Genomic DNA, 57671 nt, shown 5'->3' on the forward strand with positions numbered 1-57671 from the left:
AAAAGCCCTGCAACAGGAAGGCATGACCACCCAGAGCTTCGACAGCGCAGACGGTGTCATGGGACGCCTGGCACGCCAGCAACCCGACGTGATCATTTCCGACATTCGCATGCCTGGCACCAGCGGCCTCGACCTGCTGGCGCAGATCCGCGAGCAGCACCCGCGCCTGCCGGTCATCATCATGACCGCCCACTCCGACCTGGACAGCGCCGTGGCCTCGTACCAAGGCGGTGCCTTCGAGTACCTGCCCAAGCCATTCGACGTCGACGAAGCGGTATCACTGGTCAAGCGCGCCAACCAGCACGCCCAGGAGCAGCAAGGCCTGGATGTGCCACAGAACCTGGCGCGCACCCCGGAAATCATTGGTGAAGCCCCGGCGATGCAGGAGGTGTTCCGCGCCATCGGCCGCCTCAGCCACTCCAACATCACCGTGCTGATCAATGGCGAGTCCGGCACCGGCAAAGAACTGGTGGCCCACGCCCTGCACCGGCACAGCCCACGCGCAGCATCGCCGTTCATTGCCCTGAACATGGCCGCCATCCCCAAGGACTTGATGGAGTCGGAGCTGTTCGGCCATGAGAAAGGCGCCTTCACAGGTGCTGCCAACTTGCGTCGCGGCCGTTTCGAGCAGGCCGATGGTGGCACGCTGTTCCTCGACGAAATCGGGGACATGCCTGCCGACACCCAGACCCGCCTGCTGCGTGTGCTGGCCGATGGCGAGTTCTACCGCGTGGGCGGCCATGTGCCGGTCAAGGTCGACGTGCGCATCATCGCCGCCACCCACCAGAACCTGGAGTCACTGGTGCAGGCCGGCAAGTTTCGTGAGGACTTGTTCCACCGCCTGAACGTGATCCGTATCCATATTCCGCGCCTGGCCGACCGCCGCGAGGATATCCCCGCCCTCGCCCGCCACTTCCTTGCCCGGGCGGCCCAGGAGCTGGCAGTCGAGCCGAAGATCCTCAAGCCGGAGACTGAAGAGTTCATCCGCAACCTGCCATGGCCGGGCAATGTGCGGCAGATGGAGAACACCTGCCGCTGGATCACCGTGATGGCCTCCAGCCGCGAAGTGCTGATCGGCGACCTGCCACCCGAACTGCTGAACCTGCCACAAGACGCCGCGCCGGTAACCAACTGGGAGCAGGCCCTGCGCCAGTGGGCCGACCAGGCATTGGCGCGCGGGCAGACCAGCCTGCTGGACAGTGCAGTGCCGAGCTTTGAACGGATCATGATCGAAACGGCACTCAAGCACACCGCCGGCCGCCGTCGCGATGCCGCGCTGTTGCTGGGTTGGGGGCGCAATACCCTGACGCGCAAGATCAAGGAGCTGGGGATGAATGTGGCCGGGGGGGATGATGAGGAAGGTGATGACCACTGAGCTCTGAATTAGCTTTTTAGATTGCTGGGGCTGCTTTGCAGCCCATCGCGACACAAGGCCGCTCCCACAGGATCACCTCTGCCCCCTGGCTGATGCGATCCTGTGGGAGCGGCCTTGTGTCGCGATGGGGCGCAAAGCGGCCCCAGTCATTTCAGCCTTCTGAATGCACCGTTCCTGTGCCGGCTGCACCTCTCGAAGGCACAAATCCCCTCAAAATACGGCCAAATCACCCGCAAAGCCCAGTATTCACGGCTTTTGCAAAACTGGCACGCCCCCTGCAATAAGCAATACATCTCCAGTTTCGGGGGCCCTGGTACAGGCAGGCCGGGTGAACCCCTCTTTTATTTGCAGCACCGCCGCTTTTGGGGACCTCGGTACAGGCAGGCCGGGACATCCCCCCTTTATACGCAGCACCCCTTTTGGGGACCCTGGTACAGGCAGGCCGGGATATCCCCTCTTTTATTCGTGCAGTTTCACTTGCACCCGCCAGCGCCCAGCGTCCTCTGCACCGGCCCATTCGCCGTGCAGGGGGCGCGCGGCCACCACCGTCAACAACAAACCTTCCTTGCTGTGCTGTACCCGCCAGCTCACCGGCTTGCCCTGCAGGCTGAGCTGCCCTTGCTGAGCCTTGCCCTGGGCCTGAAACAGCAACGCCACCGTCCCTTCCACGTTCTCGCCATGCAGCTTGGGCTCTTCGTTGAACCACAGCTCCAGGCCATCCTGCGTCGCTTGCACCTGCTGCAGCTCACGCTCGTCCGGCGTAGTCAGGCGACCGATCATCAGCCCTACCATCAAGCCAACGATCGCCAATGACAGCATCACCCGTGGGAAGGCCTTCGAACGCACGTCCGGTTCAGGGGTAGAATGCCCGTCATCTTCACGTTTGGAGCCGTGCATGTTTCACGTCATCCTTTTTCAACCAGAAATTCCGCCGAATACCGGCAACATCATTCGTCTATGCGCCAACAGCGGCTGTGCCCTGCACCTGATCGAACCCATCAGCTTCGAACTGGATGACAAGCGCCTGCGCCGCGCAGGGCTGGACTACCACGAGTATGCCACGCTCAAGCGCCACGAGAGCCTGGCCGGATGCCTGGAAAGCCTTGGCAACCCACGGTTGTTCGCCTTTACCACCAAGGGCTCGCACCCGTTCCACGAAGTGGCCTTCCAGCCGGGCGACGCCTTCTTGTTCGGGCCAGAGAGCCGCGGGTTGCCGGCCGAGGTGCTGGACAGCCTGCCGGCCGAGCATCGCCTGCGCCTGCCGATGCGGCCAGGGTGCCGTAGCCTGAACCTGTCCAATACCGTGGCGGTGACGGTGTATGAGGCGTGGCGGCAGAACGGGTTTGCCGGCAGCTGATGTGTTGCCTGTGCGGGCCTCTTCGCGGGTAAACCCGCTCCTACGCAGGCCGAGAGAACGGCACAATCCCCTGTAGGAGCGGGTTTACCCGCGAAGAGGCCCGCGCCGGCAACAAAAAAGCGCCCCGAGAGGCGCTTTCTTGATACCGGCAGTAATTACTGCACAGTAGGCGCTTCACCCGCTTCCTGCATACGCTGCATTTCTTGCGCGTACAGGGCGTCGAAGTTGACCGGCGACAGCATCAGCGCCGGGAACGAACCGCGGGTCACCAGGCTGTCCAGGGCCTCACGGGCATAAGGGAACAGGATGTTCGGGCAGAACGCACCCAGGGTATGGCTCATCGAAGGCGCATCGAGGTTGGCGATCAGGAAGATACCGGCCTGCTGCACTTCAGCAATGAAGGCCACTTCATCACCGTTCTTGACGGTAACCGACAGGGTCAGCACGACCTCGTGGAAGTCACCTTCCAGGGATTTCTGCTTGGTGTTCAGGTCCAGGGCAACGCTCGGTTCCCAGGTCTGACGGAAGATCTGCGGGCTTTTCGGGGCCTCGAACGACAGGTCGCGCACATAGATGCGCTGCAGGGAGAACTGAGGGCTGTTGTCTTCTGCAGCAGCGCCGTTGGTCTGTTGGTCAGTCATGTCAGATCCTTATCCTAATGTTTTTGAATGCAGTGCAAATCAGGCCGCCAGCAACGCGTCGAGCTTGCCCGCGCGCTCCAGGGCATAGAGGTCATCGCATCCACCGACATGGGTACTGCCGATCCAGATCTGCGGCACCGACGTACGGCCGGCTTTCTGACTCATCTCGGCGCGAACCTGCGGTTTGCCGTCGACCTTGATTTCCTCGAAGGCCACGCCCTTGCTCTCGAGCAGGTACTTGGCACGCATGCAGTAGGGGCAGTAGTCGCTGGAATAGACGATGACAGGCTTCATATCACTTCACCAGGGGCAGGTTATCGGCTTTCCAGCTGGAAACGCCACCGCTCAGTTTGGCGGCGTTGTAACCAGCTTTGAGCAGCTCGCGGCAAATGGTGCCGGACTGCTGGCCCATCGCGTCGACGACGATCAAGGTCTTTTCTTTATGCTTGTCCAGCTCGGTCATGCGGTTGGCCAGCTTGTCCTGCGGGATGTTCACCGCGCCGACGATGTGACCGGCGGAGTATTCCTTGGCCGGGCGAATATCGATCACCAGGGCCTTCTCGGCATTGACCAGGGCTGTCAGTTGGCCATTAGTCAGGCTCTGGCCACCACGACGGATTTCATTGACGAGCAGCAGGACCAGCAGAATGAGGAAGATCGCAACCAGGATGTAGTGATCTGTCGCGAATTGAATCAGGTGAGCAACCATCAGCGGTGTTCCAGGCGATTGAAAATGCCGGCCAGTATACACAGCCCCTTGGTGCCACCAAAGCCCGACGGGCCGGCCACAAAACCACCTTCATGTTGCTACCACAGGTGCGCCGGTCGGTGGAATGGGACGAATATTCGCCGCAGGTGGCGTATTTGCCCTAAAATGCGTGTCTTTATCATCTTTGAACAACCGTGAGTTTGATTGATGACGAGCACGCCCAAACCCCTGGTCCTGATTATCCTGGATGGCTTCGGCCATAGTGATATCCCCGAACACAACGCCATCTTTGCCGCCAATAAACCGGTCTATGACCGCCTGTGCGCCACCCAGCCGCATGGCCTCATTTCCGGCTCGGGCATGGATGTCGGCCTGCCGGACGGGCAGATGGGCAACTCCGAAGTCGGTCATATGAACCTCGGCGCAGGTCGTGTCGTCTATCAGGACTTCACCCGGGTGACCAAGGCCATCCGCGACGGCGAGTTCTTCGAAAACCCGGTACTGACAGGTGCTGTGGACAAGGCAGTCGGTGCTGGCAAGGCCGTGCACATCCTCGGCCTGCTGTCCGATGGTGGCGTACACAGCCACCAGGAGCACTTGGTGGCCATGGCCGAACTGGCCGCCCAGCGTGGCGCTGAAAAGATCTACCTGCACGCCTTCCTCGATGGCCGGGACACCCCGCCACGCAGCGCGCAGTCGCCCATCGAACTGCTCGACGCCACCTTCGCCAAACTGGGCAAGGGCCGCATTGCCAGCCTGATCGGCCGCTACTACGCCATGGACCGCGACAATCGCTGGGACCGCGTCAGCGCCGCCTACAACCTCATCGTCGACAGCACTGCCGAGTACACCGCTGACACGGCCCTGGCAGGCCTTGAAGCGGCTTACGCCCGCGACGAAAGCGACGAGTTCGTCAAGGCCACGCGCATTGGCGAAGCCGTCAAGGTCGAAGATGGCGATGCCGTGATTTTCATGAACTTCCGCGCCGACCGCGCTCGCGAACTGTCGCGTGCATTCGTAGAGCCAGACTTTACGGAGTTCGCCCGTGCGCGCCTGCCGAAGATGGCGGCGTACATCGGCCTGACCCAGTATTCGGCGAAGATCCCGGCCCCGGCAGCCTTTGCCCCGTCCAGCCTGAACAACGTGCTGGGCGAATACCTGGCGAAAAACGGCAAGACCCAGCTGCGCATCGCCGAAACCGAGAAATACGCCCACGTCACCTTCTTCTTCTCGGGTGGCCGTGAAGAGCCGTTCGAAGGCGAAGAACGCATCCTGATCCCGTCGCCGAAGGTCGCCACCTATGACCTGCAACCGGAAATGAGCGCACCAGAGGTGACCGATCGCATCGTCGAAGCCATCGAACAGCAGCGCTTCGACGTCATCGTGGTCAACTACGCCAACGGCGACATGGTCGGCCACACCGGCGTGTTCGAGGCGGCGGTCAAGGCCGTCGAAGCACTGGATACCTGTGTAGGGCGCATTGTCGATGCACTGGACAAGGTCGGCGGCGAGGCCCTGATCACCGCTGACCACGGCAACGTCGAGCAGATGAAAGACGAGTGCACCGGCCAGGCGCACACCGCGCACACGACCGAGCCGGTACCGTTCATCTATGTGGGCAAGCGCAACGTGAAAGTGCGTGAAGGCGGCGTGCTGGCAGACGTGGCGCCGACCATGCTGAAGCTGCTTGGGCTGGAAAAGCCGGTGGAAATGACCGGTACCTCGATTCTGGTCGACGCCTGAATGTCGAAAGGGGCTGCGTTGCAGCCCCAATTGCACATGAATTCCAGACAAACGCCCCCCTGCATCCGCAGCGAGGCGTTTTTTTTGCCTGCCCAGGCGGGCATACTAGGCCAGTCTCCATCCTTGGTACGCCAAACCCCATGCTTCGCGCCCTGATCCTCCTAGCCCTGTCTTGCCTGCTCAGCCCGGCCTTCGCCGATGAGCGTGCGCAGACCCAGCAGCAACTGGATGCCACCCGCCAGGACATTGCCGAGCTCAAGAAAACGCTGAGCAAGCTCCAGGAAGAAAAGGCAGGTGTGCAAAAAGACCTCAAAGCCACCGAAACCGACATCGGCAACCTCGAAAAGCAGGTGGAGGCCCTGCAGCAAGAACTAAAAAAGACTGAAGGCGAGCTGGAGCGCCTTGATACCGAGAAAAAAAAACTCCAGAGCGCCCGCGTTGAACAACAACGACTGATCGCCATTCAGGCCCGTTCGGCTTACCAGAACAACGGTCGCGAGGAATACCTCAAGCTGCTGCTCAACCAGCAGAACCCCGAGAAATTCGCCCGCACCCTCACCTATTACGACTACCTGAGCAAGGCGCGCCTGGAGCAATTGCGCACCTTCAACGAGACCTTGCGCCAACTGGCCAACGTCGAACAGGAAATTTCCAGCCAGCAACAACAACTGCTGGCCCAGCGCACCGACCTCGATAGCCGCCGCCAGGCCCTGGAAACCGAGCGCGCCAAGCGCCAGCAGGTACTGGCAAAGCTCAACAGCGATGTAAAAGACCGCGATCAGAAGCTGCAAGCGCGCGAACAGGACCAGGCCGACCTGGCCAAAGTCCTGAAAACCATCGAGGAAACCCTCGCCCGCCAGGCGCGTGAAGCTGAAGAGGCACGCAAGAAGGCCCTGCTGGCACAGCAGGAAGCAGAAAAACGCCGCCAGCAGGAAGCGCTGGCCGCCGCCGCTGCCCGCGACCGGGCCCGTGAGCCCGCAGAGCCCGCAGAGCCCGCAGAGCCCGCAGAGCCAGTGGAACCGCCGAAAAAGGCCCGCACCACCCTCGGGCCGATGGTTTCCAGCGATGGCGCGAACTACGGCGGCGCATTTTCTGCTGCGCGGGGCAAACTTCCATGGCCAGTCAATGGTCGATTGCTGGCACGCTTCGGTGATGCCCGCGGTAGCGACGCTCGTGCCAAGTGGGATGGGGTTATGATCAGCGCCAACCCAGGCACCCAGGTACGTGCCGTACACGGCGGGCGTGTGGTATTCGCGGACTGGTTGCGCGGCGCCGGGCTTCTGGTCATTCTCGACCATGGCAACGGTTACCTGAGCCTGTACGGCCACAACCAGAGCCTGCTCAAGAATGCCGGTGATATCGTCAAGGCCGGTGAAGCCATTTCCACCGTTGGCGACAGCGGTGGCCAGGACGCAGCAGGCTTGTATTTCGCTATCCGCCAGCAAGGCCGGCCTGCCGACCCTTCGCAGTGGTGCCGGGGCTAGGCTCTGTACGAAAAGTCTTGAGACGCAGGTCAGGCAAGGCGAAAACAGCCGAGGAACGGCCGGGGTCGCGCCCGACTGTACTGGAGTACATGAGCATTCCGAGGCTGTTTTCAACGCAGCATGAACAAGTATCAAGGCTTTTCGTACAAAGCCTAGTCACATTTCTACGGCGCAGCCTGAGTGCTGCGCCGATGCTCCCCAGGGAGCGCTTACAGGATCAGGAGTTCGTTCGACATGCTGCACTCGCCTCGTCTCACCCAGCTGGCCCTGTCCATCGCCCTGGCGGTCGGCGCGCCCCTGGCCACCGCCGCAGAGCCGGCCAAGGCCGCCGCAGTGCCAGCCACCGAGGTGACCGCCAAGGCGCCACTGCCGCTGGAAGAACTGCGCACCTTCGCCGAGGTCCTGGACCGCATCAAGGCCGCCTACGTCGAACCGGTAGACGACAAGACCCTGCTGGAAAACGCCATCAAGGGCATGCTCAGCAACCTTGACCCGCATTCGGCCTACCTTGGCCCCGAGGACTTCCAGGAGCTGCAGGAAAGCACCAGCGGCGAGTTCGGCGGGCTGGGTATTGAAGTAGGCCAGGAAGACGGCTTCATCAAGGTGGTTTCGCCAATCGACGACACCCCAGCCTCGCGGGCCGGCGTGCAGGCCGGTGACTTGATCGTCAAGATCAACGGCGCCCCGACCCGCGGCCAGACCATGACCGAAGCGGTCGACAAGATGCGCGGCAAGGTCGGCGAGAAAATCACCCTGACCTTGGTACGCGACGGCGGCAACCCGTTCGACGTGACCCTGACCCGTGCAGTCATTCAGGTCAAGAGCGTGAAGAGCCAGCTGCTGGAGAACGATTACGGCTACATCCGTATCACTCAGTTCCAGGTCAAGACCGGTGACGAAGTGGGCAAGGCCCTGGCCAAGCTGCGCAAGGACAACGGCAAGAAACTGCGCGGGGTGGTGCTGGACCTGCGCAACAACCCAGGCGGCGTGTTGCAGTCGGCAGTGGAAGTGGCCGACCACTTCCTGACCAAAGGTCTGATCGTCTACACCAAGGGCCGCATCGCCAACTCCGAGCTGCGTTTCTCGGCCGACCCGGCCGATGCCAGCGCAGGCGTGCCGCTGGTGGTACTGATCAACGGTGGCAGTGCATCGGCATCGGAAATTGTCGCCGGCGCCCTGCAGGACCAGAAGCGCGCCGTGCTGATGGGCACCGACAGTTTCGGCAAAGGCTCGGTGCAGACCGTGCTGCCACTGGCCAACGACCGCGCCCTGAAGCTCACCACTGCGCTGTACTACACCCCCAACGGCCGCTCGATCCAGGCTCAGGGCATTGTCCCGGACATCGAGGTGCGCCCGGCCAAGCTCACCGCCGAAGCCGACACCGAAAACTTCAAGGAAGCCGACCTGCAGGGCCACCTGGGCAACGGCAACGGCGGCGCCGACCGCCCGACCGGCAGCAGCAAGCGCAAGGAGCGCCCGCAGGATGACGACTTCCAGCTGAGCCAGGCACTGAGCCTGCTCAAGGGCCTGAACATCACCAAGGGCGACTGAGCCACCCTATGCGTTTTCTGCTGTGTCTGTTGTTTTGCCTGATGGCCGGAATCGCGCAAGCGGCGCCGGCCAACAAGGCCTACATGAGCATCATCATCGACGACCTGGGCCAGAGCCCCGAGCGCGACAGCCGTACCCTGGCCCTGCCCGGGCCGGTGACCATGGCGATCATGCCCGACACCCCGCATGCCACCGACTTTGCCCGCCAGGCGCACAAGGCCGGCAAGACGGTGATCCTGCACATGCCCATGGACCCGGCCACCGGGCCCTATGCCTGGCACCCGGGCATCGCCATCGAAGAGCTGGCGCGGCGCCTGGACGCAGCATTGGTCAAGGTGCCCTACGCCGCCGGCATCAACAACCACATGGGCAGCCGCATGACCGCACAGCGTGAACCCATGGCGTGGTTGATGGGTGAGCTGCAGCGGCGCCATCTGTTCTTTGTCGACAGCCGCACCAGTGCCGCCACGGTCGCCGCAGCCGAGGCTCAAGCACACGATGTAGCGCATGTGTCACGGGATGTATTTCTGGATGACGTGCGCACGCCGGAAGCCATCGACGCTCAGCTGCAACAGGGTATTGCACTGGCCCGCAAGCAAGGCTCGGCCGTATTGATCGGCCACCCCTACCCGCAGACGCTAGCGGTACTGGAAAGTCAAATTCCACGGCTCAAGCAATTGGGGATCGAACTGGTCACGCTGCCACAGATGATCGCCACACGTGGCAACCAGGCCATGCCTGCACACGGCAAGCATGGCCGTTACAGCAACCGCTAACATTCGCTGATCGCGGCGCTGGGCCACCCGGGCGAAGGTTCAGAGGTTGAACGGAATGACATCCTTGGCCTGTGCGTAGGTCAGGTTACCCCGATAAATGCTCAGTACCTGCCCCTCGCTCGCCGCCTTCATTTGCTCGCGATACCCCATCTTGCGCTGGCTCCACAGCTTGAGATGGCCTTTGCCAAACGCCGTCGGCGCCGCCTGCGAGTCGGCAAAATGGAAATGTGCGGCCCACAAGGGTTTACCTCGACCCTCACCGGGTGCACGCAACAGGCTGATCCGGTACTCGTCCAGATAGCCATCGGAAACCACCTGCCGAGGCCCGACATATTCCACGGCGAGCAGCCCCTGTTGATGGAGAAAATTGAGCCCTCTGGAACCTGGATAGCGCGTCTTGCTGTAAAGCGCTACCAAACAGTCGCGGCGGGCCTGACGCAACTGAATCAACGCATCGTCCATGCCCGCCAGCAGCGCGTGCTCGGCGTCGGCATCGCTGAGCTGTTCACGCAGCTCGGCCACTTCGTTGATCTGGCCATCCAGCATCGACATCAGGCCCATGTCGTCAGCATCCTTGGCAACCAGGGCTCTGGCTTGAGCGATGACATTTTCGTTCTGTGCCAGCATGGCCTCGGCCAGCTCCCGGTTGTTCCTTTCGGACTCCGGCGTAGAAGTCCGCGATGGCTGTTCCGGTTCGCCCGAGGCTACCTCTTCAACCCAGGTGTTTCCCTGTTTCTGGAAGCGATGCAGCGCGCTCTTGTTGAAAGCCGCTACAACTTGCAGCACAGCCTGCCCCTCGACCACCGATTCGCTGCCAATGACTATCTGACCAGCCCGCGTATGGGCCACCTGCAGGCTCTTTCGTGAATAAACCGCACGACGTGTGCCACGGACCTGCCCGTCCGCCTGCTCGCGCATGGCCTCGACCAACGCCTCACCGGCTATGGTTTTCAGTTCCACCATCTGTTGCTTGTAGGCCTCAAGGCGCTGGACATCGATGAGCTTGCTGCCGAGTGTCTTGATCCGTTCGGCGTTGAGAATCGCCGCGAGGTATTCGTCCCACGCACTTTGCAGCACCTCGATTCGTTCGGCGACAGGCAAGTCACAGAACATCAGCAGATGATGCGTTTGTGCGGCCACCCGCAGACGCTGACTGGCGAGCGCATGGCGGAAGATCATGTAGTGCTGGGTAGGCGTGCCTTTGTGCCACTGCAGGGCCAGCTCGACCAGGCCCATGGCCTGGAAAAACCGGATGTTGATCGTGGTCGTCTTACGGCTCGCGATAATGCTCGAGACGGTCAGAGTGGAATTGATGTAAGGCACTTGCATGTCGATATCGGTGATGGCCAACAGGCGATCCAGCTGGCTGGAGACATTGATGATCCTGGGCTGCTCTTCAAGCAACTTCTCCAACATCGTCCGGAACCTGACATACAACTCGGCCTGTTTCTCTGGCGGTGCGTCATTGAGCGCATTGGTGAGCTGGTCGTATTCCCTGAACCCACCCAAGGCCAGGAGTTCATCAATGAAGAACATGCCAAAGCTGATCAGGTTCTTGCGGACCTGGCCCAAGAGTATCCGTTGATCTCTCACGCTGCCGACGTGCGTCGAGGCGCTCGACTTGTCAAGCACGTAGGTAATGTTGCGTTCGGCCTCGAGATAACCAAGGAACAATCTCTCGTTCAAGGGCAGGCGCTGGTTGCGCAGCGTATTCGTCTGCTCTTGCAACTGCTGGAACTTGAGCTTGAACAACGCGGTAGCCTGCTCGAATTGCGCACGTTCGTCTGGGTCGGTGGGTGGCGCCTTTTGCAACCGATCCTCGACTTTTCTTACCGGATCACGCAAACCGACAATCTGCTCGCTCAACGCGTTGAAATCCTTCGTGGCAGCCTCCGCGGTCAAGATAAGCCGCTCTATCTCGGCCTGAGCCTTGGCGATCGGCCCGCTAAGCTTCTTGCGCAGTCGCTCGCGGGCCAACTCGCCGGAGCGATCATTGCCACCGTGCAAGCGCGAATTATTGAGGTGCCAGACATCGCCGTCGCGCATCAGGTAGGGCCCAACCGTGCCGTCCGGACCGATGATGCGAAACGCTGCGTTATCAAGGCTGACTCGGTAGACATTACCGCCCAGAGACACATAGAAATCATCCCCAATCCGCACCAGCCCCGCAGCCACGCCCTGCGTCTGCGGTTCACGCCCCTCCAGCGAAACGCTGGCCGCCAACGCCCGCATTTGGTCGCGCTGGGCACTCGACAGGCCGTTGAGCCCCCCAGCCCCACGCCAGGAAAAGTCGAGGTGGGTGTTGGCCATCGCCTGCAGGCTGTCGACCGAGACGCTGGGCTCCCGCGTCGCGGTGGAAAGGTTCGCCAACTCGATCCCATCGCCTGCAGCTGGCCCCTGGAGCAGCGATGGCGGCAGGTCGCCAGAGACGGGCGGCGCTGCCAGTTTCGGCGTCTGCAGGTGTATCAGTGCCAGCAAGGTGTTGTTCAGCACATCGACCATCGCCTGGATGCGCTCGTCGAAATGCGAACTGGCCAGGCCATGCAAATCGTTGATCAAGCTGCGCATGCCGATGTAGAGCCAGGCAACCGAGGTGAGCGGCCCCGGTAACACTGGAAACACAACATTCAGCAGTTCCCAGGAAAATGCCGTGACCAGCCGCCAGCGCACCTCGCTGTTGCTCATGGCGCTGCGATCCGCCAGCTCCAGCAACATCCGGCCCTTGGCTTCGAACATTTGCCGATCCACGTCCCGCGCCCAGAATTGCAGCGCCAACTGAACAGGCTGCGGTTTCTCCGGGAGGGTGTAAGGGTCGAGCAGCCATTGGGGCAGGTGCGGCTCCCGGAAGCCGCCATTATCGTAGACCGCGCGCTGAGCTTGCTCGATCCACAGCAGCACACTGTCCTGCAACGCCCCCGGGCGGCTGATCGCATCCAACAGTGCCTGAGCGCTGCCGAACTGAATCAGCGCCTTTTCGGTGTACAGCGGGCAGTACAACAGATGAACACCCAACTCGATGATTTCGATCACGTAGAAACCATGCGCCACGTCGACCCTCTCTGATGTCGGCGAGCGTTTGAACGCCAGCGGTGCAATCCGCACAGCGGCTGCACCTTCTTGGCCGCTACGGCAGAATTCTGCCAGGGCGCCGTAGGCGAACTTGTCGAGCCGTTTGACGGCACGCGCCCGCGCAGCATCGAACATCAGTGTGATACGCCAGCGTATGGCAAATGCCGAGATGTGTTCGGCCCGGCTCGCCGAGCGATCGATCATCGACTGTACATGACGTGGATAACTGCCGCCGATGTCGACTCGCTGTACCAGCTCACGGACGTAATCAATGGTCATCCACTTCATGATCAGCTGGTTTTCACGGTGCGCGATGTGTGTCACCACCCCTCCTGCGGTGGCATCCAGGCGGCCGATCGCCAACTGCGTCAAAGTCAGCGTCTTGTCGCCGGTCTTCTGGCCGAAGCCCAACCCGTGACCGTCACTGACAAAGGTCTCGACCGTGAGGAGAAGGTCATCAGGAAAGTAATTGGCGTCTACCGGGTGGTCATGCAGCATCTCCTCGCGCAGGCGCGTCGCCGTATAGGTGTGCAAGTCCGGCAGACCATCCTGAATGCCCTGGGCTGGGGTGTGCTGTTGCAGTAGCGACAAGTCGAGCATGGCTTGTAGGTAGGCGGTCTGGCTATCCGTATCGGCTCGCGACAGGCCCTTGGGGAGCGCCAAGCCCAGCCCACCGGAGCCATAGTCACTGAACTCGGCAAAAAAGGACGCGGGGTCGCAGGCCAAATGGCAGTAATGCTCCAGTTGGTCGACGCTGTCGATCGCACTCCAGCGCAGGCGGGCCACGCGCTCGAGCAAGATTTCCAGCAACAAGGCGCTGTACAGGGCGAAAGCGTCGCCCTCCACCGTCAGGCCTTGCCAGCTCAACTCATCAAACCGGTAACGTCCCGCCATCTGCATTTGCAACGCCGAGCCGAACGCAGCCTGGGCGTCGAAACTGCGGACCAGGCCTTCGGAAGAACACCAGAGTGTCAGTTCGCGAACTTCACTGGAGGCGGTAATCAGCAAACCGGGCAACAGTTCATGGAAAGTGTCTTCGCCCTCACGTAACGCTACCCGCACCAGCTGCACATCGAGCCCGGTACGGTTGCCCATCATCAGGTCACGCAGCAGCTTGCGTTGTTCGTCATCCAGCGCTTCGTCCTTTAGGCCATCGAGCAGGTTGGCGCGCAACAACTGCTGCAACCACAGGTCCCGGTCGATCGTGGCGTCGCCGTTCCAATAGCCGATCTGCGCTTGCTGGAAGTGCCAAAGCAGTATCGGCAGCAACGCGTTGAGGCCATCGGTCAGGCGCGCGGGCTCGATCAAATCGCCCTCAGCAGTTTCGAAGCTCGACTCGATGGCGAAAAAGCGCCGGGGCGGGTTCAGGCTAAGGCGGTAGTCACTTGCTGGGGTGAGGTCCAGTGGTTTAGCCGCAAGCAGGGCCTGCAGCACAACATCCACCAGCGGCTGAGGGTGCCAGACACCATCCGGCTGCAGGGACATCAGGTATAGCGGTGCAGCCGAGGTCATTTCAGGGCGATGCACGCCAACCAGAGGATAGTGCTCCAGAATCACCTTCATGATCTGTTCACCTGCGACCTGCCGGAATGTAGGACGGTTGGCGAACTGGGCGGCGACTGCGTGATTGAGGTTGTGCGCGTGAGTGGCGGGCATGACCAGGACTCGTTGTGGAATGAACCACAAAGCGTCCTGGAGATGTTATCGAATGAGGTGCTACATATTGCTGCTGGCAAGCCGCGACACCTGGCAGTGCGGCGGCCTGCCGGGAAGTCAGCTATAGACGCGGCCAAGCACCTGGCGATGGCTCTCGAACTGATCGAGCACATCACGCACGATCTGGTCTGGGGCAAAGCCCATCAGGTCGTACTCCTGACTGCCGTCATGCAGGTAGACCTCGGCGCGGTAGAAGCGCTGGCGCAGTTCAGGCTCACCCTCGACCGGCGGCTCGCTCGACGCGGCCATATAGCCGTCAAGGCTCACTTCGTAGACGAAAGGGTTGCCTTCTTCCATCATCACCCGCAAGCCCATCAGGTTGCGCGACTGGCCAACGCGGGTTTCCACCTCGAAGCCCTGCGTCTGCAGCTGTGCAGCGGCTTCTTTCAACGCAGGGCTGACCTGCTTGTCCATGAAGCGCTGCACCACGGCCTGGGTCGGCTGCAGTTCCAGCTGAGTCAGGCGCTCGCTAAAGCCGCGACGGCCACGGGCGGCCAGTTCGGCGCGCTCCTGCTCGATCACCACGTCCTGCTTCATGGCCTTGTACAGGCCGAACATGAACAGCACCAGCACCACCGAGAATGGCAGGCCCGCCAGCACGACCATGGTCTGCATGGCTTCGAAGTTACCGGCAAACAGCAGGCCGATCGTGACCAGGGTGATCACCACGGACCAGAACACCACCATCCAGTGCGGGGCATCTTCGTCGACCTTGCCGCCTGTGCACGACAGGTTGGCCATCATCACCGCGCCGGAGTCGGCCGGTGTGAGGAACAGCACGAACCCGACGAACACTGCCACACCAATGACGATCTTGGCTGCCGGGAAGTATTCCAGCAGCTGGTAGATCGACATCGATGGCTGTTCCAGCGCAGTCTTGCCCAGCTCCACGGCGCCCTGGTTGATCACCAGGTCCAGTGCGGTGTTGCCGAAGATCGACAGCCAAGCCAGGGTGAAGCCCAGCGGGATCAGCAGCACACCCATCACCAGTTGGCGCACGGTGCGGCCCTTGGAAATACGCGCAATGAACATGCCGACGAACGGGCCCCAGGAGATCCACCAGGCCCAGTAGAACACGGTCCACAGGCCCAGCCAGCGCTCCGACTTGCCGGCTTCGCCTTCATACACATAGAGGTCGAAGGTTTTCAGCACGATGCCATTGAGGTAGTCGCCAACGTTCTGCACGAAGCCGTTGAGCAGGTGCAGGGTCTCGCCGCCCAGCAGCACGAAGATCAACAGGCCACTGAACAGCATGATGTTCAGGTTGGACAGGCGGCGAATGCCGTTTTCCACACCCGATACCGCTGCCACGGTAGCCACGCCAGCCATGACCAGGATCACCACCAGCAGGTTGGTCTTGCTGTGGTCCATGCCGAACAGGTATTCCAGGCCGGACGACACCTGCATCGAGCCGATGCCCAAGTTGGTCACCAGGCCCAGCAGGGTGACGAACATGCCGAAGATGTCGACGGCGTTGCCGGCAGCGCCCTTGACCCAACGCTCGCCCACCAGCGGGTACAGCGCCGAACGCAGTGCCAGCGGCTGGTTGTGACGGTAGGCAAAGTAACCCACGGCCAGGCCCACCAGGGCATAGATCGCCCAGCCGTGCAGGCCCCAGTGCAGGAAGGTCAGCTGCAGGCCCTGGCGCGCGGCCTCGAGGCTGGCAGGAGTGCCCTCCGGTGGGTTGAAGTAGTGGTCCAGGGGCTCGGAGGCGCCGAAGTACAGCAGCGAAATACCGATACCGGACGAGAACAGCATGCCGGCCCAGGCGCCGTAGCTGAAGTCAGGCTGGTCGTCCTTGCCACCCAGCTTGAGGCTGCCGTAGTCGGAGAAAGCCAGGTAGACGACGAACAGCAGGTATCCGCAGATGACCAGCATGTAGTACCAGCCAAAGGTGCGCGTCAGCCACTTCTGGGCCACGCCCAGCACCTGGCCGGCAGTTTCGGGTACAGCGATCAGCAAGGCAGTCAGAACAAGGATCATCAGCGCGGAGGTGAAGAACACCACGCGGTTGACCCGTACCCTCTCGGCGGGGGGCTTGGTAAGTGAGGCAGAACTCATTGCACGAATGCTCCGGGCAGTGCGGCTGTGGAGGCTAATCAGTCTTTCCCGAGCAATTGGTGGAATATCCCCACTGCATCAGGTGTTATAAAAGAACCCTGGAAACCGTGATCCCGAATCGATACGTTGCCAAAAACAGACAGGTGGCCTGCTGAAAATGCCACGCCTCAACGGAGGTGCGCGCATTCGTCACAGATCACCCCGCCCGCTCCAAGGGCCTGTCGCAGGGCCAATGGCCGTACGGCAGAATCTGCATTTCGCATCGCTCATGCCCGTCAACACCTTGTATTCCGGGGGTTACGCGATTTCCTGGGGTGTCAATCCGTGCCGTCTCGACCGCCTGAAAAACTGTCAATGGCACAAATTGTCGCAGAGCTTATTCTTTATTGATTGAACGTTCAATCAAAACAAAATAGACTGGCCTTCGCCGAGTCAGCCGCCTGTCGTCTGCTCGCAGGCCTGAGGAGATAGCAAGATGCCCAAGGTCGGTATGCAACCCATCCGGCGCCAGCAGTTGATCGAAGCCACATTGCAGGCGGTCGATCAGGTCGGACTGGGGGACGCCAGCATTGCGCTGATTGCCCGTTTGGCCGGTGTGTCGAACGGCATCATCAGTCACTACTTTCGGGACAAGAACGGCCTGATCGCAGCGACGATGGGTTACATCATGAGCATGCTCAACGAAGGCGTCAGAGCACGTCGCCAGGCCCTGAAAGACGACAGCCCGCGCGCCCACCTGAAAGTGATCATCGAGGGCAACTTCGATGCCAGCCAGGTAAACGGCCCGGCAATGAAAACCTGGTTGGCCTTCTGGGCTTCCAGCATGCACCAGCCCGATTTACACAGGTTGCAGCGGATCAACGACCACCGCTTGTATTCCAACCTGTGCTGCCAGTTCCGCCGCGCCCTGCCGCTCTACCATGCGCGCAAGGCAGCCCGCGGCCTGGCAGCCCTGATCGACGGTCTGTGGCTGCGTGGCGCCCTGTCGGGTGATGCATTCGACACCGATCAGGCAATACGGATTGCTTACGAATACATGGATCTACAACTGGCTAAGCAGCACACCCTGGGCACCAATGACCAGGCCGCTGAACAAGCGCGCACGGCACTTGCCAACCCGGCAGGAGCGTGACGCGCAAGCCAAACCACACACTGCACTTGCGAGGACACTATGGCCCGTTTCGGAACGCAAAAACTCTACATTGATGGCGCTTACGTCGACGCTGGCAGCGATGCCACGTTCGAAGCCATCAACCCGGCTACCGGCGAAGTCCTCGCCCACGTGCAACGTGCTACCGAGGCTGACGTCGAGAAAGCCGTCGAAAGCGCCGAGCGTGGCCAGAAAGTCTGGGCTGCGATGACTGCCATGCAGCGTTCGCGCATCCTGCGCCGCGCCGTCGACATCCTGCGCGAGCGCAACGACGAGCTGGCCATGCTGGAAACCCTGGACACCGGCAAGTCGTACTCCGAAACCCGCTACGTCGACATCGTCACCGGTGCCGACGTGCTGGAGTACTACGCAGGCCTGGTACCGGCCATCGAAGGCGAGCAGATCCCGCTGCGCGAATCGTCCTTCGTTTACACCCGCCGCGAGCCGCTGGGCGTAACCGTGGGTATCGGTGCCTGGAACTACCCGATCCAGATCGCCCTGTGGAAATCTGCCCCGGCCCTGGCCGCTGGCAACGCGATGATCTTCAAACCGTCGGAAGTCACCTCGTTGACCACCCTGAAACTGGCCGAGATCTACACCGAAGCCGGCCTGCCAAACGGCGTGTTCAACGTTCTGACCGGCAGCGGCCGCGAAGTCGGCACCTGGCTGACCGAGCACCCGCGCATCGAAAAAGTGTCTTTCACCGGCGGTACCACCACCGGCAAGAAAGTCATGGCCAGCGCCTCCAGCTCTTCGCTGAAGGAAGTGACCATGGAACTGGGCGGCAAGTCGCCTCTGATCATCTGTGCCGACGCCGATCTGGACAAGGCCGCTGATATCGCCATGATGGCCAACTTCTACAGCTCGGGCCAGGTGTGCACCAACGGCACCCGCGTGTTCATCCCGGCTGAAATGAAGGCGGCCTTCGAAGCCAAGATCGCCGAGCGCGTTGCCCGCATCCGCGTTGGCAACCCGGAAGACGAAAACACCAACTTCGGCCCGCTGGTCAGCTTCCAGCACATGGAAAGCGTGCTGGGCTACATCGCCAAGGGCAAGGAAGAAGGTGCCCGCGTGCTGTGCGGTGGCGAGCGCCTGACTGCCGGCGACTTCGCCAAAGGTGCCTTCGTTGCGCCGACCGTGTTCACCGACTGCACCGACGACATGACCATCGTCAAGGAAGAGATCTTCGGCCCGGTGATGAGCATCCTCACCTACGAAACCGAGGAAGAAGTGATCCGCCGTGCCAACGACACCGACTACGGCCTGGCTGCCGGTGTCTGCACCAACGATATCACCCGCGCCCACCGCATCATCCACAAGCTCGAAGCCGGTATCTGCTGGATCAACGCCTGGGGTGAATCGCCGGCCGAAATGCCGGTAGGTGGCTACAAGCAGTCGGGCGTCGGCCGTGAAAACGGCGTCAGCTCGCTGGCTCAATACACTCGCATCAAGTCGGTCCAGGTCGAGCTGGGCGGCTACAACTCGGTTTTCTAAACCCTGTCTAGCCCCGCCCGTGCCACCGCGCACGGGCGTACCCGCTCCCCGATCACCGCCAACACGAGGGTACTTTCATGTCCCAAGAATTCGATTACATCATCGTCGGTGCCGGCTCGGCCGGTAACACCCTGGCGACCCGCCTGACCGAAGATGCCGGCGTCACCGTATTGCTGCTGGAAGCCGGTGGCCCCGACTACCGCTTCGACTTCCGCACCCAGATGCCAGCCGCCCTGGCCTTCCCGCTGCAAGGCCGCCGCTACAACTGGGCCTACGAGACCGACCCGGAACCTTACATGGACGGCCGCCGCATGGAATGTGGCCGTGGCAAGGGCCTGGGTGGCTCGTCGCTGATCAACGGCATGTGCTACATCCGCGGCAACGCCATGGACTTCGACGGCTGGGCAGAAATGCCAGGCCTGGAAGACTGGACCTACCTGGACTGCCTGCCGTACTTCCGCAAGGCCGAAACCCGTGACATCGGCCCGAACGACTACCATGGCGGCGAAGGCCCGGTCAGCGTGACCACGCCGAAAGCCGGCAACAACCCGCTGTTCCATGCCATGGTCGAAGCCGGCGTACAGGCCGGTTACCCACGCACAGAAGACCTCAACGGTTACCAGCAGGAAGGCTTCGGTCCGATGGACCGCACCGTGACCAAGAACGGCCGCCGCTCCAGCACTGCCCGTGGTTACCTGGACCAGGCCAAGAAGCGCCCGAACCTGACCATCGTCACCCACGCCCTCACGGATCGCGTTCTGTTCGACGGCAAGCGCGCCATCGGCGTGACCTACCTGGTCGGCGACAGCGAAGAGCGCGTCGAAGCCCGCGCCCGCAAGGAAGTGATCGTCAGCTCTGGCGCCATCGCTTCGCCGCAGCTGCTGCAGCGCTCCGGCGTCGGCCCGCGCGCCCTGCTGGAAAGCCTCGACATCCCGGTTGTGCACGACCTGCCGGGCGTTGGTGAAAACCTTCAGGACCACCTGGAACTGTACCTGCAGTACGCCTGCACCCAGCCGGTTTCGCTATACCCGTCGCTGCTGTGGTGGAACCAGCCGGCGATCGGTGCCGAGTGGATGTTCAACGGCACCGGTATCGGCGCCAGCAACCAGTTCGAGGCCGGGGGTTTCATCCGGACTCGTCCGGAATTCAAGTGGCCGAACATCCAGTACCACTTCCTGCCGGTTGCGATTAACTACAACGGCTCCAATGGCGTGAAGGAACATGGCTTCCAGGCGCACATGGGCTCCATGCGCTCGCCTGCCCGTGGCCGCATTCAGGTCAAGTCGAAAGACCCGCGCCAGCACCCGAGCATCCTGTTCAACTACATGTCCACCGAGCAGGACTGGCAGGAATTCCGTGACGGCATTCGCCTGACCCGTGAAATCATGGCCCAGCCGGCGCTGGACCCGTACCGTGGCCGCGAAATCAGCCCGGGCGCCGACGTGCAAACCGACGAGCAGCTGGACAAGTTCATCCGCGAGCACGCCGAAACCGCCTTCCACCCGTCCTGCTCGTGCAAGATGGGCACCGACGACATGGCGGTGGTCGACGGCGAAGGCCGCGTGCACGGCATGAAGGGCCTGCGCGTGGTCGATGCCTCGATCATGCCGCTGATCATCACCGGCAACCTCAACGCCACCACGATCATGATCGCCGAGAAGATTTCGGACAAGATCCGTGGCCGCAAGCCACTGCCGCGCAGCACTGCCAAGTACTACGTGGCGGGCGATGCGCCAGTGAAAGGCAAGCCGATGCGTGAAGTGAAGCAGGGCTGAGGCCTTGATCAGGGGCCGCTCAGCGGCCCCTTTCACGTGCGCTCAGGAGGGCAGCGCAAAGAATGTGCGCATCAACGAATCATCCTCCGTGCCCAGCCGCATCGCCAGTGCCTGGCGATCGAACAGCTTGCCTGTGCGCATATCACGCACTGCCTTCCCGCTTGGCGCCTGCGCCAGCGCCTTCAGGCACACCTCGGTAAAGCGATAATTGTGCCCTTGAACGGCCGTCACCTTTTCCACTTGCAGGTAGCGCCCGGGCATCATCAAAGACTCCGCCTCATCCGGTCGCCTTGAGAAGGGCCCGATAGGCGTCGCCTGCATATCCTCGCCCGGCTCCAACACATAAACCAACGCGTTTTCATCAAAAACATCCCTGCCACTGATTTGAGCCTGCGGGTCGTTGAAAACCTCCCAGAGGGCATAGGGGTTTTCAGTGAATGACGTGAAGTCGGTGGTCACCAGCACGTCACCCACTTCAACGGCGCCCTCACCAACTGCCTGAAAACCCGTGCCCCGCAGGCTGGAGGCAGCCCGATACAGCCTCACTTGATTAGTCACGCCGATTTGCCCAAGTGCGTGAGAAAGCGCATGGCTGCGCTGGATATGCGCGGCGCGCGTGCCCTCTAGCGGCATACCCCGCCACAGGTTGTTGTAACGCTCCGGCGAGCTGGTGTACTCGGCAATGGCGGGCGAGCCAAAGCCGTGCTCATCGCGAAAGACGGGGTAGGGTTCACTGAAGGCATCCAGATACTCGCCATTGGGCCCCAAGGCATCGAGATCAGCCCACGGTACCGCGCCCAACAGAGCTTGCTGGCGGGCCAGCGCCTGATCCGACACCGCCAGCAATTCATCCGCCGCCGGGGCCATGTAAAGCCCCCAGTCGACCTTGGCGGCAGAGGCTTGCGCCTGGCCAGCCACCCGCGGGGGGACGTGGCCATCGGTAAACAGCTCGCTGGCTCGCAGCATGGCTATATCAAGCAGGATGAACAGGATATCCGTCAGTACTGACCACCATGCTGCTGTGCGCCAGCCCTGCTTGCCATTGATTGCCCGGTCCAGATGCAGCGCCAGGCTGGCGGTGCCCAGACCGAGCGATGCCAATATCACTGGCCAGCCAAACGGCGCCATCGGTGCTAGCACGAAGCTCGCCGCTTGCACGCCCGCCAGCCACTCGGCCTTTCGCAGCTGGGCATTGGTGGTCAGCCGTTCGTGAGCGTCGCGGGTCAGATCATCCATCACCGCATCACGTAGACGAACGAACAGGTCCCCTTCAATGGACTGCCCCAAGATGGCGGTGTCACCTCGCGACTGTGCGAGCAACTTGAAGTAATTGCGTAGTCGCGGGCGTAGCGACTGCGCCAGTACCCCGTCCCCGACGAACAGCCTGACCAGCCGCTCTCGCCCCACCGTCGTGGCGGCCTGGTCAGCCATCCACTCCTGAAACGCATGACGATCGTCAAACACCTGCACCACAGCCTGAACATCGGCAAGGTAGAGGCACAACCTGCCAGTCTTCAGCTTGCGCAAGAACATCAGCTTGGCGCTGATACCGCCGATGACAAGCGCGTTCCACCCAGATTGAGCACTCCCTTCCCGGGCCAGTCGCAAGGCTTTTACGGTAGTCGGCAGTGCGGGTGCAGCGAGCGTCCCCCCCATTAGTTCCTGGCGCTCAGGTTCGCTCAACCCAGATTGGCCCACAGCAGCCATGAAGCGGGCGCGGGCCAGGACACAATAGTCTTCGCCATGCCGTGACCGAAACGTGCTCAGCGCCTCGGTGTAGCGCCCTGCAAAGTCCAACCGCCAGAACGCCGTCAGTACTTGCTGAGGGTCGAGCCGCACTTCGTTGCGCTCGTCGTAAACTGCGTGGCTGGCATCCACCCGGTAGAAGCCACCATAAATACTCAACTCGTCAGCACTGGCCTGCTGCTGCGGGCTGAATCGCTGGATGACCAGTTCGGTAAAGCTCAAAGAGCGTCGTGGCGGCCCACTGTGGCGCCAGCCGGTGAAGCTCAACGCACTGCTGGCCGCCGACTGGAACTCGTGCCAATAAAGGCCGTCCGGATCCAGCCAGTACCCCAGTTGGCGGCGAAGCACATGGCCCGCCGCCTGGCGCGCCAAACTGTGCAAATCAGGAAATTGCCCGAGCAGGCGCTGGGCCACCTGGGCGAGAGAAATGGTTTCTTTGACATTCATGTCACTTGGCTGCCTGACAGTGGGCAAACCATTACAGCCGCAAGCCGCAGCGACGATGCGGTATCGCTTTACAGCCTGCGTCGGCCTCAGGTTAGAATCGATTGGCACGCGACCTGCTAGCTTTTGCTGGAAAATGCGCTACCACGTCCCTTCCCCGCTGTCTCGGAGTACCTGCCTTTGGATGCAAGCACCATCAACAGCCTGTTCCTGATCGGCGCATTGCTGGTGGGTGCAAGTATCCTGGTCAGCTCGCTATCGTCGCGCCTGGGCATCCCTATTCTGGTCATCATCCTCGCCGTCGGCATGGTCGCCGGTGTCGATGGTGGCGGCATCATCTTCAACAATTACCCAACCGCCTACCTGGTGGGCAACCTGGCACTGGCCGTCATCCTGCTTGACGGTGGCCTGCGTACGCGGGTGGCAAGCTTCCGCGTGGCGCTGTGGCCGGCGCTGTCGCTGGCCACGGTCGGGGTGATGATCACCACCGCCCTCACCGGCCTGGTTGCCGCCTGGCTGTTCAACCTGAGCCTGATTCAGGGCTTGCTGATCGGTGCGATCGTCGGCTCCACCGACGCCGCTGCAGTGTTCTCGCTGCTCGGCGGCAAAGGCCTGAACGAGCGGGTTACGGCTACCCTCGAGATCGAGTCGGGCAGCAACGACCCGATGGCGGTGTTCCTCACTGTCACCTTGATCGACATGATTGCCAGCGGCCAGACCGGGCTGCACTGGGGCCTGCTGGGCCACTTGTTGCGTGAGTTCGGTATCGGCGGGCTGCTGGGCTTGGGCGGTGGCTGGCTGATGCTGCAACTGGTCAACCGCATCAACCTGGCCGGCGGCCTTTACCCCATTCTGGTAGTGGCCGGCGGCCTGGTGGTGTTCTCGCTGACCAACGCCCTGCATGGTAGCGGCTTCCTCGCCGTTTACCTGTGCGGCCTGGTGCTGGGCAACAAGCCTATCCGCAGCCGCCACGGCATCCTGCACATGCTCGACGGCATGGCCTGGCTGGCGCAGATCGGCATGTTCCTGGTGCTGGGGTTGCTGGTCACGCCGCACGACCTGCTGCCCATCGCCCTGCCGGCACTGGGCCTCGCGCTGTGGATGATCCTGGTGGCGCGGCCACTGTCTGTGGTCGCGGCCCTGCTGCCGTTCAAGGCTTTTCACGGCCGCGAAAAGGGCTTCATTTCGTGGGTCGGCCTGCGCGGCGCGGTACCGATCATTCTGGCGGTGTTCCCGCTGATGGCGGGCCTGCCAGACGCCCAGCTGTTCTTCAACCTGGCGTTCTTCATCGTGCTGGTGTCACTGCTGGTGCAGGGCACCAGCCTGCCGTGGATGGCCAAGCTGCTGAAAGTGACCGTACCGCCAGACCCGGCGCCGATTTCCCGCTCCGCCCTTGAGGTGCACATCACCAGCGAGTGGGAGATGTTCGTCTACCGCCTGGGCGCCGAAAAGTGGTGCATTGGTGCCGCCCTGCGCGAGCTGAAAATGCCCGAAGGCACACGGATTGCCGCGCTGTTCCGTGGCGAGCAACTGCTGCACCCGTCGGGCAGCACCGTGCTGGAGGTTGGCGACATGCTCTGCGTGATCGGCCACGAACACAACCTGCCGGCCCTCGGCAAGTTGTTCAGCCAGGCGCCACAGCGTGGCCTGGACCTGCGTTTCTTCGGCGACTTCGTGCTCGAAGGCGATGCCGAACTGGGTGCGGTGGCAGCGTTGTACGGCCTGAAACTCGATGGCCTCGACGCGAAAATGCCGTTGGCGCAGTTCATCCGACAGAAGGTCGGAGGCGCTCCAGTAGTGGGGGACCAGGTCGAATGGCATGGCACTATCTGGACCGTGGCGACCATGGACGGGAACAAGATCCAGAAAGTAGGCGTCAGATTCCCCGAAGGAACGCGACCCGGACCAGGATTGTTCCTCTAAACTTCGTTTCAGCCGGATCCACAAGTAGTCTGCCTATGTCCCTGCGCGTGTACCTTCGCACAGCCCTGCTCGGGTTGTGCCTGTCCCTTTCTTTTGCCGCTAGCGCGGCAGAAGCCCCGACCACCGCCAGTATCCAGAACAGCCTCGACAAGATCGCCGAGCGCAAGCTGCCCGAGGCAGACCAGAAGGCGCTGCAGCAGGTGCTCGAACAAACGTTGAGCCTGCTTGCTGCCAAGGAAGACAACGAAAAGAAACTGGCTGCACTCAAGCAGCAGCTGAGCAGTGCCCCCAAGGAGACCAGCGACAGCCAGAAGGAGTTGGCCAGGCTCAAGGAAACCAAGGCACAACCGGTGGCACAGCGCTACGCCAACCTCACCGTGCCACAGCTTGAACAGATGCTCAGCGAACGCAACACGCTGCAGGGCGAGCTGCAAAAGGCGTTGTCTGAAGCCAACAGCCTGATCATCAACTCGCAAACCCGCCCCGAGCGTGCCCAGGCGGAGATCAGCAGCAGCCAGACCCGCACCCAGCAGATCAACAACATCCTCAAAACCGGCAAGGACGGTGGCAAAGCCATCAATGCCGACCAGCGCAATCAGCTCAACGCCGAGTTGGCCTCGCTCAACGCGCTGACCCTGCTGCGCCGCCAGGAACTGGCCGGCAACAGCCTGCTGCAAGACCTCGGCAATGCGCGTCACGACCTGCTGGTCGAGCGCGCTGCGCGCCTGGAGCAGGAAATCCAGGACCTGCAGACGCTGATCAACGCCAAACGCCTGGCCCAGTCCCAGGAAGCCGTCACCCAGCAGTCGATTGAGGCTCAGAAGGCCGGCGGCAGCAGCCTGCTGGCCACTGAAAGCGCGATCAACCTCAAGCTTTCCGACTACCTGCTCAAGAGCACCGACCGCCTTAACGAACTGACCCAGCAGAACCTGCGCACCAAGCAGCAACTCGACAGCCTGACCCAGGCCGACCAGGCGCTTGACGAGCAGATCAACGTGCTCAAGGGAAGCCTGCTGCTGTCGAAGATTCTCTACAAGCAGAAACAGACCCTGCCGCACCTGAAGGTCGACCGCGACCTGGCCGACCAGATCGCCGACACCCGCCTGTACCAGTTCGAAGTCAACCAGCAGCGCGAGCAGATGAGCAGCCCGGTCACCTACGTCGACAAGCTGCTGGCGGCGCAACCGCAGGAAGATGTGACCCCGCAGCTGCGCAAGGCCCTGCTGGAAGTGGCCATCACCCGCAGCGACCTGTTGGAGCGGCTGAACCGCGAGCTGTCGGCGCTGCTCAACGAATCGATCACCCTGCAGCTCAACCAGAAGCAGCTACTGGGCACCGCGCAGAGCCTGCGCACCACCCTCGACGAGCAAATGTTCTGGATCCCCAGCAACAAGCCGCTGGACTGGGACTGGCTGCAATACGTGCCGGAGCGCCTGGCCGACCAGGTCGCCAACCTGCCGTGGGGCTCCAGCCTGAAAGAGCTGGCCGATGGCCTGAGCCAGCGCCCGTTGCTGTTCCTGCCGCTGCTGTTGGTGATCGGCGCGCTGTTGTGGCGGCGCAAATACCTTTACCAACGGTTAGGCAAAGTGCACCAGGATATCGGCCACTTCCGCCGTGACAGCCAATGGCACACGCCCCAGGCAATCCTAATCAACATTCTGCTGGCGATGCCGGTCAGCCTTGGTCTGGCGCTGTGCAGCTACGCCCTGCAGATCGACGCCCGCGGGCAGAATGCCAACCTGGGCGCCGCACTCTGGCAGCTGGCCCAGGCCTGGCTGGTGTTCTATACCGCCTACCGTATCCTCGCACCCGGTGGCGTGGCGGAAGTCCACTTCCGCTGGCACAAACCGCAGGTCGAGTTCCTGCGCGGCTGGGTTCGCCGCCTGGGCACCGTGGTGCTGGCACTGGTCGGCGTGGTGGCGGTGGCCGAGCACCAGCCTTCGGCATTGGCAGACGACGTGTTGGGCATCGGCGTGGTGCTGACCTGCTATGCGCTGATGGCCTGGCTGCTCAGCCGCCTGCTGCTCAGCAGCCCGGCACACCGTGACACCTCGCTGTTCCGCAGGGCGGTGGGGGTAGCGTTCACCGCCCTGCCCATCGCCCTGTTCGTCGCCGTGTGCTTCGGCTACTACTACACCGCATTGAAGCTTACCGACCGACTCATCTACACCCTGTACCTGCTGCTGTTCTGGCTGGTGATCGAGGCCGCCTTCGTGCGCGGCCTGTCGGTGGCTGCACGACGCCTGGCCTACCAGCGTGCGTTGACCAAGCGTGCGGCAGCCAAGGAAGGGCTGGATGGCGAAGTCATCACCGAAGAGCCAACGCTGGATATCGAACAGGTCAACCAGCAGTCGCTGCGCCTGATCCGCCTGGCCCTGCTCGGCGGCTTCATCGCCGGCCTGTATTGGGTATGGGCCGACCTGATCTCGGTGTTCGCCTACCTCAACAATTTCGTCCTCTACGAATACACCAGCGGCACCGGCGCCGCGGCCAGCATGGTACCGATCAGCCTCGGCGACCTGCTCGGCGCGCTGGTGATCGTCGGCATAACTTTCGCCCTGGCCGGCAACTTGCCAGGCTTGCTGGAAGTACTGGTGCTGTCTCGCCTGAACCTGGCCCAGGGCAGTGCCTACGCCACCACCACGCTGTTGTCGTACACCATCGTCGGCATCGGCATCGTCAGCACCCTGTCGACCCTGGGGGTGAGCTGGGACAAGCTGCAATGGCTGGTGGCTGCGCTGTCAGTAGGGCTGGGCTTCGGCATGCAGGAAATCTTCGCCAACTTCATCTCCGGCATCATGATCCTGTTCGAGCGCCCGGTACGGATTGGCGACACCATCACCATCGGCAACCTGTCGGGCACGGTAAGCAAGATCCGCATCCGTGCCACCACCATCACCGACTTCGACCGCAAGGACATCATCGTCCCCAACAAGACCTTCATCACTGGCCAACTGATCAACTGGTCGCTGACCGATACGGTCACCCGGGTGACGCTGAAGCTGGGCATCGACTATGGCTCAGACCTCGACCTGGTGCGCGACCTGCTGCTCAAGGGCGCGCATGAGAACCCACGCGTGCTCAAGGATCCGGAACCGATCGTGTACTTCCTCAACTTCGGCGAAAGCTCGCTGGACCACGAACTGCGCATGCACGTGCGTGACCTGGGCGACCGCAACCCGACGCTGGACGAGATCAACCGCTACATCAACCGCGAGTTCAAGGCCCACAACATCAAGATCTCGGTACGCCAGGTAGAGGTATTCCTGATGGACGCCAAGGGCAGCAAACAGCAATTGATTCCGATGGAACAGCCGAAATCGGATGGCACTGCTTCGGCCTGAATAGGCTCGAATACTTTATTGTGTGCAAAATGGCTACGAGGGCTTCGCCCTCGTTCGCGGGTAAACCCGCTCCTACATCGGGCGCTGGCCGCTGTGGGGGCGGGTTCACCCGCGAAAGGCCGCCAAGCGGCCCCATTGGCACCGATTTCAAGGAGCAGTCCCGTGAAAGCCCTCGACCAACTCACCTTCGACAACCGCTTCGCCCGCCTGGGCGATGCGTTCTCCACCCAGGTGCTGCCCGAGCCCATTGCAGACCCGCGCCTGGTGGTAGCGAGCGAGTCGGCCATGGCCTTGCTCGACCTCGACCCCGCCCAGGCCGAGCTGCCGGTGTTCGCCGAACTGTTCAGCGGCCACAAACTGTGGGAAGAGGCCGACCCTCGGGCGATGGTTTATTCCGGCCACCAGTTCGGCTCGTACAACCCACGTCTGGGCGACGGCCGTGGCCTGCTACTGGCCGAAGTGCTCAACGACGCAGGCGAACACTGGGACCTGCACCTCAAGGGCGCCGGCCAGACACCCTACTCCCGCATGGGTGACGGCCGCGCCGTGCTGCGCTCGTCGATTCGCGAGTTCCTCGCCTCCGAAGCCCTGCACGCCCTGGGTATCGCTACCAGCCGGGCACTGTGCGTGATCGGTTCCAGCACCCCGGTGTGGCGCGAAACCCGTGAAAGCGCGGCCATGCTGACGCGCCTGGCGCAGAGCCATGTGCGTTTCGGTCATTTCGAGTACTTCTACTACACCAAGCAGCCCGAGCAGCAGCGCGTGTTGATCGACCATGTGCTGGAACAGCACTATCCCGAATGCCGTGACGCCGAGCAGCCTTACCTGGCCATGTTCCGCACCATCGTCGAGCGCAATGCCGAACTGATCGCCCGCTGGCAGGCGTATGGCTTCTGCCACGGCGTGATGAACACCGATAACATGTCGATCCTCGGCATCACCTTCGATTTTGGCCCCTATGCGTTCCTGGATGACTTCGACGCCAACTTCATCTGCAACCACTCCGACGATCGAGGCCGCTACAGCTACGCCAACCAAGTGCCCATCGCCCACTGGAACCTCAGCGCGCTGGCCCAGGCACTGACCACCGTGATCGAAGTTGAGCCACTGAAGGAAGCGTTGGGCCTGTTCCTGCCGCTGTACCAGGCCCATTACCTGGACCTGATGCGCCGGCGCCTGGGGCTGACCACCGCCGAAGATGATGACATGGCGCTGGTCGAGCGCCTGCTGCAGTGCATGCAACGCGGTGGCGTGGACTACAGCCTGTTCTTCCGCAAACTGGGTGAGCAGCCGGTGGCCGAGGCGCTGAAGGTGGCGCGCGATGACTTTATCGACCTGGCCGGCTTCGATGCCTGGGGCGCAGACTACCTGGCCCGCTGTGGGCGTGAACCCGGCAATGCCGAAGGCCGCCGTGAGCGGATGCATGCGGTAAACCCGCTGTACGTGCTGCGCAACTACCTGGCGCAGAAAGCCATCGAAGCGGCCGAGGCGGGGGATTACAGTGAAGTTCGACGGCTGCACCAAGTCCTGACCAGGCCGTTCGAGGAACAGCCCGGGATGCAGGCCTACGCCGAGCGACCGCCGGAGTGGGGCAAGCACCTGGAAATCAGCTGCTCTTCCTGATTAGCGCCGAATCCTGAGCGGTTTTACCGGCGAAGCCGGTGCCATGCACCGCGTCGCATTCTTCGCGGGTGAACCCGCTCCTACAGGGAACCGCGATAGACCTACTGGAGATGAAATGACCGACCCACTGGTAATCCCCTGCCCCCACTGCAACGGCCTCAACCGCCTGCCCGCCGAGCGCCTGGGCGATGCGCCGAAATGCGGTCGCTGCAAACAGGACGTGCTGTTGAGCACCCCTTTCGAGCTCACCGAAGCCAGCTATGCCAGCCAGATCAAAGGCGACCTGCCGCTGCTGGTCGACATCTGGGCCGACTGGTGCGGCCCGTGCAAGTCATTTGCCCCCACCTTCGAAGAGGCCGCCCGGAAGCTTGCAGGCCGCTGCCGCCTGGCCAAGCTCGACAGCGAAGCCAACCGTAACCTCGCAGGGCAACTGGGCATACGCTCGATCCCCAGCCTGCTGCTGTTCAAGAACGGCCGCGAAGTCAGCCGGCAGGCCGGGGCGTTTCCACTCCAGTCCCTGCTGGAGTGGCTGCGTAACCACGGGGTTTAAGCATTCTCCTCAAGCAGCGAATGCAGCTCGACAAACTGCAGAGTCAGCTTGTGCCGCGGCTCCAGGTGAATCAGCGGCAGGCTGGCGTGGTGCGATTCGCGCATTTTCACCGAGCTGCCCAAGTACACCGGCAGCACCGGCAAACCTTCGGCCAACAGCTCGTCGAGCATCTGCTGTGGCAGGCTGGCACGTGACTGGAACTGGTTGACCACGATGCCTTCGACCACCAGGTCTTCGTTGTGGTCTTCCTTGAGGTCTTCGATCTCGGCCAGCAGGCCATACAGGGCCTGGCGCGAAAAGCTGTCGCAGTCGAAGGGAATCAGCACGCGATCGGCAGCGATCAGCGCAGAAACCGCATAGAAATTAAGCGCCGGCGGGGTATCGATGTAAATACGCTCGTAATCCTCGTCCAGCTCGTCGAGCAACTTGCGCAGCTTGTTGATCTTGTGTTTTGCCTCCAGCTTTGGCTGCAGGTCGGCCAGCTCGGCAGTGGCGGTGACCACATGCAGGTTGTCGAATGGGGTTTCGTAGATATCGACCTTGTTCTTCTTGCTGAACGGCCCGCTGGAAAGGCTTTGCTTGAAGAAGTCGGCGATGCCCATGGGGATGTCCTCGCCGGTCAGGCCGGTGAGGTATTGGGTCGAGTTCGCCTGGGCATCCAGGTCGATCAACAAGGTCCGGTAGCCTTCATTGGCACTGACCGCCGCCAGGTTGCAGGCAATGCTCGACTTGCCCACGCCACCTTTCTGATTGAACACCACGCGCCGCATGATTGACCTCCGTGTATCAACGAATGCCCGAGTATGTGGCGGCAGTGGGGCAATGACCAGTGCCAATTGCCCCGGCATCACGCCTGACCGACCACCTGCCCTGTCAACAACTCGGCAAATGCCTTGGCCATGACCGAATGGCCGCGCTCACGCTGCACCAGCCACACCGCCGACATCGCCTCTTCATCGAGCAAGGTGCGGTACACCACCCCTTCTATACGCATGCGCTGGAACGACGCCGGCAGCACCGACACCCCCAGCCCCGCCGAGACCAGGCCGATGATGGTCATCGCTTCCCCTGCCTCTTGCGCAAAATGGGGGCTGAAACCCGCATGCCGCGCCAGGCTCAGCAATTGTGCATGCAAGCCGCTGCCATAACTGCGCGGGAAGAACACGAAGGGCTCAGGGGCCAACGCCGCCATGTAGACGCCTTGCTCAGTGCCCTCAGCCAGCGGATGCGAAGCATTGATCACCGCCACCAACGGTTCTCGGAACAACTCGGTGGCCACCAACCCCTCCGGCAGCGGCATCGGCCGCATCAACCCCACCTCGATGGACTCGTCGAATACCCCTTCGGCAACATCACGGCTGCTCATTTCCTTGAGGTTCAGGTGCACCGCCGGAAAGCGCTGACGGAAGGCATGAATGGCCTTGGGGATTTTCGAGGTGAACGGGGCCGAGGAAGTGAAACCGATTTTCATCTCGCCCAGCTCGCCCAACTGCGCACGCCGAGCTACATCCGCGGCCTTCTCCACCTGCGCCAATACCTGGCGCGCTTCCTCGAGGAACAATCGCCCGGCCTCGCTCAGTTCGACACGACGATTGGTACGGTCGAACAACCGGGCCCCCAACTCCTGCTCCAGAGCCTGGATCTGCTGACTCAAGGGCGGCTGGGAAATACCCAGTTGCTGGGCGGCGCGGCCAAAGTGCAGCTCTTCGGCCACAGCAATGAAGTAACGCAGATGACGCAATTCCATGATCCGCTCCAAACAAGTCGCCAAACATCTCAAATAGGTCGAACAATATATTGGATCTAATCGTTAGCCAGCTATATGCTTTTTTTCATTGCGCCAGAGGTACCCGCCCGTGAAAACTGCAGTAGCCCCCCTCCTCCTTGAGCCACAACCTGCCATCCTGACCGAAATGTGGATCGAAAAAGGCACACCCGCTTTCATGAAAACCGTGCTGGCCTTGTTCAGCGGCGGTTTCGCCACCTTCGCCTTGCTGTACTGCGTACAGCCAATGATGCCTCTGCTATCCAACGAGTTTTCCATCAACGCGGCGCAGAGCAGCCTGGTACTGTCGGTGTCCACCGCCATGCTGGCGTTCGGCCTGCTGATCACCGGCCCCATTTCTGACCGCATAGGGCGCAAACCCGTGATGGTGTTCGCGCTGGTCTGCGCCGCCCTGTCCACCTTGGCCAGCGCAGTGATGCCCAGCTGGGAGCTGGTACTGGCCACCCGCGCCTTGGTCGGCCTGTCGCTGAGCGGCCTGGCGGCAGTGGCGATGACCTACCTGAGCGAAGAGATTCACCCGCAACACATTGGCCTGGCCATGGGCCTGTACATCGGCGGCAACGCGATTGGCGGCATGAGCGGGCGGCTCATCACTGGCGTACTGATCGACTTCGTCAGCTGGCACACGGCGATGCTGACCATTGGCGGCCTGGCCCTGGTGGCCGCGCTGGTGTTCTGGAAGGTGCTGCCGGAATCACGCAATTTCCGCGCACAGACGATGAACCCACGCAGCCTGCTGGACGGTTTTGTCATGCACTTCAAAGATGCAGGCCTGCCCTGGCTGTTTCTTGAAGCCTTCTTGCTGATGGGCGCCTTCGTCACCCTGTTCAACTACATCGGCTACCGCCTGCTGGCCGAGCCCTACCACATGAACCAGGCGCTGGTCGGCTTGCTGTCAGTGGTTTACCTGTCGGGTATCTACAGTTCGGCACAGGTCGGCGCGCTGGCGGACAAACTGGGCCGGCGCAAGGTGTTCTGGGCCAGTATCGTGGTAATGGCGGGTGGCTTGCTGATGACATTGGCCAGTCCGCTGGTGATGGTGATCGTGGGCATGCTGGTGTTCACCTTCGGCTTCTTTGGTGCGCACTCGGTGGCCAGCAGCTGGATCGGCCGCCGGGCGCTGAAGGCCAAGGGGCAGGCGTCGTCGCTGTACCTGTTCTGCTACTACGCTGGCTCCAGCGTGGCCGGTACGGCGGGCGGGGTGTTCTGGCACCAGTGGGGCTGGAACGGGATCGGGCTGTTCATTGGCAGCTTGCTGGCGGTGGCATTGCTGGTGGCATTGCACCTGAGCAAGTTACCACCCAAAACGGTGTGAGGCATTCGCGGGCACGCCTGCACCCACAACCTGTGGGAGCGGGCGTGACCACGAAGAGTCCATCAGATCAGTTGATGATCTCGACAATATCCACATCCACTTCCCGGCTCATCAGGTGCTTTTCCACCTCACCGGTCAGCTTCACCTTGGTCTTGTCGTTGAACGGCGTCGGCGGCAGGTCCTCATCGTCGATCTCGACAGTGATGGTGCCGGTGTTGTCCTTGAACTCGTACTTGTCGTCGTTGTTGATCTTCTTGGTCACGAAGCCCTGCAGCACGACGGGGGTGTCATCGGCGGCGTCGTTCGCGGCGGCAACCGTGGTTACCGACTGGGCGCCAGGGCCGGTGTAGCCAGCGGCAAATGCGCCAGCGCTGAACAAGGGGGCGAGGATGAGGGCAAGATAACGGATTTTCATGAGGATCGGGTCCTGTTTCGGTTTCGATGGGACCAGATTAACGACGATCGCTGAATTAAAACTTAATGCAAAATCAAAGCCCGGCACATGACCGGGCTTATGGTTTCCGCGTGTCACCTCACTGGTGATACTGCGCCGACAGCTCGTGAACGGCATTGATGAATACGCCGGCATGCTCCGGGTCGACTTCCGGGGTAATGCCGTGGCCCAGGTTGAACACATGACCGGTGCCATGGCCGTAGCTGGCCAGGATGCGCGCCACTTCCTTGCGAATGGCCTCGGGCTTGGCGTACAGCACGGTCGGATCCATGTTGCCTTGCAAGGCTACTTTGTCACCCACGCGGCGGCGGGCGTCGCCGATCTCGCAGGTCCAGTCCAGGCCCAGTGCGTCGGCACCTGCGTCGGCGATGCTTTCCAGCCACAAACCACCATTCTTGGTGAACAGGATCACCGGCACCTTGCGCCCCTCGTGCTCGCGGATCAGGCCGCTGACGATCTTGCGCATGTAGGCCAGGGAGAACTCCTGATAGGCCGCCGCCGACAGGTTGCCGCCCCAGGTGTCGAAGATCTGCACAGCCTGGGCGCCAGCCAGGATCTGGCCGTTAAGGTAGCTGGTGACCGACTGGGCCAGCTTGTCCAGCAGCAGGTGCAGGGCTTGCGGATTGTCGTAGGCCATGGCCTTGGTCTTGCGGAAGTCCTTCGACGAGCCGCCTTCGACCATGTAGGTGGCCAGGGTCCACGGGCTGCCGGAGAAGCCGATCAACGGCACACGGCCATTGAGCTCACGGCGAATGGTGCTGACCGCGTCCATCACGTAGCCGAGGTCTTTCTGTGGGTCCGGGACTGGCAGCGCTTCGATGTCAGCGGGGGTGCTGATGACCTTCTTGAAACGCGGGCCTTCGCCGGTTTCGAAGTACAGGCCCAGGCCCATGGCATCGGGAATGGTAAGGATGTCCGAGAACAGGATCGCTGCGTCCAGCGGGTAGCGGTCCAGCGGCTGCAGGGTGACCTCGCAGGCGAACTGCGGGTTCATGCACAGGCTCATGAAGTCACCGGCCTTGGCGCGGCTGGCGCGGTACTCCGGCAGGTAGCGGCCGGCCTGGCGCATCATCCACACCGGGGTGACGTCTACGGGTTGCTTGAGCAGTGCACGCAGGAAACGATCGTTCTTCAGGGCAGTCATGTCGGCATCCGGAAAAATAGTGCGGGCATTTTCTCAGACACCAGCGCAAAAGGCACGGCCATGACCATGTGTTTTGTCTATTGGATGCCACAGATCAAGCGTTTTTGTATACAAAAGCTTCGCGGGCATGCCCGCTACCACGGGTTCTAAGCTTAACCCTGTGGGAGCGGGCATGCCCGCGAGCAGGCCGAAAATCAGACTTCGAGGTAGTCCAGGATACCCTCGGCGGCCGTACGCCCTTCGAAGATCGCAGTCACCACCAGGTCCGAACCGCGCACCATGTCGCCACCGGCAAACACTTTCGGGTTGCTGGTCTGGTGCTTGAACTTGCCCTTCTCCGGGGCAACCACACGGCCCTGGCTGTCCAGCTGAATGCCATGCTGCTCAAACCACGGCGCCGGGCTCGGGCGGAAGCCGAAGGCGATTACCACGGCGTCTGCCGGCAGGATCTCTTCGGAGCCCGGGATTGGCTCAGGGCTGCGGCGCCCACGGGCATCAGGCTCGCCCAGGCGAGTCTCGACCACTTTGACGCCTTCGACCTTGTCCTCACCCACAATGGCGATGGGCTGGCGGTTGTAGAGGAACTTCACACCCTCTTCCTTGGCGTTCTTCACCTCTTTACGCGAACCCGGCATGTTGGCTTCGTCACGACGATAAGCACAGGTCACTGCCTTGGCACCCTGACGGATCGAGGTACGGTTGCAGTCCATCGCGGTGTCACCACCACCCAGCACCACCACTTTCTTGCCCTGCATGTCGACGAAGTCTTCCGGCGACTTCTCGAAGCCCAGGTTGCGGTTGACGTTGGCGATCAGGAAGTCCAGTGCGTCATGCACGCCCGGCAGGTCTTCACCCGGGAAGCCGCCCTTCATGTAGGTGTAGGTACCCATGCCCATGAACACCGCGTCGTACTCGGCGAGCAGCTGTTCCATGGTCACGTCCTTGCCCACCTCGGTGTTCAGGCGGAACTCGATGCCCATGCCGGTGAACACTTCACGGCGGTTGCTGAGCACGGTCTTTTCCAGCTTGAACTCGGGGATACCGAAGGTCAGCAGGCCACCGATCTCAGGGTTTTTGTCGAACACCACCGGGGTTACCCCGGCGCGCACCAGCACATCGGCGCAGCCCAGGCCAGCCGGGCCTGCGCCGATGATGGCGACGCGCTTGCCGGTGGGCTTGACCTTGGACATGTCCGGGCGCCAGCCCATGGCGAAGGCGGTGTCGGTGATGTACTTCTCCACCGAGCCGATGGTCACCGCGCCGAAACCGTCGTTCAGGGTGCAGGCACCCTCGCACAGGCGGTCTTGCGGGCAAACACGGCCGCATACTTCCGGCAGGGTGTTGGTCTGGTGCGACAGTTCCGCCGCGGCCAGGATGTTGCCTTCGGAGACCAGCTTCAACCAGTTGGGGATGAAGTTGTGTACCGGGCACTTCCACTCGCAATACGGGTTACCGCAGCCCAGGCAGCGGTGCGCCTGCTCTACGGACTGCTGCGGCTTGAACGGTTCGTAGATTTCCACGAACTCTTTCTTGCGCTGGCGCAGCAGCTTTTTTTTCGGGTCCTTTCGGCCCACTTCGATGAACTGGAAGTCGTTGTTCAGACGTTCAGCCATTTTTCAAAACCTCTTTACAGCAGCTGCAAGCTACACGCTGCAAGCCGCAAGACGATCACTTAAGCCGGGCAAACCTCTCACTGCCATTACGTGCAGCTTGAGGCTTGCCACTTGCAGCTGTTTTTACTGCGGGTTGGCACGGGTGCTGGACAGCAGCTGCTTCAGGTTGGCTGCCTTCGGCTTGACCAGCCAGAAGCGCCGCACGTAGTCGTCCAGGTTCTCCGAGAGCTCACGCCCCCACTCGCTGCCGGTCTCATCCACATACTCGGCAAGGACACGCGCCAGGTGGCTACGGTAGGCCTCCATCGCTTCGCCACTGATACGCTGGATTTCCACCAGCTCGTGGTTGAGCTTGTCGACGAAGCTATTGTCCATGTCGAGCACGTAGGCAAAGCCGCCAGTCATGCCAGAACCGAAGTTGTAACCGGTCTTGCCCAGAACGCAGACAAAGCCGCCGGTCATGTATTCACAGCAGTGATCGCCAGTGCCCTCGACAACAGCATGGGCGCCGGAGTTACGCACAGCGAAGCGCTCGCCCGCAGTACCTGCGGCAAACAGCTTGCCGCCAGTGGCACCGTACAGGCAGGTGTTGCCGACGATGGCGCTGTGCTGGGTTTCGAACGGGCTGCCGGCTGGCGGCACGATGGTGACCTTACCACCGGTCATGCCTTTGCCGACGTAATCGTTGGCGTCGCCTTCCAGGTGCAGGTTAAGGCCACCGGCGTTCCACACACCAAAGCTCTGGCCCGCAGTCCCCTTGAAGCGGAAGGTGATCGGCGCCGCGGCCATGCCCTGGTTGCCGTGCAGGCGGGCGATTTCGCCCGACACACGCGCACCAATGGAGCGGTCGCAGTTGCAGATGTCGAGGCTGAACTCGCCACCCGCCTGATCGCGGATGGCCGGCATGGCCATATCAACCATCTTCTCGGCCAACTCGCCCAGGTCGAACGGCGGGTTCTTGTCGACTTCGCAGAACTGCGGTTTGTCCGCCGGAATGTGCGAGCTGCCCAGCAGCGGCGACAGGTCCAGGTACTGCTGGCGTTCGGTGTCACCTGGCAGCACTTCGAGCAGGTCGGTACGGCCGATCAACTCGCCAAGGCTGCGCACACCCAGCTTGGCCAACCACTCGCGGGTTTCTTCGGCGACAAAGGTGAAGAAGTTGATCACCATGTCGACGGTGCCGATGTAGTGGTCCTTGCGCAGCTTGTCGTTCTGGGTGGCCACGCCGGTGGCGCAGTTGTTCAGGTGGCAGATGCGCAGGTACTTGCAGCCCAGGGCAATCATTGGCGCGGTACCAAAGCCGAAGCTTTCGGCACCGAGGATGGCCGCCTTGATCACGTCCAGGCCGGTTTTCAGGCCGCCGTCGGTCTGCACCCGCACCTTGCCACGCAGGTCGTTGCCACGCAGGGTCTGGTGGGTTTCCGCAAGGCCCAGCTCCCAAGGGGCGCCGGCGTATTTGATCGAGGTCAGCGGCGAAGCACCGGTACCACCGTCGTAACCGGAGATGGTGATCAGGTCGGCATAGGCCTTGGCCACACCTGCGGCGATGGTGCCCACGCCCGCTTCGGCTACCAGCTTGACCGATACCAGCGCCTGCGGGTTGACCTGCTTGAGGTCGTAGATCAGCTGCGCCAGATCTTCGATCGAGTAGATGTCATGGTGGGGCGGTGGCGAGATCAGGGTCACGCCCGGTACCGCATAACGCAGCTTGGCGATCAGGCCGTTGACCTTTCCGCCCGGCAACTGGCCGCCCTCACCCGGCTTGGCGCCCTGGGCAACCTTGATCTGCAGCACTTCGGCGTTGACCAGATACTCCGGGGTCACACCAAAACGGCCGGTGGCCACCTGCTTGATCTTCGAGCTCTTGATGGTGCCATAGCGCGACGGGTCTTCGCCGCCTTCACCCGAGTTGGAGCGTGCGCCCAGGCGGTTCATGGCCTCGGCCAGCGCTTCGTGGGCTTCCGGCGACAGTGCACCCAGCGAGATACCCGCCGAGTCGAAACGCTTGAGAATCGCCTCCAGCGGCTCGATCTGCTCCAGCGCCAGCGGTTGGTCGGCCACTTTCACCTTGAGCAAGTCACGAATCATCGACACCGGGCGCTGGTCCACCAGCGTGGTGTATTCCTTGAACTTGGCGTAGTCGCCCTGCTGCACGGCGGCTTGCAGGGTGTTGACCACATCCGGGTTGTAAGCGTGGTATTCGCCACCGTGGACGAACTTCAGCAGGCCACCTTGCTGGATCGGCTTACGCGCGCTCCAGGCTTCGGCCGCCAGCAGCTTCTGGTCGTTCTCCAGGTCTTCGAAGCGCGCACCCTTGATGCGGCTGGACACGCCCTTGAAGCTCAGGCCGACCACTTCCTCGGCCAGGCCAATGGCTTCGAACAGCTGTGCACCGCGGTACGAGGCGATAGTGGAGATACCCATCTTCGACAGGATCTTCAGCAGGCCCTTGGAGATACCTTTGCGGTAGTACTTGAACACTTCGTCCAGGTCGCCCAGCACTTCACCGGTACGGATCAGGTCAGCCAGTACTTCATACGCCAGGTACGGGTAAACGGCCGAGGCACCGAAGCCCAGCAGCACGGCGAAGTGATGCGGATCACGGGCGGTAGCGGTTTCCACCAGGATGTTGCTGTCGCAACGCAGGCCCTGTTCGGTCAGGCGGTGGTGCACTGCACCAACGGCCAGCGAAGCATGCACCGGCAGCTTGCCCGGGGCGATATAACGATCGCTCAGCACCAGCTGGGTCTTGCCCCCACGCACAGCTTCTTCGGCCTGGTCGGCAATGTTGCGGATGGCCGCTTCCAGGCCCACGCTCTGCTCATAGTTGAGGTCGATCAGCTGGCGGTCGAAGCCTTCGCGCTCCAGGTTCATCAGCGAACGCCACTTGGCGGGCGAGATGACCGGCGAGCTGAGGATGACCCGCGAAGCGTGCTCCGGGGACTCCTGGAAGATGTTGCGCTCTGCACCCAGGCAGATTTCCAGCGACATCACGATCGCTTCGCGCAGCGGGTCGATCGGCGGGTTGGTTACCTGAGCGAACTGCTGGCGGAAGAAGTCGTACGGCGAGCGCACACGCTGCGACAGCACGGCCATCGGCGTGTCGTCACCCATCGAGCCAACGGCTTCCTGGCCCTGCTCACCCAACGGGCGCAGCACCTGGTCACGCTCTTCGAAGGTGACCTGGAACATCTTCATGTATTGCTTGAGCTGGTCAGCGTCATAGCTGGCCACGCCCTGGTCGTCGGTCAGCGTCGCCTGGATGCGGGTGGCGTGCTGACGCAGCCAGCGCTTGTACGGGTGTCGCGACTTCAGACGGTTGTCGATGGCGTCGGTGTCGAGGATCTGGCCGGTTTCGGTGTCCACGGCAAGGATCTGGCCCGGGCCGACACGGCCCTTGGCCAGCACTTCCTCAGGCTGATAGCCCCATACGCCGATTTCCGAGGCGATGGTGATGTAGCCATTGGTGGTGGTGACCCAACGCGCCGGGCGCAGGCCGTTGCGGTCAAGCAGACACACCGCGTGGCGGCCTTCGGTCATGACGATACCGGCCGGGCCATCCCACGGCTCCATGTGCATGGAGTTGTATTCGTAGAAGGCGCGCAGGTCGGCGTCCATGGTCTCGACGTTCTGCCACGCTGGCGGTACCAGCATGCGCACGCCGCGGAACAGATCGATGCCACCGGTGACCATCAGTTCCAGCATGTTGTCCATGCTCGACGAGTCGGAACCGACGCGGTTGACCAGCGGGCCGAGCTCTTCGAGGTCGGGGATCTGGTCATTGGCGAACTTGGTGCGACGAGCAACGGCCCAGTTACGGTTGCCGGTGATGGTGTTGATCTCGCCGTTATGGGCGAGGAAGCGGAACGGCTGCGCCAGCGGCCATTTCGGCAGGGTGTTGGTGGAGAAGCGCTGGTGGAACACGCAGATCGCGGTTTGCAGGCGCTCGTCACCCAGGTCTGGATAAAACGCCGCGAGATCGCGCGGCATCATCAGGCCTTTGTAGATGATGGTCTTGTGCGAGAAGCTGCAGATGTAGTGGTCGGCGTCGTGGGCGTTGGCCACCGACGAACGACGACGGGCACTGAACAGCTTGATGGCAAATTCCTGGTCGCTCAGGCCTTCACCGCCAATGAACACCTGCTCGATCTGCGGCAGGCGCTCGAGGGCCAGGCGGCCGAGTACGCTGGTGTCGATCGGCACCTTGCGCCAGCCAACCAGTTTCAGGCCAGCGGCGACGATCTCGCGGTCCATGTTGGCGCGGGCAGCTTCGGCTTTGACCGGGTCCTGGTTGAAGAACACCATGCCGACGGCGTACTGCTTGGGCAGCTCGACAGCAAAGTGCTCCTGGGCCATGGCACGCAGGAATTGATCGGGCTTCTGCATGAGCAGACCGCAACCGTCACCGGTCTTGCCGTCGGCATTGATGCCACCGCGGTGGGTCATGCACGTCAGCGCCTGCATGGCGGTTTGCAGAAGGTGGTGGCTCGGCACACCCGTCATATGGGCGATCAGGCCAAAACCACAGTTGTCCTTGAATTCTTCGGGATGGTACAGACCTGTTTTCATAGACACATTCTCACCAGGTTCACCTCTCAACGGAGGTAAATCTCTTTTTTAACAACCACTTACCATCCACGCCGATCAAACGCCAGCTTTTTTGCGGTGGTCATGGAAAACCATTGTTGCACAGCGACAGCGACGCCCACAAATTTTCATGTCTCATCATTGAAAATTTATGTCGCAATTTTGAATGTTTTTGCGCCATGCGCCGTGATAGCGGCTTGGCTCGAGTCTGAAGCGTTTCAGCCATGACTGCAACTAGGGGCTTGTGGCCGGCAGTCCGGGACAGAAAAGCCTGCCGCGCTCGGGCGCAGCAGGCTAGTCGAAAGCTAGAATTCGCTTAGCTACTGGGTGGCGGGGTGATGCCGCCCGGAAGGTATCAGCGGGCCGTGGCCAGCTCTTGTTGGACGCTGCCGACGGTACGTGGCCAAGGTTTACCAGCCTGGACCTTCGCTGGCAAGTTCTTGATTGCCGCTACCGCTGCGTCGCGGTTGGCGAAACTGCCGTAAGTCACGACGTACAAGGGCTTGCCCTGCAGGTTTTTCTTGAAGTAGCGATAGTCGCCACCCTGGGCCTTGACGTAAGCCTGGGCCGACGCCTCGGAGCTGGTACCAAGGATCTGCACCACATAATTGCCCGGCTTCTGTCCGGCATACCAGCCACTGTTGCCAGCGCTAGCGGGGGCTGGTTTTTCGGCTGGTTTTTCGGCAGCTTTGGCGGCCGGCTTGGCCACGGCGACCTGGGTCGGCGCCGGTGCTGGCTTGGCCGGTGCAACCGGTTTCGCGGGCTGGGTTGCAACAGGCTTGGGCGCAGGCGCAACCGACTGAACTGGCTGGGCCGGCGCAGGCGCCGGGCCAGCTGGCACACCTTGTGGCGGAGCGATGGTGGTCACGGTGGGTGGCGGGTTGCCAGGCTGCAGCGCGGTGTCGACAGCCGGGCCTCCCTCTTCACCCTCGCCCATGCCTGCGGCTTGGGCCAGCGGCTCGCGCATCACCGGCTGCGACTGGCCAACCAGTGGCAGCGGCATTGGCTGGGACGAGCCAGAGAACTCGATGGCAGCACCCTGCTTGCCGTCACCCAGCGGCAACTGGGCCTGGGCGGCCGGCGCTTCGGCAGGGGCCTTGTCGCCTTTCTTGGGCATCAATACCGCGGCCGCAACGGCAACCACGACCACAGCGGACAGTGCGAGCACATGTTTTTTAGGCATCTTGAACCCCATGGTTGGTCGCTTGGCCGTCGAGCGGCTGGCGATCATGGCTTCGATCAAAGTGTCACGGGCGACCTGATTGATGTTGCCAGGCCAGCCGTCGGAGTTTTCATGGATATCGGCGATCTGTTCACGGCTGAACACCTCGATGCCCCGACCAGCCCCTTCCAGGCGCTGTTCCAGGTACTCGCGGGTTTCTTCTTCACTGTAGGGCGCAAGCTCGATGATGTGGAAACGTTCTTCCTCGACATTGAGCTCATCCAGCCCGGCAATCAGCGATGGCTCACCGAACAGAAACACGTGCGGACGCCCTTCAGGAACCCCCGCCGCCAACTCCAGCAACGCTTGGAGTGCCGACTCGTCGAGTTGTTCCGCATCGTCCACCAGCAAATACACTTCCTGCCCGGTCAGTGCCAGCTGCACCACCTTCGACAGGATCGCCTGCACCTCGGGCTGGGCCACACCCAGCTCCTGCGCGACCTGCGCGAGCATACTGGAGGCGTCGCTGGCGCTGCGGGCCGACACCACCACACTTTGCACAGTCTGCTTGTTGGTGCTGGCCACCAGGGCCTGGCGAAGTAGCGACTTGCCGCTGCCCAACGGGCCGCTGACCACCAGCATCAACTGGCTATAGCGCGCCAGGTGGTGCAGTTGGCCAAGCACCGGTTTGCGCTGGGCCGGGAAGAACTTGAAGCCAGGTACGCGGGGCGCGAACGGATCATGGCTCAACTGGTAATGGTCGAGAAAGGCCTCATCGGCATGCAAACTTGTCATTGCGCTGTCACAACCTCAAAGCTGGGCCACGATCGCGCGGTAATCCGCCGACAGCGTGGCCTGAAGAATCTCTTTCGAATAGTCGTCGGTCACCACGGCCTCGCCCATCTGGCGCAGCAGCACCAAACGCAAACGACCGTCGAGCACCTTCTTGTCGACCGCCATGTGCTCCATGAAGTGCGCCGGGGTCATTTCCTGTGGTGGCACCACCGGCAAACCTGCGTCCTGCAACAGGCGGATTCCACGATCGCGCTCAGCCTGGTCGATCCAGCCAAGGCGCATGGACATTTCCAGGGCCATCACTGTGCCCGCCGCGACAGCCTCGCCGTGCAGCCACACGCCATAGCCCATGTGGGTTTCGATAGCATGCCCGAAGGTATGCCCCAGGTTCAGCGTGGCCCGTACGCCCGACTCGCGCTCGTCAGCACCCACCACTGCGGCCTTGGCCGCGCAAGAGCGGCGGATGGCCTCGGTCAGGGCTGCCGAATCGAGGGCACGCAGTGCCTGCATATTGTCTTCGAGCCAGGCGAGGAACGGCTTGTCGCAAATCAGGCCGTACTTGATCACTTCGGCCAGACCTGCGGACAGCTCGCGCGCTGGCAGGGTCTTGAGGCTGGTGGTATCGATCAGCACCGCATTGGGCTGATAGAACGCACCGACCATGTTCTTGCCCAGCGGATGATTGATGCCGGTCTTGCCACCCACGGACGAGTCGACCTGGGACAACAGGGTAGTCGGCACCTGGATGAAGTCGACGCCGCGCTGGTAGCAGGCGGCTGCGAAACCAGCCATGTCACCAATCACGCCACCACCAAGCGCGACCACAGTAGTACGACGATCATGCCGAGCTGTCAGCAGGCCATCGAAGATCAACTGCAATGTTTCCCAGTTCTTGTGGGCTTCCCCATCGGGCAACACCACTGGCAGTACCGAGTAGGCTCCGAGGGCCTTGCTCAGGCGTTCGAGATACAGCGGCGCGACGGTCTCGTTGGAAACGATGGCTACCTGCCGACCCGCAATGTGCGGCGCCAGCAGCTCAGGCTGGTCCAGCAGGCCTTCGCCAATGTAGATCGGGTAGCTACGCTCGCCCAGGTCGACCTTTAGTGTCTGCATGTATCCCCACAATGTACTTGGGCGCGGCGCCATCCGGCGACCTGCGCGGTAACGTTGAGCCTCGCCTCGGCGCTGGAGGCCGAGAATAGTCCCGGGTTAACGGGGCGGCAACTGCTGCAAGCGCTCGAGAATATCGATCACCACCATGCGTGGTGGCCGCTCGTCGGTTTCAACCACCACGTCGGCGATCTCGCGGTAGAGCGGGTCGCGGGTTTCCAGCAAGGTGCGCAAGGTCGCCTCCGGATTGGCTGTGCGCAGCAGCGGGCGATTGCGATCGCGCGCGGTGCGACCGACTTGCTGCTCGACCGAAGCATGCAGGTAGATCACCCGGCCACCCTGATGCAGCGCCTGCCGGTTGGCTTCGCGCATCACCGCGCCACCACCGGTGGCCAGCACCACACCGTCGAGCGCGCACAACTCGGCAATCATCGCTTGCTCGCGATCACGGAAACCCGGCTCGCCTTCCTTGTCGAATATCCACGGGATGTTTGCGCCGCATCGCAGTTCGATTTCCTTGTCGGAATCCTTGAACAGCAGGCGCAGCTCTTTGGCCAACAGGCGTCCGATGGTGCTTTTACCAGCGCCCATGGGCCCCACAAGTATCAAATTTCGCACAGAATCAACGACTCACAGCAATCGCCTGGTCACTCATGATACGCGGAGTCAGGAAGACCAGCAGCTCGGATTTTTTCTCTTGTAATGCATCGCGTCGAAACAGCCGCCCAACATACGGCAGATCGCCGAAAAATGGCACCTTGTCGACCACATTGTTTTGCGAAGTCGAGTAGACGCCACCGATCACGATCGTTTCGCCGTCAGCCACACGAACCTTGGCATTGACCTCGTTCTTGCGGATCGGCGGTACGTTGTTCAAGGCATTGACGTAATCCGGCTCGTCCTTGGTCACCCGGACGGTCATGATCACCTTGTTGTCCGGAGTGATCTGTGGCGTTACTTCCAGCGACAGCGAGGCTTCGCGAAACGATACCGAGGTAGCGCCGCTTTGGCTGGTTTCCTGGTAAGGCACCTCGGTACCCTTGAGGATCCTCGCCGTTTCCTTGTCAGCCGTGACCACCTTGGGCTGCGAAATGATCTCGCCGTTGCCGCTTTTTTCCATGGCACTGAGTTCCAGATCCAGCAACACGTCACCGCGCAACAAACCCAGGCCGATACTGCTGCCGGCTCGCTCCAGACCGAGGTCGACGAACAGCTCCTTGCCGGGCCGCAGTTTCTCGCCGTACAGCGGCCCACCCCAGCGTACCCCCAGGCTTTTCTCATAATCGACGTTGGCCTCGACGATACGCGCCTCGATCGCTACCTGACGCACCGGCACGTCCAACTGCGCCACCAACTGGCGTATCTCGGCCAGGCGGTCAGCGGGCAGGTACACCACCAGCGTATTGGTGCGCTCATCGACACTCAGGCTACCCGTGGAGATGCCGCCACCCTCCAGACTTGCCAGCAGCAACTGCGCCAAATCGGCGGCCTTGGCGTGGTGAATGGTCAGCAGCTCCCGACGCAATGGCTGCAGCTGCGCGTCCAGCACTTGGCTCACCCGGGCGTCTGCCGATTGCGCGGCAAACTCGGCCGCAGGCGCCACCAACAGCACATTGCCCTCCTGGCGCCGGGACAGGCCCTTGCTGCGCAGCACCAGGTCAAGCGCCTGATCCCACGGCACGTCCTGCAAACGCAAAGTGACGCTGCCTTGTACCGCATCACTGGCGACCAGGTTGACGCCGGCGTAGTCAGCCAGCACCTGCAGCACCGCACGCACCTCTACATCCTGGAAGTTCAGCGACAGGGGTTCACCCTGGTAAGGCGTCGCCGAAGCCAGCGGGATCGACAGCAGGGTTGCCAGCAGGTATTTCATCCACGTTTTCATTCGGGTCCGAGGCCTCCTTGCCCAGGCGCTTGGCGAGGGTGATGAACGCCGTGCGCTCGTGCCATACCCCCGCCATGAACAGCCGCTCACGCACTTCGACCTGACGTTGGTCTATATGCATCACTACCCCCTGATCACGCCCTACCCGGTCGCCCGGGCGTACGCGATAGAGCTTGCCAGCCGCCATCAGCAGTGCCTCGCGTGCCGCCCCGCGCGCCAGGCTGCCGACCATTTCCAGCTGCGCCAACGGCACGCCGACCAGCCCGGCACTGGCCACTCGCGCAGCAGCCGGCGCAAACGGGTCCACTTCAGGTGCAGCCATTGCGGCCCTTGCCGGCAGGTCCGCCAGCATTGCAGGTGCCTTCAGGGGCGTAGCCGCGTGATAGGCATCAACCCGCAACTGCAGGCGCAACAATCCAGGCTGGCGATCAACGGTTGCCAGGCTCATGTCACCGCTGCGCAGAATCCGCGCCTGCCCCAACCAGTCGCCCAGCCACAGCCGCAAGGCCGAGTAACGCCCTACCACTTGCACCACCAGCGGTACCTTACTGAATCCGGCCTGTTGCTCGCCCTCACCTACATCGAGGCGCTCGACAAGCAAGCCGTGCGCATGCCCCGACACTGCCAGACGCTCAAGCAGGTCGCTCATGCTCTCCCCGGCGGCCAGATACCAGTGCGCCGCTTGCAACCGCTGTTCGGCAATCACCGTTAGAGCCTTCAGCCGCTCCAGTTCGGCCAACTGCGATGAACTGGCTGCCTGCAGCTGGCTCAACTCGACATGCCTGGCATCCTCCCGCGCCTGCTGCTGCAACAGGGCGGGCAGGCGCATCGCGCAGCCCAGGCTGAACAACACAACAGCCACCAGCACTGGCGCCAGCCGTCGGAAGCGCCCTGAGCCCTCGACCACCGCCAGCCAAGCGAGCATCTGCGCGGTACTCACGACCAGAACGCCGCAACGCGAGCGGTCAGCAGAAACTCATCGCCGTCCGGCAGGCTCTTGATGCGTTTGAGTTCCAGATCGAGCAAAACGCTCGAGCGGTTCAAGTCGCGCATGAACTGAGCAACCACAGCACCGGACGCAGCCACCCCTGTCATCTGCAAGCGGCCACTATCAAGGCTCAGGTCAAGTAACTGCACACCTTCAGGCAACGCCCCTTCAAGGTCGGCGAAGACACCGGCCAATACTCCCTGATGGGCGCGCAGGCCTTCCAGGGCCACCGCCCGGGCAAGTAGCGCTTCATGCTGTGCACGCACGTCGGCCAGCGGCTGCAACTGCTCATCCTGTGCATCAAGGGTCGCTTGGCGCTGGGTATTGGCCAGCACCTGCTGATGCCCGCGTTGGCGGGCCAGCTGATCGACCAGCATCACGGCGCACAAAGCCAAGAGTGCACCACCCACCAGCTGGCCTCGAAAGCGCCGCAGCGCCGCCTGACGCTGCCGTTCGCGCCAGGGTAGAAGGTTCAGTCGCATCATGGGCGCAAACCTCCCAAGGCCAAGGCGCAGGCCAGGAGCATCGCCCCATCAACATGCTCAAGCCCTGCCAGCCCAGGCAGGTACGTGCACCGCACATTCAGCCGGCTGCCAAGGCCTTGCAGCCAGCCCGGATTGATCGATGAGCTGCTGGCAACCCACAACCCCGCAGGCAGGCTCTGCCTGGCAAGTAAAGCCTGCAGGCGCTCTGACCATTGCCCGTTCATATCCGGGCCAGTCGTTTGTAGTTCACAGCGCTGGTACACCCTGCCTGGCTGCCAGTCATGAAGCGTTACACTGTGGGTTTCGACACGCAGCAGCGCTGCTCCCTCAAGGCCACCCTGTGGCAACATGCGGCACAAGGCAATGGTGTCGACCTCGACGGCTTCCAACTGCAAGCCCGCCTCCTCGACGACGGCTTCGAGTGACGCCAGCGCACTCTGTCGACAGGCAGCAACCATTACCTCTGAGCAACCTGGCTGGTCATGGGAAGCCCCCATGACCTGAAAATCCAAGGCCAGGTCTTCCAGCGGAAACGGAAACAGCCGCTCTGCATCGGCAAGCAGTTGTGCCTCCAACTGCGCCCCGCTCTGCTCCACCGGCAGATAGCACAACTTGCAGATAACCTGACTGGCCGGCAGTGCCAGCGCTACCCGGCGTTGCCTGAGGCCGCTGCGCCGGTAAGCGCGCTGCAGCGCAGCCACCACCACCCCAGGCGCCTCAGCCCAGTCATCGGCCAGCGGCGCCTGAAACAGCTCTTGTGCCGACCCCATCACACGCCAGCGTCGATTGCGCTGCTGCAGTTGCATTATCCGAACGGCGTCGGGCGTGATTTCCACCCCCACCAGTGAACCGGCATCCTTGCCGAAGCGTCCAAACATCGCGACTCCTTTGCTGTCTGTTGCAGCTGCCAAGCGCAGCCACCTGTCGCAACCCCGCGGCAACACCGAGCCGGGGCTACTCATCGAGTCGACGGGTAGCCTGGCCGGTCACCCGGAGAGGCGAAAAATGCTTATAATGCCCAGCGTTTTTTGGTCCACCGGACCTGCGTGCAATCCACTCCCAACCTGGACACCGAAAAGCCTTGATACGTCTGCTGAAGTTCTTCTGGTGGTCTTCCGTCGCAGTCATCTGCGCGCTCGTACTCGGTGTGAGCGGTGCGTTTCTGTATCTTAGCCCCAGCCTGCCCTCGGTCGAGTCCCTCAGAAGCATCCAGTTGCAGATCCCCCTCAGGGTGTACAGCAGCGATGGCAAGCTGATTGCCGAATTCGGCGAAATGCGCCGCTCGCCGATCCGCTTCGCGGAAATTCCCCCACAATTCATTCAGGCGCTGCTGTCAGCCGAGGACGACAATTTCCTCAACCACTACGGTGTCGACCCCAGCAGCCTGATGCGCGCCGCGACCCAGCTGGTGAAAACCGGTCATATCCAGACCGGCGGCAGCACCATCACCATGCAGGTGGCGAAGAACTTCTTCCTCACCAGCGAACGCAGCTTCTCACGCAAGACCAACGAAATCCTGCTGGCCCTGCAGATCGAGCGTGAGCTGACCAAGGACGAAATCCTTGAGCTGTACGTGAACAAGATCTACCTGGGCAACCGCGCCTACGGTATCGATGCAGCAGCACAGGTGTATTACGGCAAGTCCATCCGTGACGTGAGCCTGGCGCAGATGGCGATGATCGCCGGCCTGCCCAAGGCACCGTCGCGCTTCAACCCGCTGGCCAACCCGGTGCGCGCCAAAGAGCGCCGCGACTGGATCCTTGGGCGCATGTACAAGCTAGGCAAGATCGACCAGGCCAGCTATGAGGCCGCCCTGGCCGAGCCGCTCAACGCCAGCTATCACGTGCCGACGCCTGAGGTGAATGCCCCGTACATCGCCGAAATGGCCCGCGCGGAAATGGTCGGCCGCTACGGCAGCGACGCCTACACCGAAGGCTTCCGCGTCACGACCACCGTGCCTAGCGACATGCAGGAAATGGCCAACAAGGCCGTCCTCAAGGGCCTCTCCGATTACGATGAGCGCCACGGCTACCGTGGCCCTGAAGCACGCTTCCCGGGCCGCACCCACGCAGCCTGGCTGCAGGAGCTGGGCAAGCAACGCACCCTTGGCGGCCTGGAGCCAGCCATTGTCACCCAGGTGGAACACACCGGCCTCAAGGTGCTGACCCGTGACGGCCAAGAGGCGCAGGTTGCCTGGGACACCATGAAATGGGCGCGCCCGTTCATCAACAACAACGCCCAGGGCCGTTCACCGCAATTGCCGGCCGACGTGGCCCAGGTCGGTGACCTGGTGCGCCTGCAACGCCTTGACGATGGCACATTGAAGTTCAGCCAGGTGCCCGTTGCGCAGAGTGCCCTGGTCACCCTCGACCCGAACAACGGCGCCATCCGCGCCCTGGTCGGCGGTTTCTCGTTCGAACAGAGCAATTACAACCGCGCCGTGCAGGCCAAGCGCCAACCGGGCTCGAGTTTCAAACCCTTCATCTACAGCGCCGCGCTGGACAGCGGCTACACCGCTTCCAGTCTGGTCAACGATGCGCCGATCGTGTTCGTTGACGAGTCGGTGGATAAAGTGTGGCGACCGAAGAACGATACCAACACCTTCCTCGGCCCTATCCGCATGCGTGAGGCGCTGTACAAGTCACGTAACCTGGTGTCGATCCGCCTGCTGCAAGCCATGGGCGTGGACCGCACCATCGACTACATCGCCAAGTTTGGCTTCAACAAGCAGGACCTGCCGCGCAACCTGTCGCTGGCCCTGGGCACCGCCACCCTGACCCCGATGGAAATCGCCACCGGCTGGAGCACCTTTGCCAACGGTGGGTACAAGATCACCCCGTACCTGATCGAGCGCATCGAGAGCCGCAGCGGCGAGACACTGTTCACCGCCAACCCGGCCCGCGTACCGCAAGGTGCCCAAGACCAGGCGGGCCTGGCCGCACCCGAGCAGCCAATCAGCACTGCGGCCATGCCGGGCGAAGCACCTTCTGCCTTGAGCCAGGTGGCCGCGGCACCGCAAGCGCCGGCAGTGGCCGAACAGATCATCGACGGGCGTACCACCTACATCCTCACCAGCATGCTGCAGGACGTGATCAAGCGCGGCACCGGCCGCCGGGCGCTGGCCTTGGGCCGCACCGACCTGGCGGGCAAGACAGGTACGACCAACGAATCCAAGGACGCCTGGTTCTCCGGTTACAACGCCGATTACGTGACTACCGTTTGGGTCGGCTTCGACCAACCGGAAACCCTCGGCCGCCGCGAATATGGCGGGACTGCGGCACTGCCGATCTGGATGAACTTCATGGGCGCGGCGCTCAAGGACAAGCCTGCGCATGCCCCGGCAGAGCCGGAGGGCATTCTCAGCTTGCGCGTCGACCCGGTCAGCGGGCGCGCGGCATCGCCGGGCACACCGAATGCCTACTTCGAGCTGTTCAAAGCCGAAGATTCGCCGCCGTCGGTGGACGAGCTGGGCAATGGCGCGGCACCGGGCAGCCCGCTGCCAGCCGATGAAGCGACGCCGATGGATCTGTTCTAAGGCAGGGCGCCTGACTCAGGTTTTGCGTGGGCGCGTGAATCGAGCGCCGCCCGCGCGGCGCATCGCGACGCAAGGCCGCTCCCACATCTGCTGCAACGTGCCGAACCTGCCAGGCCATGGTTGCCCGCCTGGGTGCATGCCTTGAGACAGGCGGGGCGGCATCAATGCCCACCTCCAAATCCAGTCATGCCAGCAAGGCTGACAACCATGGCCGCACAGGCATGGCCACGTTGCAACAAATGTGGGAGCAACTGTCTTGCTCAATTTCTAAAAGCTGGCGCCTTCCCTGTGGGAGCGGGCTTGCCCGCGAACACGGGCGAAGCCCGTGCAATCCACCACGGTGTTGGCTTCGCGGGCAAGCCCGCTTCCACGCGGCTCACGCTGCGTTCTGGATTTACGTTGTACTTTCAGGCTGCGGTAGCACTAGATCGAGCCATGATGTACCCGTTCTGAGCATGGCATTTAACCGCACGATGAACGTTCTCATGCAGGCCACGATAGCGACTTTGGGAAGTTTTCCGCGCTCCCGCAGTGACTGATAACGAGCCTTGAGTGCTGGGTTGTATCTCATCGCCACAAGGCATGCCATGTACAGCGATCGCCTGACCGCAAATCGTCCGCCAGAGATAGAGCGCTTGCCCATGAATTTCCCGCTGTCGTGGTTGAAGGGCGCCACTCCGACCAGGGAGGCAATTTCTCTGGATTCAACCCGACCCAGCTCCGGCAGCAGCGCTACTAGCTTGCCCGCTGTCACCATCCCAATGCCTTTCACTTTAATCAGTTGGGTAACCCGTTCGTCGTTCAGCATCGCGGTTTGCTGTTCGATCTCACGCTCAACCAGTTTGATCTGCGCTTTGAAGTGTTTCAGGTTGGCATTCAGGTAGTTAGCAACTGCAGTCGATTGCACCTGCTTCAGGCGCCGCAGGTCGTCATCTCGCTGTTGAACCAACCGATCACGTTGCTGAAGCAACTCTCGCAGAAGCGCTCGTTCGGGGCTGATTCGCAGGGAGGGTTGATCTGGAATGACTTCGGCATAGTGCGCCAGAACCTCGGCGTCGATGGCGTCAGTCTTGGCCTTGATGCCTAGAGAGTCAGCGAATGACCTGGCTCGCCTGGGATTAACGCGTATGACCTTGTAGCCAGCGTCCTGTAGAAAACGCATGACATCTCGCTCGTAGCCACCCGTCGCCTCTAACAGGACGCGCTTGATACTGAGCTTGCGAAGGCTCTCCAGTAGCGCCTCAAAGCCTGTGGGATCATTGCTTAAATGCATTTTGATGCCCTGTGGCCGCACCGCAGCATCAAGGGAGAGACTGGAAACATCGATACCCAAGAAGGAAGCCATCACCAAAACCTCCTAAACTCAACACAGTGAGAGGACTTTGGCTTGGCCCACGCTTGTGATTCGAGATCAGAGCCGCATCCAACTGTTCGGGCTCTCGCCAAAGTGGAACGGTGAATGGCAGCTTGTGCTCCCACACGTGCTCAAGGCACCTACGGCATTCAGCTTGCCATTCACCGCTCTCACTCCAGATTCTAATCCCCCATCAAGACACAAGCGGCCTTGCGTCGCGATGCGCCGCGCGGGCGGCGCTCGATCTGATAGGCGCCACAAGTGCCCTGACGAACACCTTGCAGCCCTGACACATTCCCAAGCCCCAACAAAAAGCCCCGGCTCATGCGAGCCGGGGCTTTTTTATGTCGCTTGCGGCAATCAGCCGTTGAACACTTCATCCACGCTGGTCAGCGGGTAGTGCTTCGGATATGGCAGGGTAGCCACGCCGGATTCGATGGCAGCCTTGGCCACAGCATCGGAAACGACGGTGATCAAGCGTGCATCCAGCGGCTTCGGAATGATGTACTCACGGCCGAACTCCAGGCCTTCAACGCCATAGGCTTCGCAAACTTCCTTCGGCACTGGCAGCTTGGCCAGGTCTTTCAGGGCGATAGCGGCAGCGATCTTCATCTCTTCGTTGATACGCTTGGCGCGAACGTCCAGAGCACCACGGAAGATGAACGGGAAGCCCAGTACGTTGTTGACCTGGTTCGGGTAGTCGGAACGACCGGTCGCCATGATCACGTCGTTGCGAGTGGCGTGCGCCAGCTCTGGCGAGATTTCCGGGTCCGGGTTCGAGCAGGCGAACACGATCGGGTTGGCAGCCATCGACTTCAGGCCTTCCGGGCTCAGCAGGTTCGGGCCAGACAGACCTACGAACACGTCGGCACCGTCAAGGGCGTCGGCCAGGGTGCGCTTGTCGGTCGCGTGGGCGAACTGCGCCTTGTACTGGTTCAGGTCGTCACGGCCAGCGTGGATCACGCCACTACGGTCGATCATGAAGATGTTCTCGACCTTCGCACCCATGCTTACCAGCAGCTTCATGCAGGAAATGGCAGCAGCGCCGGCGCCCAGGCAGACGATCTTGGCGTCTTCCAGTTTCTTGCCAGCGATTTCCAGGGCGTTGATCATGCCGGCGGCAGTCACGATGGCAGTACCGTGCTGGTCATCGTGGAACACCGGGATGTCGCACTGTTCGATCAGGGTACGTTCGATTTCAAAGCACTCAGGCGCCTTGATGTCTTCAAGGTTGATGCCACCGAAGGTGATCGAAATGCGGCGAACGGTGTCGATGAACGCTTGCGGGCTTTCCGATTCGACTTCGATGTCGAACACATCGATACCGGCGAAACGCTTGAACAGAACACCCTTGCCTTCCATGACCGGCTTGGAAGCCAGTGGGCCGAGGTCACCCAGACCGAGGATGGCAGTGCCATCGGAAATCACCGCAACCAGGTTGCCTTTGCCGGTGTATTTGTAAGCCAGCTCTGGATCACGGCCAATTTCGCGCACCGGCTCTGCAACACCTGGGCTGTAGGCCAGGGCGAGGTCACGGGCGGTGGCAGTGGGCTTGGAGAGTTCAACGCTCAGTTTCCCCGGACGAGGTTGAGCGTGATATTCGAGAGCGGCGGTTTTCAGGTCTGACATGGTGGGCATTCCGCTATTTACTGTTCTGACGGACCGCCGAGGATACGCAAAGAGCCGGGGAGCCACAAGACTGGCCGGTCACTTGTGTCAAGGCCTTTAGCCTACGACTTTACGCTACAACCCACGGGGGCATACGACCAACAGTGTGTACAATCTCGTAGCGAAATGTCTACATCTTTTAACCTGAAATGCGCTCCAACATGCTTGGATCGGTCAATGGCAACACCCAACGTCGCTGCCCGGGCTTGAGGCCACCCCTGCGGGAACGATCCAGCACCCAGCCGCGCGCTTCGACCTGGCGTCCCTTGAGATTATCGAAGAAGCTGGCAGGGAAGTTGCGCTGCAGACGAGCGGGAACCTGCAGTACCAGGGTACCGCCCAGGGTAAGCCAGACCCCACCACGATTTCGCTCGATGCCTTCGATACGACCACGCACAACAGCGAAACCTGACTGCCTGACATCGCTTGCAGCCACTACGGGCGAACGCCGCCACAGGCCAACGCCAGCCTGGCGCGCTACTTGTTCGGCAAGCTGCTGGCAACCACTGAAACGCACATTAGGGGCAATGGCCACGCGGTAGCCCAAGCCCTCGCTAAGCAATTGTGCTTCCAGATTGTCGCCATTGCGGCTGTAGATGTGCGCCAGTGTGCGACCGTACTTGTCCTTACCTTCAACACCAGGCACCAGCCCGACACGATCGTCATTGGCCTTTACCAAGGCCTGCAATCGCCGCCTGGCAGCTTCGGCATAGGGCTCACTGGTACGCCCCTTGCGGCCTATTTCCGGGGCATTGATACCGATCAGCCGCACACTGCGGCCATCGACCAGACGCAAGGTGTCGCCATCAACCACCTGTCGTACCGCTACCCATTGGGGATTATCCGGCTGTGGGCAGAACGCCAGGACCGGGAAATGCCAGATAACGCCCACAAAAAAGGCGCCCACAAGGGACGCCTTCTTCAGCAACAATGCGAAGCCCGAAGGATTCGCCCTGCGCATGATTACTTCTTGGCACCGAACATGCCGAAGCGATCGGCGAACTTCTGTACGCGACCACCGGTGTCCAGAACTTTCTGCTTACCGGTGTAGAACGGGTGGCACAGGTTGCAAACGTCGATCGACAGGACGTTGCCCAGGGTCGAACGAGTTTCGAACTTGTTACCGCAGCTGCAGGTGACTGCAACTACTTCGTAGTTCGGGTGGATACCTTCTTTCATGGTCACTTCCTCGAGCTGCGTGCCGCCACCCAACACCAATTGTTGAATACCGCACGTAATTAGGCGGCGAATAATACCAGAGCACACCGTCAGCGCAAGATGTCGCTTGCACCGACCGTCGTCTGCTAGGCTCGCCAGTCCTTGTAACGCCCTCCGAGACTTTCCGCGTGTCCGACGTCATCCTGCGCCTTGCCCTGCCCTCTCCGCTGCGCCGCCTGTTCGACTACAAGGCGCCGGCGAGCATGGCGCGCCAGACCTTGACCCCTGGCATGCGCATCCGCGTGCCCTTTGGCCGCCGCGAAATGATCGGTGTGCTGATAGAGGTGTGCACGCAGAGCGAAGTGCCCGCCGACAAACTGAAGCCGGCCACTGCCCTGCTCGACCCGGTGTCCCCCATCCCCGCGTCGCTGTTCAAGCTGTGCCTGTGGACCGCCCAGTACTACCAGCACAGCCTGGGCGATACCCTGAGCTGGGCGCTGCCCACGCTACTGCGCCAGGGTGAAGCCGCCGAAATGCGCCAGGAACGCTTCTGGCACATCGCCCCTGGCGCCCGCCTGGAGGACCCGCGCATCGCCCGCGCGCCGCGCCAGCGCGACACCCTCAAGACCCTGGCCCAGCACCCGCACGGCGTGGCCCACAGCCTGCTGGCCAAACTCAACCTGAACAAGGACAGCCTCGACCTGCTGCTGGCCAAGGATCTGGTGCAGATCGAGACGCGCCGCCACTTGCCGGCCCTGCGCCATGAGCACTGGCTGGCACAGCCGGAACTCCCCCTCAACGAAGAGCAACGCGATGCCTTCGACGCCGTGTGCGAGGGCTTTGGCGGTTTCGGCGCGTTCTTGCTGGCCGGCGTCACCGGCAGTGGCAAGACCGAGGTCTACCTGCAACTGATCCGCGAAACCCTGGAGGCCGGCAAGCAGGCGCTGGTGCTGATCCCGGAGATCAACCTCGGCCCGCAAACCCTGGCGCGCTTCGAGCAACGCTTCAACGCGCGCATTGCCCTGCTGCACTCTGCGGTGAACGACCGCGAACGCCTGGATGCCTGGCTGGCGGCACGGGACGGCGAGGCCGATATCATCATCGGCACCCGCTCGGCATTGTTCACGCCGATGAAAAACCCCGGCCTGATCATCATCGACGAAGAGCACGACGGCTCCTATAAACAGCAGGAAGGCCTGCGGTACCACGCCCGCGACCTGGCACTGGTACGCGCTCACCAGGAGAACATCCCGATCCTGCTCGGCTCCGCCACACCGTCACTGGAAACCCTGCACAACGCCCTGACCGGCCGCTACCGCCTGCTGCGTATGAACCAACGCGCCGGGGGGGCACGCCCGCCGCGCATGCTGCGCCTTGATGTGAAGAGCCTGCCACTGGACAGCGGCATCAGTGGCCCGCTGCAGCAGGCTATCCGACAGACCCTGGAAGCTGGCCAACAAGTGCTGGTGTTCCTCAACCGCCGCGGCTTTGCCCCAACCTTGCTGTGCCACGATTGTGGCTGGCTGTCCGAATGCCCACGCTGCGATGCGCGCATGACCGTGCACCAGCGCTCCGGCGTGCTGCGCTGCCACCACTGTGGCTATGACGAACGCCTGCCGCACCAGTGCCCGCAATGCAACCACGTCGACCTGCGCCCGGTCGGTGCCGGTACCGAGCGCGCCGAAGAGCGCCTGAAGGTGCTGTTCCCGGATTACCCGATCCTGCGCGTGGACCGCGACAGCACGGCGCGCAAGGACGCCATGCACAACCTGTTCAGCACCATCCAGCGCGGCCAGCCAAGCATCCTCGTCGGCACCCAGATGCTCGCCAAGGGCCACCACTTCCCGCGGGTGACCCTGGTGGCCATCCTTGATGCCGATGGCGGGCTGTTTTCCGGTGACTTCCGCGCCAGCGAGCGCATGGCACAACTTATCGTACAGGTGGCCGGGCGGGCCGGGCGGGCCGAAGAGCCCGGCAAGGTCATCATCCAGACCCACCTGGCCGACCACCCACTGTTGGTCCAGCTAACCGAGCAAGGCTACTTCGCCTTCGCCGAACAGGCCCTGGACGAACGCCGAGCCGCCGGGCTGCCGCCCTACTC

General features: G+C 62.1%; 40 protein-coding genes and 1 pseudogene (2 of these 41 only partly in view). 16 read left to right on the top strand and 25 right to left on the bottom strand.

Annotated elements, in window-relative coordinates; translation table 11 throughout:
• Positions 1-1375, top strand: the 3' portion of a protein-coding gene (gene ntrC, locus LMH93_RS25315; RefSeq protein ID WP_003249213.1) for a nitrogen regulation protein NR(I). The gene continues 62 nt to the left of window position 1, outside the view; only the last 1375 of its 1437 coding nucleotides appear in the window; the start codon falls outside the window, past its left edge; it ends in the stop codon at positions 1373-1375.
• A gap of 459 nt (positions 1376-1834) precedes the next feature.
• Here ntrC and LMH93_RS25320 read toward each other — a convergent pair whose 3' ends face one another.
• Complete coding sequence (locus LMH93_RS25320) at positions 1835-2272, bottom strand: hypothetical protein (RefSeq protein WP_003249211.1); 438 nt, start codon at positions 2270-2272, stop codon at positions 1835-1837.
• Here LMH93_RS25320 and trmL point away from each other — a divergent pair.
• A complete protein-coding gene (gene trmL / locus LMH93_RS25325; RefSeq protein WP_003249209.1) occupies positions 2271-2732 on the top strand; it encodes a tRNA (uridine(34)/cytosine(34)/5-carboxymethylaminomethyluridine(34)-2'-O)-methyltransferase TrmL in 462 nt (153 codons plus the stop codon). The two genes, LMH93_RS25320 and trmL, sit on opposite strands and share 2 nt — an antisense overlap.
• Positions 2733-2887: 155 nt before the next feature.
• Here the strand turns inward: trmL and secB are convergent, their stop codons facing one another.
• Genes secB through LMH93_RS25340 form a run of 3 tightly spaced genes read right to left on the bottom strand, consistent with a single transcriptional unit; the run spans position 2888 to position 4082 of the window.
• Entirely contained in the window at positions 2888-3373 is a 486-nt protein-coding gene (gene secB / locus LMH93_RS25330; protein WP_003249206.1) for a protein-export chaperone SecB, read from the bottom strand.
• Between the two features lie 39 nt (positions 3374-3412).
• Positions 3413-3667, bottom strand: coding sequence for a glutaredoxin 3 (gene grxC, locus LMH93_RS25335; RefSeq protein WP_003249204.1), 255 nt, complete (start codon positions 3665-3667; stop codon positions 3413-3415).
• Position 3668: 1 nt separating this feature from the next.
• Positions 3669-4082: a rhodanese-like domain-containing protein gene (locus LMH93_RS25340; RefSeq protein ID WP_003249200.1), complete on the bottom strand. Its 414-nt coding sequence runs from the start codon at positions 4080-4082 to the stop codon at positions 3669-3671.
• A 207-nt stretch (positions 4083-4289) separates the two neighbouring features.
• On the opposite strand from LMH93_RS25340, the gene gpmI reads away from it, so the two are divergent.
• The 4 genes from gpmI (at position 4290) to LMH93_RS25360 (ending at position 9636) form a co-directional block, all read left to right on the top strand.
• A complete protein-coding gene (gene gpmI / locus LMH93_RS25345; protein ID WP_230064720.1) occupies positions 4290-5825 on the top strand; it encodes a 2,3-bisphosphoglycerate-independent phosphoglycerate mutase in 1536 nt (511 codons plus the stop codon).
• Positions 5826-5965: 140 nt separating this feature from the next.
• Entirely contained in the window at positions 5966-7309 is a 1344-nt protein-coding gene (locus LMH93_RS25350) for a murein hydrolase activator EnvC family protein (RefSeq protein WP_230064721.1), read from the top strand.
• 234 nt (positions 7310-7543) lie between these two features.
• Positions 7544-8860, top strand: coding sequence for a S41 family peptidase (locus LMH93_RS25355; RefSeq protein ID WP_047603589.1), 1317 nt, complete (start codon positions 7544-7546; stop codon positions 8858-8860).
• 8 nt (positions 8861-8868) lie between these two features.
• Positions 8869-9636: a divergent polysaccharide deacetylase family protein gene (locus tag LMH93_RS25360; protein WP_014859110.1), complete on the top strand. Its 768-nt coding sequence runs from the start codon at positions 8869-8871 to the stop codon at positions 9634-9636.
• 39 nt (positions 9637-9675) lie between these two features.
• On the opposite strand, the gene LMH93_RS25365 is transcribed toward LMH93_RS25360, so the two are convergent.
• From LMH93_RS25365 to LMH93_RS25375, 3 genes and pseudogenes are all read right to left on the bottom strand, one after another.
• Positions 9676-14361, bottom strand: a complete 4686-nt coding sequence (locus LMH93_RS25365; protein ID WP_185279802.1) for a dermonecrotic toxin domain-containing protein — start codon at positions 14359-14361, stop codon at positions 9676-9678.
• Positions 14362-14478: 117 nt separating this feature from the next.
• Positions 14479-14943, bottom strand: coding sequence for a hypothetical protein (locus tag LMH93_RS25370; protein ID WP_177331254.1), 465 nt, complete (start codon positions 14941-14943; stop codon positions 14479-14481).
• Positions 14891-16425, bottom strand: a pseudogene (locus LMH93_RS25375) (BCCT family transporter). Before LMH93_RS25375 ends, LMH93_RS25370 begins: the two are co-directional and overlap by 53 nt.
• Positions 16426-16957: 532 nt before the next feature.
• Here LMH93_RS25375 and betI point away from each other — a divergent pair.
• From betI to betA, 3 genes are all read left to right on the top strand, one after another.
• The gene (gene betI, locus LMH93_RS25380) at positions 16958-17614 is read left to right on the top strand and encodes a transcriptional regulator BetI (RefSeq protein WP_003249185.1); all 657 of its coding nucleotides are present in this window, start codon (positions 16958-16960) and stop codon (positions 17612-17614) included.
• 39 nt (positions 17615-17653) lie between these two features.
• Positions 17654-19126, top strand: a complete 1473-nt coding sequence (gene betB, locus LMH93_RS25385) for a betaine-aldehyde dehydrogenase (RefSeq protein ID WP_003249182.1) — start codon at positions 17654-17656, stop codon at positions 19124-19126.
• A gap of 77 nt (positions 19127-19203) precedes the next feature.
• Complete coding sequence (betA, locus tag LMH93_RS25390; protein WP_014859114.1) at positions 19204-20901, top strand: choline dehydrogenase; 1698 nt, start codon at positions 19204-19206, stop codon at positions 20899-20901.
• A 42-nt stretch (positions 20902-20943) separates the two neighbouring features.
• Here betA and LMH93_RS25395 read toward each other — a convergent pair whose 3' ends face one another.
• Complete coding sequence (locus tag LMH93_RS25395) at positions 20944-23094, bottom strand: dermonecrotic toxin domain-containing protein (RefSeq protein ID WP_230064722.1); 2151 nt, start codon at positions 23092-23094, stop codon at positions 20944-20946.
• A 177-nt stretch (positions 23095-23271) separates the two neighbouring features.
• On the opposite strand from LMH93_RS25395, the gene LMH93_RS25400 reads away from it, so the two are divergent.
• The 4 genes from LMH93_RS25400 (at position 23272) to trxC (ending at position 30531) form a co-directional block, all read left to right on the top strand.
• The gene (locus tag LMH93_RS25400) at positions 23272-25014 is read left to right on the top strand and encodes a potassium/proton antiporter (RefSeq protein ID WP_003249176.1); all 1743 of its coding nucleotides are present in this window, start codon (positions 23272-23274) and stop codon (positions 25012-25014) included.
• A 35-nt stretch (positions 25015-25049) separates the two neighbouring features.
• A complete protein-coding gene (gene mscK, locus LMH93_RS25405) occupies positions 25050-28358 on the top strand; it encodes a mechanosensitive channel MscK (RefSeq protein WP_003249174.1) in 3309 nt (1102 codons plus the stop codon).
• Between the two features lie 162 nt (positions 28359-28520).
• Positions 28521-29981 carry a protein adenylyltransferase SelO gene (selO, locus tag LMH93_RS25410; RefSeq protein WP_064613759.1) on the top strand — a complete coding sequence of 487 codons (1461 nt, stop codon included), beginning with the start codon at positions 28521-28523 and terminating at the stop codon, positions 29979-29981.
• A 115-nt stretch (positions 29982-30096) separates the two neighbouring features.
• Positions 30097-30531 (top strand): thioredoxin TrxC, encoded by a 435-nt coding sequence (gene trxC, locus LMH93_RS25415; protein ID WP_003249170.1) that lies wholly within the window; start codon positions 30097-30099, stop codon positions 30529-30531.
• Here the strand turns inward: trxC and LMH93_RS25420 are convergent.
• Positions 30528-31301 (bottom strand): ParA family protein, encoded by a 774-nt coding sequence (locus LMH93_RS25420; protein ID WP_003249168.1) that lies wholly within the window; start codon positions 31299-31301, stop codon positions 30528-30530. The genes trxC and LMH93_RS25420 overlap by 4 nt on opposite strands.
• 77 nt (positions 31302-31378) lie before the next feature.
• Complete coding sequence (locus tag LMH93_RS25425) at positions 31379-32278, bottom strand: LysR family transcriptional regulator (protein WP_003249165.1); 900 nt, start codon at positions 32276-32278, stop codon at positions 31379-31381.
• Between the two features lie 166 nt (positions 32279-32444).
• On the opposite strand from LMH93_RS25425, the gene LMH93_RS25430 reads away from it, so the two are divergent.
• A complete protein-coding gene (locus LMH93_RS25430) occupies positions 32445-33632 on the top strand; it encodes an MFS transporter (protein WP_227743112.1) in 1188 nt (395 codons plus the stop codon).
• A gap of 67 nt (positions 33633-33699) precedes the next feature.
• Here the strand turns inward: LMH93_RS25430 and LMH93_RS25435 are convergent, their stop codons facing one another.
• From LMH93_RS25435 to pilM, 11 genes are all read right to left on the bottom strand, one after another.
• A complete protein-coding gene (locus tag LMH93_RS25435; RefSeq protein WP_003249161.1) occupies positions 33700-34047 on the bottom strand; it encodes a YgiW/YdeI family stress tolerance OB fold protein in 348 nt (115 codons plus the stop codon).
• Positions 34048-34165: 118 nt separating this feature from the next.
• Positions 34166-35230 carry a uroporphyrinogen decarboxylase gene (gene hemE, locus LMH93_RS25440; RefSeq protein WP_003249158.1) on the bottom strand — a complete coding sequence of 355 codons (1065 nt, stop codon included), beginning with the start codon at positions 35228-35230 and terminating at the stop codon, positions 34166-34168.
• Between the two features lie 194 nt (positions 35231-35424).
• Entirely contained in the window at positions 35425-36843 is a 1419-nt protein-coding gene (locus LMH93_RS25445) for an FAD-dependent oxidoreductase (RefSeq protein WP_003249156.1), read from the bottom strand.
• 123 nt (positions 36844-36966) lie between these two features.
• Positions 36967-41412 (bottom strand): glutamate synthase large subunit, encoded by a 4446-nt coding sequence (gltB, locus tag LMH93_RS25450; protein WP_003249153.1) that lies wholly within the window; start codon positions 41410-41412, stop codon positions 36967-36969.
• Between the two features lie 373 nt (positions 41413-41785).
• A complete protein-coding gene (locus tag LMH93_RS25455; RefSeq protein WP_003249151.1) occupies positions 41786-43387 on the bottom strand; it encodes an SPOR domain-containing protein in 1602 nt (533 codons plus the stop codon).
• A 15-nt stretch (positions 43388-43402) separates the two neighbouring features.
• The gene (aroB, locus tag LMH93_RS25460) at positions 43403-44500 is read right to left on the bottom strand and encodes a 3-dehydroquinate synthase (RefSeq protein ID WP_003249149.1); all 1098 of its coding nucleotides are present in this window, start codon (positions 44498-44500) and stop codon (positions 43403-43405) included.
• Positions 44501-44596: 96 nt separating this feature from the next.
• The gene (gene aroK, locus LMH93_RS25465; protein WP_003249147.1) at positions 44597-45115 is read right to left on the bottom strand and encodes a shikimate kinase AroK; all 519 of its coding nucleotides are present in this window, start codon (positions 45113-45115) and stop codon (positions 44597-44599) included.
• 4 nt (positions 45116-45119) lie between these two features.
• Positions 45120-46382, bottom strand: a complete 1263-nt coding sequence (locus LMH93_RS25470) for a type IV pilus secretin PilQ (RefSeq protein WP_080637233.1) — start codon at positions 46380-46382, stop codon at positions 45120-45122.
• Positions 46306-47307 carry a pilus assembly protein PilP gene (locus LMH93_RS25475; protein WP_185280402.1) on the bottom strand — a complete coding sequence of 334 codons (1002 nt, stop codon included), beginning with the start codon at positions 47305-47307 and terminating at the stop codon, positions 46306-46308. The genes LMH93_RS25470 and LMH93_RS25475 overlap by 77 nt, the downstream gene beginning before the upstream one ends.
• Before the next feature lie 11 nt (positions 47308-47318).
• Entirely contained in the window at positions 47319-47855 is a 537-nt protein-coding gene (locus tag LMH93_RS25480; RefSeq protein WP_098089508.1) for a PilN domain-containing protein, read from the bottom strand.
• A complete protein-coding gene (gene pilM, locus LMH93_RS25485; RefSeq protein WP_230064723.1) occupies positions 47852-48733 on the bottom strand; it encodes a type IV pilus biogenesis protein PilM in 882 nt (293 codons plus the stop codon). The genes LMH93_RS25480 and pilM overlap by 4 nt, the downstream gene beginning before the upstream one ends.
• 206 nt (positions 48734-48939) lie before the next feature.
• Between pilM and LMH93_RS25490 the strand changes: the two genes are divergently transcribed.
• Entirely contained in the window at positions 48940-51390 is a 2451-nt protein-coding gene (locus tag LMH93_RS25490; RefSeq protein WP_371914699.1) for a penicillin-binding protein 1A, read from the top strand.
• Positions 51391-51784: 394 nt separating this feature from the next.
• Here LMH93_RS25490 and LMH93_RS25495 read toward each other — a convergent pair whose 3' ends face one another.
• The 4 genes from LMH93_RS25495 to rpmE form a co-directional block, all read right to left on the bottom strand.
• Complete coding sequence (locus tag LMH93_RS25495; RefSeq protein ID WP_004577666.1) at positions 51785-52735, bottom strand: IS110 family transposase; 951 nt, start codon at positions 52733-52735, stop codon at positions 51785-51787.
• A 369-nt stretch (positions 52736-53104) separates the two neighbouring features.
• Positions 53105-54373 carry a malic enzyme-like NAD(P)-binding protein gene (locus LMH93_RS25500; protein WP_003249133.1) on the bottom strand — a complete coding sequence of 423 codons (1269 nt, stop codon included), beginning with the start codon at positions 54371-54373 and terminating at the stop codon, positions 53105-53107.
• Positions 54374-54551: 178 nt separating this feature from the next.
• The gene (locus LMH93_RS25505; protein WP_185279804.1) at positions 54552-55373 is read right to left on the bottom strand and encodes a thermonuclease family protein; all 822 of its coding nucleotides are present in this window, start codon (positions 55371-55373) and stop codon (positions 54552-54554) included.
• A gap of 2 nt (positions 55374-55375) precedes the next feature.
• Positions 55376-55591 carry a 50S ribosomal protein L31 gene (gene rpmE, locus LMH93_RS25510; protein WP_003249127.1) on the bottom strand — a complete coding sequence of 72 codons (216 nt, stop codon included), beginning with the start codon at positions 55589-55591 and terminating at the stop codon, positions 55376-55378.
• A gap of 167 nt (positions 55592-55758) precedes the next feature.
• Here rpmE and LMH93_RS25515 point away from each other — a divergent pair, with 167 nt between their 5' ends.
• Positions 55759-57671, top strand: partial view of a primosomal protein N' gene (locus tag LMH93_RS25515; protein WP_230064724.1) — the 5' portion only. The gene runs 307 nt beyond the window's last position; 1913 of the gene's 2220 nt are visible here — the first part of the coding sequence; the start codon lies at positions 55759-55761; the stop codon falls past the right edge of the window.

Source organism: Pseudomonas sp. CIP-10, assembly GCF_020911845.1.
In the GTDB taxonomy this organism is placed as follows: domain Bacteria; phylum Pseudomonadota; class Gammaproteobacteria; order Pseudomonadales; family Pseudomonadaceae; genus Aquipseudomonas; species Aquipseudomonas alloputida.

Bases quoted from the DNA above. Each gene is read 5' to 3' on its own strand.
- LMH93_RS25455 (WP_003249151.1), bottom strand. From the start codon at position 43,387: ATGACAAGTTTGCATGCCGATGAGGCCTTTCTCGACCATTACCAGTTG.
- LMH93_RS25355 (WP_047603589.1), top strand. From the start codon at position 7,544: ATGCTGCACTCGCCTCGTCTCACCCAGCTGGCCCTGTCCATCGCCCTG.
- betA (WP_014859114.1), top strand. From the start codon at position 19,204: ATGTCCCAAGAATTCGATTACATCATCGTCGGTGCCGGCTCGGCCGGT.
- betI (WP_003249185.1), top strand. From the start codon at position 16,958: ATGCCCAAGGTCGGTATGCAACCCATCCGGCGCCAGCAGTTGATCGAA.
- trmL (WP_003249209.1), top strand. From the start codon at position 2,271: ATGTTTCACGTCATCCTTTTTCAACCAGAAATTCCGCCGAATACCGGC.
- LMH93_RS25495 (WP_004577666.1), bottom strand. From the start codon at position 52,735: ATGGCTTCCTTCTTGGGTATCGATGTTTCCAGTCTCTCCCTTGATGCT.
- grxC (WP_003249204.1), bottom strand. From the start codon at position 3,667: ATGAAGCCTGTCATCGTCTATTCCAGCGACTACTGCCCCTACTGCATG.
- LMH93_RS25420 (WP_003249168.1), bottom strand. From the start codon at position 31,301: ATGCGGCGCGTGGTGTTCAATCAGAAAGGTGGCGTGGGCAAGTCGAGC.
- LMH93_RS25435 (WP_003249161.1), bottom strand. From the start codon at position 34,047: ATGAAAATCCGTTATCTTGCCCTCATCCTCGCCCCCTTGTTCAGCGCT.
- LMH93_RS25365 (WP_185279802.1), bottom strand. From the start codon at position 14,361: ATGCCCGCCACTCACGCGCACAACCTCAATCACGCAGTCGCCGCCCAG.
- LMH93_RS25395 (WP_230064722.1), bottom strand. From the start codon at position 23,094: ATGAATGTCAAAGAAACCATTTCTCTCGCCCAGGTGGCCCAGCGCCTG.
- LMH93_RS25500 (WP_003249133.1), bottom strand. From the start codon at position 54,373: ATGTCAGACCTGAAAACCGCCGCTCTCGAATATCACGCTCAACCTCGT.
- aroB (WP_003249149.1), bottom strand. From the start codon at position 44,500: ATGCAGACACTAAAGGTCGACCTGGGCGAGCGTAGCTACCCGATCTAC.
- LMH93_RS25320 (WP_003249211.1), bottom strand. From the start codon at position 2,272: ATGCACGGCTCCAAACGTGAAGATGACGGGCATTCTACCCCTGAACCG.
- secB (WP_003249206.1), bottom strand. From the start codon at position 3,373: ATGACTGACCAACAGACCAACGGCGCTGCTGCAGAAGACAACAGCCCT.
- LMH93_RS25360 (WP_014859110.1), top strand. From the start codon at position 8,869: ATGCGTTTTCTGCTGTGTCTGTTGTTTTGCCTGATGGCCGGAATCGCG.
- LMH93_RS25470 (WP_080637233.1), bottom strand. From the start codon at position 46,382: ATGAAAACGTGGATGAAATACCTGCTGGCAACCCTGCTGTCGATCCCG.
- LMH93_RS25480 (WP_098089508.1), bottom strand. From the start codon at position 47,855: ATGATGCGACTGAACCTTCTACCCTGGCGCGAACGGCAGCGTCAGGCG.
- LMH93_RS25475 (WP_185280402.1), bottom strand. From the start codon at position 47,307: ATGCTCGCTTGGCTGGCGGTGGTCGAGGGCTCAGGGCGCTTCCGACGG.
- pilM (WP_230064723.1), bottom strand. From the start codon at position 48,733: ATGTTTGGACGCTTCGGCAAGGATGCCGGTTCACTGGTGGGGGTGGAA.
- gpmI (WP_230064720.1), top strand. From the start codon at position 4,290: ATGACGAGCACGCCCAAACCCCTGGTCCTGATTATCCTGGATGGCTTC.
- gltB (WP_003249153.1), bottom strand. From the start codon at position 41,412: ATGAAAACAGGTCTGTACCATCCCGAAGAATTCAAGGACAACTGTGGT.
- LMH93_RS25425 (WP_003249165.1), bottom strand. From the start codon at position 32,278: ATGGAATTGCGTCATCTGCGTTACTTCATTGCTGTGGCCGAAGAGCTG.
- rpmE (WP_003249127.1), bottom strand. From the start codon at position 55,591: ATGAAAGAAGGTATCCACCCGAACTACGAAGTAGTTGCAGTCACCTGC.
- LMH93_RS25340 (WP_003249200.1), bottom strand. From the start codon at position 4,082: ATGGTTGCTCACCTGATTCAATTCGCGACAGATCACTACATCCTGGTT.
- LMH93_RS25505 (WP_185279804.1), bottom strand. From the start codon at position 55,373: ATGCGCAGGGCGAATCCTTCGGGCTTCGCATTGTTGCTGAAGAAGGCG.
- LMH93_RS25445 (WP_003249156.1), bottom strand. From the start codon at position 36,843: ATGGCTGAACGTCTGAACAACGACTTCCAGTTCATCGAAGTGGGCCGA.
- hemE (WP_003249158.1), bottom strand. From the start codon at position 35,230: ATGACTGCCCTGAAGAACGATCGTTTCCTGCGTGCACTGCTCAAGCAA.
- betB (WP_003249182.1), top strand. From the start codon at position 17,654: ATGGCCCGTTTCGGAACGCAAAAACTCTACATTGATGGCGCTTACGTC.
- LMH93_RS25430 (WP_227743112.1), top strand. From the start codon at position 32,445: ATGTGGATCGAAAAAGGCACACCCGCTTTCATGAAAACCGTGCTGGCC.
- mscK (WP_003249174.1), top strand. From the start codon at position 25,050: ATGTCCCTGCGCGTGTACCTTCGCACAGCCCTGCTCGGGTTGTGCCTG.
- trxC (WP_003249170.1), top strand. From the start codon at position 30,097: ATGACCGACCCACTGGTAATCCCCTGCCCCCACTGCAACGGCCTCAAC.
- LMH93_RS25350 (WP_230064721.1), top strand. From the start codon at position 5,966: ATGCTTCGCGCCCTGATCCTCCTAGCCCTGTCTTGCCTGCTCAGCCCG.